Consider the following 57,671-nt stretch of genomic DNA (forward strand, 5'->3'; position numbering starts at 1 on the left):
CTGTTCGCTACGGGAATTCCTCGAGGCCAAGAAGCTGGACGCTCCGATGGCTGAGTTCGAACACAAACTGGGCTTTGATTTCTACGAAGCGATGCGGGAGCACACGGCACAGCTGACGCTTCGGCAGATGCATCCCAGTCAGCGTGCCAAGGCGCAGGAGATGTTGGATGCAGCGCGGCGCCGGCTACCGACCGCACATCTGCGTCGATGACCCGCCACGACGGCGGGGTGATCGTGAAAATGCAGAACCATTTGAGACTGCATCCGCCATCAGGTTCGGTCTGCTGAACATCGTTCCGGGAGGGCGGATGTACCCACGCAAGCACGTCCGGACAGCTAACCTCTGCCCGGCCAGGTAGAGGGGAACCTCCAGCCCGCGTGGACTTTACACACAACACGATCCCCGGTGCGGCGGTGATCAATGACGCTGCGGCGGCGTTCCTGGCGACGCCCGTGGTGGGTGGCTATACAGATGAGCAACAATCCTCCAAAGGGCGGCTGAGGGCGTTCGCGTTGTCGTTCTCCCGCGTCGCGGGACCGCCTGCCGCGCTCTCGAGCATTCCCTCGAGAACGTTCTTTCCGATCGACGTCTCCGTGGGGAGCGCGATGGGGTACGTGCCGTCGAAGCAGGCCGCGCACAGTCGTGTCGCAGGCTGCTCGGTCGCGGCGATCATGCCTTCGGTGGAGATGTAGCCGAGGGTGTCGGCGCCGATGGAACGGCGCACCCCTTCGAGCATCTCGTCGAAGCTGCCGGGTTCGCCACCGCCGCCCGCGCCGTTGGCGATCAGTTCGGCCGGCGAGGCGAAGTCGATGCCGTAGAAGCAGGGCCATTTGACCGGCGGCGACGCGATCCGGACATGGATCTCCAGTGCGCCGGCCTCACGGAGCATCCGGATGAGCGCGCGCTGGGTGTTGCCGCGGACGATCGAGTCGTCCACCACCACGAGGCGCTTGCCGCGGATGACTTCCTTGAGGGGGTTGAGCTTGAGGCGGATACCGAGCTGACGGATCGTCTGCGACGGCTGGATGAAGGTGCGGCCGACGTAGGCGTTCTTCATCAGACCCTGGCCGTACGGAATGCCCGACCCCTGCGCGTAACCGACCGCTGCGGGAGTGCCCGACTCGGGGACCGGGATGACGAGGTCGCCCTCGGCGGGGTGCTCGGTGGCGAGGCGACGGCCGATCTCGACGCGGGTGGAATGCACCGAACGTCCGGCGATGACACTGTCCGGACGGGCCAGGTACACGTACTCGAACACGCAGCCCTTGGGCTCGGGGTTCGCGAAGCGGGAGGAGCGGACGCCGTCGGCGTCGATGGCGAGCAGTTCGCCGGGCTCGATGTCGCGGACGAAGGACGCGCCGACGATGTCGAGTGCGGCCGTCTCGCTGGCCACGACCCAGCCGCGGTCCAGGCGTCCGAGGCACAGCGGGCGGATGCCGTGCGGGTCACGGGCCGCGTAGAGCGTGTGCTCGTCCATGAAGGTGAGGCAGAACGCGCCGCGCAGTGTCGGCAGGAGCTTCATGGCCGCCTGCTCGATGGTGCTGTCGGCGGCGGCGTGCGCGAGGAGGGCGCCGACGACGTCCGAGTCGGACGTGGCGCCGCCGGGGCGCTTGTCGTTGACCAGTCCGGCTTCACGGGCGCGCTGCGCCAGCTCCGCCGTGTTGACGAGGTTGCCGTTGTGCCCGAGGGCGATGCCGCTGCCCGCGGCGGTGGTGCGGAAGATCGGCTGCGCGTTCTCCCACGTGGTCGAGCCCGTGGTGGAGTAGCGACAGTGACCGACGGCGACGTGGCCCGGCATCGCTGCCAGGGTCTGCTCGTCGAACACCTGGCTGACCAACCCGAGGTCCTTGAAGACCAGCACCTGCGAACCGTCGGCGACGGCGATACCCGCCGCTTCCTGCCCACGGTGCTGCAGAGCATAAAGTCCGTAGTAGGTGAGTTTCGCCACATCCTCTCCCGGCGCCCAGACGCCGAAGACTCCGCATTCCTCGCGGGGCTCGTTCTCGTCCTCGTCGGACGGGTTCGAAGAGAGAAGATTAGGACTGTGGACCGACAGATCGGCTCTGGTCACCGGGGTGCTCCTAGGTATGTGGGTCGACGGACGCAGTCTGTATTGCGACCGTTCCGGTCTCGCGACGCAGGACGAGTACGACGGCCTGGCTAGCGCGTACAGATCACGAGAAGATGCCAGAGGTTTCGATCGTGCGGCGAATGCTCAGGAATCTCAGCTGCTGTGACCACACTTCTGACTGTCCAACGCGTCAGCAGCCAGGATGAGCGCAGCCGGAGCGATCGGCAATCCCGCTGCCGGGCTCAACGGTGCATGTTCTGGTTGTCTTGTCATGGGCAAGAGTCGTAGCCCGTCAGGGCGGATTCACGGGAAGCCTGGGAAGTCTTTCCGTGGAGCAGCTCGGCCTATGGGGGCGTCGCTCATGTGTTGCGATTGGCCTCATCAAGTCTGGGGTCGTTGTCCTGTGATCGAAGCATGAACGCTGTGTTGTCCGTTGTAGCGAACAACGTGTCCGAACGGTAGTCGGTCACTAGTGCGTCGTGGGATAAGCAACTTGACGGTCCTGGCTTCGGATACGAGCCAATGGAAGGTGCTGTTGCTCGTATGCACCGTCTCGCTGTGGATTGCGATCAAGCGCCGCTAGCGCAGATAGCCCGTAGACGAACTCACGGGAGGTGACGCCTTTCCGAAGTTGGGATACCTGGAACCCGACAGCTGCCGTTAGTCGGCATTTGTACTCGGTGATGTCGATTGCGAAGGCGGCGGTGATATCCCTCGGGGTGGGCCCACCGATCGGTTCCCAGAGAAGCGCGAAGTCGAGAATGTCGTTGTTACTACGGCTGTTCCACATTTCGCACTAATCTTTCCCGCCTGCGGACGGCGGGTATGTGTTTTTGACTTCCTGAACGATTTCGGACCGAGACCCGATCGGAAGTATCCCTCTTATATAGGCGTCGAAACGATCAGGTGACATTCCGAACTTGATGAAGATTTCGGATGCGGGTGCCCCGCCGTAGGGTGCCCAAGCGCGGGCCAAGGCGATCATGTCCCCAACTTCCGTGCGCGGGTTATCCTCGCGGCGAGCACGTTGACTCCGCTGATGGCGTCTCCGTCGGTAGTGTCGTATATCGTCCTCTGTGCCACGGTCTTCTTCAGAATGTGGCTGACTATTTGTGTCCAAAACTGTTCCTTGGCAGTCAATATCGATATTTGTGCTGTCGCAGACAATGGGACATCGTGCGGCACAGAGGATCTTCGTGATGGTGCCGGGAGAGTGGTTGTACATACCGGGCAGCCGGCACCATCACGAAGAAGGCTGTCGCAGGAGCATCGCTCACAACGACCTAGGGCTTCGTGGGGCGCGAGAAGAGTGTGAACCGGCCCGCGCCCCACGAAGAGCGCTAGTTAACGGGGCAACACGGCGCCCTGGTTTGCGGGTGCGACGTGCTGGGCGTAGAAGGATAGGTAGCCGCGGGTCACGTTCGGTTCCGGTGCGACGTAGGCGGCCCGGCGGCGGTCGAGTTCGGCATCGTCGACGGCGAGGTCGAGCCGACGTTCGTCGAGGTCGATGACGATCGTGTCGCCGTCCTGTACCAGGGCGATCGGACCACCGTTCGCAGCTTCCGGGCCGACGTAGCCGATGGCGGGGCCGTGGGAGGCGCCGGAGAATCGGCCGTCGGTGATGAGGGCGACGGTCTCGGACAGACCCATGCCGACGACGGCGGAGGTGGCGCCGAGCATCTCGCGCATGCCGGGCCCACCCTTGGGGCCCTCGTTGCGGATGATGATCGCAGTGCCGTCGGTGACCTCACCGGCGAGGACCGACATAATGGCATCTTCCTCGTTCTCGAAGACTTTGGCCGTGCCCTCGAACTGCCACATCGACTTCGCGACACCGGACGCCTTGACGACAGCGCCTTCCGGGGCGAGCGAACCCTTGAGGATGTAGATCGCCCCTTCTGGGGCGCGGGGGTCGGTCCGGGCGGCGAGCAGTTCCGGATTGGTGTTCTCAGCCTCGGTGGCGATCTCACCGGTGGTCTTTCCGGAGACGGTGATGGTATCCGGGTTGATCAGGTCGCCGAGTTCCTTCAGCACCGCAGGAACACCGCCGGCTTCGCCGAGTTCGGTGACTCCCCAGGGGCCTGAAGGGGCGAGTTTTGCCAGGGTGGGGGTTTCGCGGCCGATCTTGTCGATCAGATCGAAGTCGACGGTGACGCCTGCTTCCTTGGCCATGGCGATGAAGTGCAGCACGAGGTTGGTGGAGCCGGACACGGCCAGGGCCACGCGTAGGGCGTTCTCGAACGCTGCGGGGGTGAGGATGTCGCTGGGCAGGACGTTCTCGCGGAATAGGTCGACGATGCGCATTCCGGTGTACTTCGCGGTGCGGATCTGCTTGTTCGTCCCGCCGGCCAGTGTGCCCGAACCGGGCAGGGACAGGCCGAGCGCCTCGGTGTAGATACCGGCGGTGTTGCCGGAGGTCAGTGTGTCGCCGGCGCCGGGGCCGGGGAACAACTCGTCCTCCCAGTGCTTGAGGGTCTCTTCGGTGATCGCGCCGCGGATCGCCTCGCCCACACCGTCGTAGACGGTTTCGAGGAAGAGCTTCTTACCGCGGTACTCGCCGTACTTGGTCGGGCCGCAGTACAGAAGGATGGTGGGGATGTTCAGGCGGGCGGCTGCCATCACCATGCCGGGGGTGGGCTTGTCACCTCCGGTGAGCAGCACCAGCGCGTCGACTCCGTGTCCCTCGGCCATCAGCTCGATCGAGTCGGCCACGATATCGCGGCTCGGCAGCACGTACCGCATGCTGCGTGCGGCGAAGGCTTCGCTGTCGGTGACGTGGAAGGTGTTGAACTCGATGGGCGTTCCGCCGTTCATCCGCACACCGGCCTTGACGGCATCCGCGAGGGTGCGCAGATGGGCATTCTCCGGGGAGAAGTCCTGGTAGGTGTTCGCGATGAGGATGAGGGGTCGCTCGAGTTCCTCGTCGGTGAACCCGGCCCCCTTGATCCATGCCCGCTGCAGGGAACGCTGAATTCCCTCGAATTGGTCTTTGCTGCGCACGATTTCTCCTTTTGAACCGGCGCTCCGCGGCGCCGCGCTGTAATGCGTAACGTAATTAGACCAACGCTACGATCGGATTGTCAACAATCCGACCGTAAAATCGTAGGGTCGGTGCTACGATGAGGTGTCCCTGCAGCTCACGGCGCCCCGGCCGGAAAGGTTTGATTACAGATGGCGCTGGATAGTGCGTTCTTTGCCCCGGTGACGGCGAAATCGAGACCCGAGATGATCGCCGAACGCCTCCGTGCGGCGATCGCCCGTGGCGAACTGGCCTCCGGTAACCAACTCGCCGAAGCTGATCTCGCGCAGGCGTTCGGAGTCAGCCGCGGGCCGCTGCGCGAGGCCATGGCCCGGCTGGTCGCCGAGGGATTGCTGGTCACCCACCCGCACAAGGGGCTGTTCGTCGTCGTGCACTCCGACGCGGACGTCGCCGACATCTACGCGATGCGCACTGCCATCGAGAACCTCGCCGCCAAGCTGCTACTGAGCCGCGACGTCGACAAGGCGGTTCGCCGACTCAAACTCGCCTGCGAACAGATGCGCTCCGCCCTGCAGGCGGGCGACTACGCCGCGATGAGCGACGCCGACCACCTGTTCCACGCCGTGCTGGTCGAGGAATCGGGCAGCCCGAGACTGATTCGATCGGCGCAAACCCTGCTGGTGGAGACCCGGATGTGCCTGGGCCGGCTCGAGAGCAAGTACGAGTGGCCGATGGAGGCGGTCGACGAACACGTCGACATCGCCGAGGCTATCGCCAGCCGGTCACCTGAGGCGATCGAGGCGGCGATCACTGAGCACATGGAACGCGCAGCCCACCTGCTCACCACCGGGGCACCCGTTCTGCACACCTGATTGGTGACGCGACGGCCCTGGAGTGCCGCGACATATCCAAGTGAAATAACAGGCGCCTACCCGGCAGGCGCGTGAGCCGGGCAAGGGCTACAGTCCCAGCTTGAAGCCCTCGTGTGACTGGGCGTACCCGAGTGCGCGGTAGAACCGGTGCGCGTCCGCACGCTCCTTACCGGAGGTGAGCTGGGCGAGGACGCACCCCCGCTCACGGCCGCGCGTGCGGGCGTACTCCATCATCAGGCGCCCGATGCCTCGTCCGCGCACACGGCTATCGACGCGGACAGCCTCTATCTGCAGCCGCGTCGCCCCATTGCGTGAGAGGCCGGGGACGAAGGTCAGCTGCATGACGCCGACGACCTCGTCGTCGAGTTCGGCAATCACCAGTTCGTCATTCGCGCTCGCCTCGATGGCGTCGAATGCGCAAATGTGTGCGTCCCCGAACTCGCCGGTGCCTTCCGCCGCGAATACATCATCCGCAATCAGTTCGACGATCCGTGGTAGGTCGACACGGTCGGCCTTCCGGAAGACAACCCGATCACGCATTGGGGCATCGCCCCGAACCGACCCGCACACGGCGAGTCCATCTTTGAGATCGTCGCTGGTCCGCAGGTCCACGGCGTCCATCCTCCTCAGGCCGGGCGTCAAATCTGTGCCGGTCGCCGGTGGCGCGCCCAGCGCTCAACCAATGCTCGATGTCATCGCCCGTCTCGGCGCCACCGAACATGGCAAGGGGCTGAGGCATTCGTTCACCTGAAGCTCGAGAAGCGGCGCTATGGCTGGGGCGCCAGGTACGTCGAACCCCCCGCAGCCGGATCGCCCGCGGGGGTTCACCCGAAACATATTCGCTAACTGAGGTAGACCTTGCGCAGCGTCTCGGTCACCGTCCACACCGTCGCGGCCCCCGCCTCGAGCCGTGCGACGTCACCTGGCCGGAGCTGCATGGCGGCCGTCCCGTCGGCGAACTCTACGGTGGCCGAACCGGACAGCACTACGAACACCTCGTCGACCTCGACGTCGCTCATGACCCCGGGGGTCATCTCCCAGAGACCGATCTTGATGTTCGAGAAGGTGCCCAGCCGAGTAGTCCCGGTCCGAGGGCCGCCGTCGATCGACTGGTCGGACGCCACGGGCTGTGGATCGAGGTCATGGTCGGCGGTGCGGATTGCGTTGTTGAAGCTCAGCTGGTTCATGGTCTAGCCTCCTGCGGCGATCGAAGCAGTTCCGTTGGTCGAACATGGACTGGCCGGGAACGTCGCCGATGCCGCCGACGTCGACGTTGCCCAGCCCTCGGTGTGACGGCCGACGATGTTGACCAGATTGTTCAGCGCACGCCGGTGTCCTGCGGTATTCGGGAGTGCAGAAACTGCTCCTCCATCACATGCCCGGTAGATGCGGCATGTGATGCAGCGCGAACGGTTGCCGTGGCCAGGGCATCGATCGTCGCCTGGGTGGGGTGTTCGCGATGTTTCATCTGTTGGTATCGCTGCCTGCCAGCCGCTGATCGGGCACTTCCGACCCGATCAGCGGACTGCCGAAGGGATGAGAACGGCGTATCACCGACAGCTCAATCTGACCCAGATCGTTTTGAGCTCGGTGTACTGGTCGAACGCCTCCAAGCCCTTGTCACGACCGCCGAAACCGGACTGACGGTATCCACCGAACGGGGTGGTGATGTCGCCCTCGCTGTAGCCGTTGATGCCGACGGTGCCGGCTTTGACGGCGCGCGCCATCCGTACTGCGACATCGATGTCCTTCGACCATACGGTGGCGCCAAGTCCGTATGTCGTATCGTTTGCGATCTCGATTGCCTCGGCTTCCGACTCGAACGGTACGACACATACGACAGGTCCGAAGACTTCCTCGCGCGCGATCGCCATGTCGGGGGTCACGTCGTCAATAACCGTGGCGGGCACATAGTTTCCGCCACTTTCGGCATTGATTGCTTCACCGCCGGTTCTGATCCGGGCGCCGTCCGATCGGGCTCGTTCGATGTAGCCGACGACGCGATCTCGCGCAGAGGGCTCGATCAGCGGACCAATCTTGGAACTGCGATCGAGGGGATCACCAGCAACCCAGGTCTGCGCGACGCCCACCAGCAGGTTGGTCAGTTCGTCCTTGATCGAAGCGTGAACGAGGATACGAGACCCCGCAGTGCAGTTCTGTCCGGCATTCGTAAACGCCGCGAAGGCCAGGTCCTCCGCTACCGTCTGTAGGTCGGCGCTCATGTCGGGCATCACGATTTGTGGACTCTTGCCGCCGCATTCAAGAACGATCTGCTTGAGATTGCTCTCGGCTGCGTACTTGAGGAACAGGCGACCGACCTCGGTTGATCCAGTGAAACTCACCATGTCGATATCGTGGTGCAGTCCGAGTGCTCGTCCTGCAACCTCGCCCAGGCCGGGAACCACGTTGAACACCCCGTCGGGGATGCCGGCCTCCTGAGCAAAGTCGGCGAGGCGCAGAGCGCTCAGCGGCGACTGCTCCGCCGGCTTGATGACCAGTGAGTTACCCGCAGCAAGGGCGGGAGCGACTTTCCATGCCAGCATGGTCAGTGGATAGTTCCAGGGCAGAACCGCGGCAACGACACCCACCGGTTCTCGGACGATCAGCGCCAGGTTGTCGGGTGAGGTTGGCGAGGTCTTACCGAACACTTTGTCGATGGCCTCGGCGTACCAGCGGAGGCACTCCACTGCTTCGGGAAGCGCGTGCTCTTCACAATCGGTCAGTGTTTTTCCCGCATCCACGGCATCGAGAAGAGCGAGCTCGGTCGCATTGTCCTCGATGAGTGCTGCGAATTTGAGCAGGATTCTCTTTCGTTCTGCTGAAGGAAGGTGGCGCCAGACTCCGTTGTCGAAGGCGCGGCGCGCTGCGCGGACAGCATCATCAATGTCGGCCGTCCCGCAGGCCGTTACGGATGCAATAGCCGTGCCGCTGGAAGGAGCAAACGTCGTGAACCGCCCTCCGTCGGAGGCATCGACGAACTTTCCGTTGATGAAAGCCTGATTTCGGGTCACGTCAAGTCCCGCAATAGTCATATGAAAGTCCTTGTATTGACAGAGTTGCTCAGAAACTGGTGGTGGCGGGGAGCTAGTTGCGGCCGGCATCGACGAAGCATGAACTCACCCTTGTCCGCTGCGGTGATCGGGAGTAGCTCTCTTCTGAGAGCCCCTGGGTCGACACCAACCCTGGCACGAGCCCCGACAGTGTGGGATCCCTACGCTGTCGTCCGTCGACCAGGATTGGTGTGCGACGAATCATCGAAGGTGATGACACTCGTCAGGCTGTCGGGCCACTGCCGAGAGGTGCAGTCGGCCGATCCGACGGTGCGTCGGCTGGTGGACGACGAGTCTGCTCCTGACAGATGTCAGGATCTAACGCGCAGTGCCCCTTGTACCTCCGGCTCTTCACGAAGTAGATCGCCGACAGGACGGCCCAGACGGCGATGCCCTGCAGAAGTTCAATTCGGTTTCCGGGGCGAAGGCCCATCATCACCAAGATCCCGATGATCGACAGTGTGACCAGAATGGGTAGAACGGGATAAAGCCACATCTTGAAGCGGAGCAGTTCGGGGGCTTCCCTCTGCCATCTACGGCGCAGAATCAGTTCCGATACGCAGATCATCAGATAGACAAACAGGGTAATCGCGCCTGCTGCGTTGAGGAGGAAGACAAAGATGGTATCCGGGAACATGGCGGCAAGGAAGATGCACACGTAACCCACTGCGGTGCAGGACAAAACACCCTGAGCGGGCACCCCACGCTGATTAATGCCCGTCATGAATTTCGGTGCGTCGCCGCTGCGCCCGAGACCCAACAGAACCCTCGACGAGGTGTAGAGGCCGGTGTTGAGAACCGAGAGCACGGTTACGAGGATTACGACATCGAGGAACCGTGCCGCCATGGGAAATCCCATCACTTCCAGGGCAGTCACAAACGGCGAGTCTCCGGGGACGATCTGGTCCCAGGGAACCACGACGACGATCAGAAATGTCGACACCACGAAGAATGCAAGTACGCGAAAGACGACGGAGTTCACGGCCCGGCCGATCGCTCGTGCTGGTTCGCTGGATTCTGCCGCTGCGATGGTCACGACCTCAGCCCCGGTCATCGAGGTGATGACCACCACCACGCCTGCCAGCAACGCAGCGGCCCCCTGGGGGGTGAGTCCGCCATATGCATGGAGGTTGGAGAAGTCGGGGCCGTCGGGGCCGCGGCCGGGCCATAGACCGAGCACGTACACGGATGCGGCGATGATGAAGGCGATGATGACGTAGACCTTGAGGCTGGCAAACCAGTACTCAACCTCCCCGAAGTTGGAGACCGACAGCAGGTTGAGACCTGTCATCACCATCAACAGACCGAGGGCGATCAACCAGACGGGCAGCACCGGTATCCATTTGTGGATTATCTGGCCGCCGACCACAGCCTCGAACCCGACGATGATCACCCAGAAGTACCAGTACAGCCATCCGGTCGAGAATCCTGCCCAGTTCCCCATTGCCAACCGCGCATAGTCGGTGAAGGAACCGCTGGAAGGTTTCGCGGCCGCCATCTCGCCGAGCATCCGCATGACAAACAAGATGAGCAATCCCGCGAGGGCGTAGGTGACGAATGTCAGCGGTCCGGCCTGGTTGATGATGGCACTGGAGCCGACGAACAGGCCCGCTCCGATGACCCCCCCGAGCGAGATCATCGACAGTTGGCGTTGCTTCAGAATGTTTTTCAGCTGGTTCGAACTGGCAGAGCCGCCTTGGGCGCCTTCCATGACAGCCACCTCCGGGGTGATCGTATTGAAATAGGTTGGCCGTCAGCGATACGCCCGCTGACAACGTCGAATAGGACAGGTGTGAGCACCTCGGTACGGTGCTTTCCCGATTTCATGTTTGAGCCGTTCTCTTGAACTCTTCACGACGTTCGTGACGACGGCGGGGCCGTCGTTGTCGTGACGGGTGTTCCGTAGTTGTTCGGCGTCGGCCGGCACGGTTTCGCACCTGCTCGGCCGACGCCGGGGAAGGTCAGGGGAAGGGCATTCGAGCGACGCGGCTCGCGGCTCGGGCGATGGGCGAGGTTGTAGCACGGCCTTTCGCCTCGTGTCGGTCAGCCAACCAGAACGCCCGATGCACCATGCGCGACCCGAGCCAACGGATCGGTTCTGGCTCCCAGTTGGGGGATATGTGGCCCACCCAGGGCGCCCGGGTCAGGGACGTTTGCTTTCCGAGAATGAGATCACGCATCGTGCGTGCGGCGAGGTTGGTCGTCGCAACTCCGTGCCCGGAGTAGCCGCCGGCCCAGCCCAGTCCCGTGTCGGCGTCGAGTTGAATCGACGCGGACCAGTCGCGTGGCACGGCCAGATTGCCGGACCATGCGTGAGCGACCCGGACTTCGCTCAAGTGCGGGAACACTCTGATGAGTGTCCTCCGAAGGACTTCGACGGTCTTCGGGGATATCTCGCCATCGCCGTCCAGTCGGGATCCAAACCGGTACGGGGCTGGCTCCTCGGACCCGATGGCAATGCGGTTGTCCTCCGTGCGCTGCGCGTAGCAGAACATGTGGGCTGCGTCCGCCAGGGTCTCGCCGCCGTTCCACCCGATCTCCTGCCACGCCGCGTCCGAAATCGGCTCGGTGACAATCATTGAACTGCTGATCGGAAGGACGCTTCGACGCTGGCCGGGTAGATGCGCGGAGTATGCCTCCGTCGCCTGAACCACCCAGCGGGACCGGACGCTCCCGCGACCGGTAATCGCCTGCCCCGGCCGAATTCTCAGGACCTCCGAATCCTCATAGATCGTGACTCCGAGGCGCTCGACGACCTCGCTCAATCCTTGTACTACTCGTCCCGGGTCCAGGCGAGCGCAGTGCGGGTTGAAGTACCCCAGTAGTGCACCGTCCACGTTTGCACGCCGCCGCAACTCGGCACTCGACAGGATCTCGACGCCCTCGGTACCCCAGGTGTCGTCAAGCCTCTTCAGCTCCCGCAGGCGTGCGGCCTGTGCGGGAAGCCGTGCCACCCGCAGTGTCCCGCCCTTCTGGGCGCCGGCCTCGATGTTGTTGTCTTCGATGACGGACATGAATTCGTCGACGGTCGCGTCCATCTCGTGTTGGAGGCGGACCACCGCCTCTCGCCCGTGGGTCTGCGCCATCCGCTCTCGGGATCCCGGCAACAGCCCGGAAACCCAGCCGCCGTTTCGCCCGGAGGCACCATACCCAGTGAACTTCGCCTCCAGAATGCGCACATCCAGATCGGGTCGTTCACGCTTGAGGTAGTACGCCGTCCATAGCCCGGTGAGGCCTCCGCCGACAATGCATACATCGGCGGACTGTGTATCTGCTAACGCAGCGCGACGGGGACGTTGTGTTTCTCCCGCGGCATACATCCAGTGGGAGACGCGGCCGTTGAGGCCGGTCTGCTCCGAGGTTCGCTCCATGATTTGTCCTCTACTCAGACTCGAACGCTGGCCAGGGTCGCGGGGAGAGCCGACAGATCTTTGATCTCGTCGTACGGCGCGAAGGCTGCGCTGCCCGGTTGACCGTGCCGGTTGACCCAGACACGACGCAGGCCGGGGAACTTGTGGGTCGGCATGATGTCCTCCGGCCAGCCCTGGGCGACATGCGTCATCTCATTCACACCGCGCCCGAACTGCCTGTGGGCGTACTCGAAGGCTCGCAGTGATGGCTTGTAGGCACCCGACTGCTCCGCTGTAATGACGTACTCGAAGACATCGCCGAGCTTCCTGACACTGGGCACGATCAATGCGTCCTCGCTGTTTGTGATGATCGCCAGGTCGTATGTCTCGTGCAGTTCGGCGAGAACACCCGGCACCTCTGGGAAGGGCTCATAGGTCGCCAACGCTGCGACGAGAAGCTCACCATCACGGTTCGTGTACTCCAGTCCGTGCATGAGCATCGCTGCGTGGAGAGATCGGCACAGGATCTGACTCAACGGGCGGAACTCGTGCACAGTGCCTTGGAAGGACATCGCTTCGAAGTCCAAGAGCAAGCGCTCGATATCGCCGTCTACGGTTTGCAGTCTGTCACCCACAATGTCGGTTACAGTCCGGTCGGTATCGAAATCGATCAGCGTCCCGTAGCAATCGAACGTAATCAGGGGCCGCGGCATTCTTAAACTCTCCTTGACTCGTAACTCTCTGCGGACGCGTCAAGCACGCGCCGCGATAAAGTTGTGGGTGGTGGGCAGTAGCGGGCCGGTCACTCTGGTGTGCGCGCTATCACCACAAGAAGAGTCTGTCGCTCGGGGTTGACTGCCTCAAGACACATACTGACCCGAACCGAGACGGGATATGGACACAATGTCAACCGGAGCAGGCGGTCAGCCCTCACCATCGGCATCCGCTGCGCAACGCCGCCCATCCGGCGAATGGCAGAACGGGACACCGGTGGGGGCGGGCCTGACAGTTCGCGAACTGCTCGACCTGCCGGAGCTGCGCGTGGCCGCACCTGATGTCCTGGCCGGCGCAGAAAATTTGGATAATTCAGTCCGATGGATCCAGATCGGTGCACGGATCGACGTGGTCGACTGCTTGTACGGCGGTGAGCTGATCCTCAGCACGGGTGCTTCGCTGCGCGCGTGTGGCCCGGACTATGGCGCATTCGCACGCGACCTTCACGCCGCAACAGTCGCCGGTCTCATCGTCGAGCTGGACAGCGAGCTCCGCCAGATGCCCGAGGATCTTGTGACAGCTGCTGCCATCGTGGGATTGCCTGTGATTGCGCTTCGAAGAGAGATCCGATTCGTCGCGGTAAGTGAGGCCGCGCTCTCACTGATCGCGAACCGTCAGCATGATGACCTCGCCTTGGTTGCACAGGCACAAGACACCCTGCTCGAACTCTGCGCCACAGGGGCGTCCATCCAAGATCTACTCGACGCATGCGGCGAGATGATGGGGGCACCACTCGTCCTTGAAGACATGAACCACCTCGTGCTTGCGCTCTACGATGCCGGACTTCCGGCTGTCGAACTATTGCAGGATTGGCAGTTGCGCTCCGCGCGGGTCGCCTGCGACCTGTTACCCGGTCAGCCGGGCCCCGAGAACTGGCTCACTGCCAACCTTGACCAGGACCTCGGACTGGGTCGGTTGATCTTGCTGGCTTCGGCAACGCCAACCGCGGCGCAGTCGAAGTTGCTGCAGTTCTGTGCCAGGGCAATCGCGGTGCTCGAGCATGCAAAGGCGCCCGGGCATCGTTCGCACGCGACCTCGCACGCGAAGGCCCGAATCCTCTCGGACATCATTCACCGCGACTACATTGCCCCTATGGCGATCTACGCCCGCGCTCAGGCGAGCGGGGTGAACCTCAAGGGTTCCTTGTTGGTCCCAATCGTGGTCTCGCTGCACCCTAGTGGGTCGAATGAGCCCGATGTGGCCGATGCGCTGATCGGACCGGCGGCCGTGAAACTCGGTCAGGGCGCACTTTCGAGTCCGTTGACGCCAGGACGTCATGCGCTGCTGACCGCGTCCTCATCCCAACGGGATTGGGAGCAGCACATCGCCGTCTTCGCCAAGGAGGTTCGCGATCGCGGCCAGAGACTCGGACTCCATGCCGTGGTTGCGGTCCCCGAACCTGTCACGAAGCTCGAGGATGTTCCGCAAGCCATTGTCGAGGCGCAACTGATCGCGGATGCCGCGCAAGCATCCGTAGAGAACGTGGACTACCACACCTGGGCCACGGTAGGACTTCCCGGAGTCCTCGCCCTCCTCACAGACCGAGCGGTCCTGCGGGCATACGCTCGGCGCCTGCTTCAACCACTGATTGCGAGTGACGAAAAGCGAGATGGGCAGCTGGTGGACACCCTGCGGTGCTATCTCGACCATCGCGGCAATAAAGTCGCCACCGCCCGAGATATGCACATCTCGAGGCAAACTCTGCACGACCGTGTACGAACCATCGAGCGTCTGTTGGCCGTCAGTTTGAACGACGGCGAGACGTGCACCTCACTTCATCTCGCGACGATCATGTTGGACGTCATGCACCGGATGGGCATGGACTTCACCTCGAGATAGCGCCCGATAACTGTTGCGGGCCATGACGTTGTAGGCACCGGGCAGAGCGTGGACTGGACGGCCCTTCCGGCGCAGGACGAGAAGTACCACCAACTCGTTCGCCGGGCCATCGAGCCTCCATACGCCCAGGTCTGCGCATGCGGACTCAGACCGTAGCGCGCCGGAAGACCTTGGCCACGATGAGCGGCTCGAACCGCATTGCGATAGGAATAGACGCCGGCGTGGCCGCGATGTCGGCGACGGCGCTCGGACCGGCTTTCGCCGACGGTGCCCGCAGACCACGCAGCACGTTCAGGTCTAGGCCGGGGTCCGGTGCGTTCACCACAGTTGGCAGGTTACGGTGCCGCCCATGACCATTGCCGCCCCCGTCGATGTGGTGTGGGCTGCGTACACCGCCGCCGTCGGGATTCCGGACGTGGCCGGCGCACCCGATACCCGGGCGGCTGGGTGCGCGCGCTGCGGCCTGACCACTGCGGTGATGAGCCCGGTCGGGCAGGTCGTATCACGGCGGTTCACCGGGTACGAGTTGTGGACGAACCTGGCCGGCCGCAGCCTGTGCGAAGTATGCGTGTGGGTGTATCGGCACCGGGCACTGCGCACCGAGGCCCACATCGTCACCGAGAATCCCGCGACCCTGCGATCGGCGGACCCCTCACTGCTACACCAGGTGCTCTCCACCACGATTGACCCGGACACGGCGGTGATCGTGCCGCTACGGCCCGGCCGCAAGCACATGCTCCCGGACGCACGTTGGGGCATGGTCACGGTCGACGACACCCACCTGAAGTGGCAGGCCGACGACGCCGCCCGCCTCGAGGTGATGCGCCGGCTCCGCGGCCATGGGTTCACCGAGACCATGCTGGGGGACGATGCCCCGCGCTACGCGGTACTGCGCCGCCTCCCCGCGGACGAGTGGCCACGGGTTTTCGACGACTGGCCCCGACTGACCCCATGGCGCCGTGCGGGCCCGTGGTGGGAGGTCGGGCTGCGCGCCACCCGACAGGCGTAGACCGCCACTCCGATGGCCTGTTTCAGCAGTTCAGGGCATCAAGAGCGGCTGTCCGGGGCAGGGGTGGAGAACCCCTCCGCTGAGGTATGGGCGATGCAACCCGGCATCACCGACTCCCAGAGGAGTTCCCACATGTTCGAACTCGTTATGTCCACCGCCCTCGGCGCCGCTTCGGTCGGCCTCCGCGTTCAGGAACACCGGTGCGGCCGCGCACTCGCCCGCTACCACGCGCTCCCCGTCGATTCGGCAGCGCGACGCAGTATCAGCGAGAATATGATCCGGGACGCGTACTGGGCCCAGTTCTACGTGTTCCTGATCGGTGTCGGAATGCACACGATCATCCTGTCCGCCTTCATCTGGATGCAGTAGGGCAGCGTCCGCAGACCTCGCACAGGTCACACTGTCGCGGTGGCCGGGGTGACGACGACAGCCCCGGCCACCGACGCCCGGTGGACTCGAGAAAACACCACGAGTTCTCTAGGATCTGCGGTGATGAATATGTCGGGGGAGAACGAACTTTCAGTGACCGACCGCTGGCTGGCCGCGGTTCCACAACTTCCGGCGCTGACCGACCCCGCCGCGCAGGTGGCGGAGCGGTTGGTGTTGTTGCTGCACTACGGAATCGACTGGTCGGAGCGCAACTGGGTGGCTGGTCGCCGCGGCGACTACTGGGACAACCTGCTGCCCACCAGGGTCCGGTTGGCCACCTACAACAGCATCAACCTGCACCAGTGGTGGACCGCCTCCGCGGCCCGGCTCGGCTCGGCTCCGCGCACCGACGAACAACGCTCCGAGCTGGCAATCCTGCTCACGAGCGAGGCGCGGCCGGTGCTGCAGGTGATGCGCGATCAGACTTCCGCGCTGACGTTGCGGACGAGGATCGTGGCCGACGCGGTCCGTGCCGCCCGCACCGAGCACGGGTTGGCGTCGTGACCGTGTCTCGGGTGTGGGAGATCGAGATGACCGCGAAGTCCCCGATCTCGCACCGTGGGGAGCTGATCGGCACCACCGCGATCGGCCGGCGCATGAAGATTCTGCAGCCGGACGGGTCGGTGGAGCTGGTCCCGGTGATCTCCGGCAACTCCTTCCGTGGGGTGCTGCGCCGAATCGGCGAGGAACTTCTACGCGACGTCCTGGGCTACGAGGGCCAGCTGCCGTTGGCGGTCGCGCACACCCTCCGCAACGGCGGCGCGATCGTGAAAACCCAGGCGGAGCCGATCACCGGCCGCCGCCTGCACCAACTTCGCGAGCTGATCCCGCAGCTGAGCGTGTTCGGCGGCGCCATCGGCGCGGCCCCGATCGACGGCTGCCTGCGCGTCGGCCACGTGGTGCCGATCGTCACCGAAGCCACCCCGATCCTGCGCCGTACCTACGAGGGGCCGATCCCGTCCCGGTTCGACATCGAAGCTCTCGAGTCGTACTCACACCTCGACGACGTGACCGCCGGCCACGCCGGCACCACCGTCGACCCGAATGCTGGGACGGGTGGGTCAGGATCGCCGGTGATGCGGTACGACCTCGAAACCCTCGCCGGGCACGCGGTTCGAATCGTGGGTGCAGCTGAACCGAGGCAGCGACCTCGACCACGCCTTTACCGCCGCCGTCCTGGCCGAGTTCACCCGGTCGGGCTGGCTGGGCGGTCGCACCGGGATCGGGCACGGCCAGATCGCCACCACACTCACCGCACCCACCGGAGGTGGCCCGGTGGTCGATTGGCGGGAGATCGTCGCCTCCCGGCGTGATGAGGCCCTGGAAACCCTGCTCTCACTCCCGGCATGATCCTTCAGAGCGCTGCGGGGATGGTGCCGCTAGTCGTACGGGCGAGAATGGCCGCGGGTGTTGCGCACGGGGTGCCGTGGGGGATCAGCCTCGACGGGCTCCTCGCTTCGGAGATCCGGGAGAACACCAAGGCCGCCGCGCGGGTGGCCGGCATCGATTACACCCCCTACAGCCTCGACGCAGTGCCGGAGGACCTGGACCTGCCGCTGGCCCGCTGCTCCGGCGACGGCGACGGCGGATGGCATTGGGCGGCGACATTCGCCTACCCGGAGGACGAGGTCCCGGGGCCGCACGTGCAGTACTGGTCCGCCCGACCGGATCAGCAGGCCATGGACCAGATGTCGGCGCAGTTGCCGGCGTTGGTGTCCGAACGCCAGGGCCGCTACCGCTCGCGGGTGATGCCACTCCCACTGACCGTCTGCCGGAACCTTGTCTGGCGCGCCGTCGGCGACCCAATCGCCGTCGCCGAGCTACTCGCACCAATCATGTCGATCGGGAAGAAACGCGGCGCCGGGCACGGCCACATCCTGTCCTGGGAGATCACCGAACACCAGAACGCCGATCCGTCGGAGTTCGCGCACCTGCACCCCGACGGCAGCCTCGGCCGCACCGCACCCGCGTCCTGCCTGCACGACCTCGGCGACGTGCATACCGGGGGCGAGGGGCAGATGGGGTTGCGGCCGCCGTACATGCACCCAGCTCGTCGCTGTCGCGTTGCACTCCCGGAGAACGGCATGGGGTAGCGGATCCGTTGGGCCTTTCAGGCTCGCCACCGGCGGGTCGCTACAGTCGCCTCCGTGTCCAGCACTCTTTCGCCACAGACCATTCGCACGCTGCTCGATATCTTCGCCGCCGATTGGTCCGTGAGGACGATCGAGGAAGCTTTCATCGACGCCGGCATCGATCCGGTAACCGAAGGGCTCGCGCCGGCCGAGTCGGGCGTACGCCGCACCTGTGCCCGCCAGTACCTCCATAGCCTCGATCTCACGAAGCCCGAAGACTGTCTTCGCGTACTTCCGATCTTCGAGCAGGTGCTGGACACGCTGACCACATGGAACGACGAGCCCGACCCAGCGAAAACACGGTTGATCAAACAGCTGCAACGCGATGGATTCGAGCGCCTCGACGACGGAACGATCCGTCCGGCGGGAAATCTCACGATTGCGGCTCTACCAGCCGAAGTGGTCGACGAGGAGGTTATCCGAGCCCACCTCACACGACTCGAACGCGGAATGGAAGACGACCCCGCGGTAGCGATCGGATCGTCGAAGGAACTGATCGAGTCGGTGTGCAAGCTGGCCCTCAAACATCTCAACGAGGAGTACGACGACCGCGCCGAGATACCCGCGCTAGTTAAGCAGACGCTCAAGGCCCTTCGACTTCACCCCGACACGGTGGCTCCGACCGCGCCGGCCGCCGACACCATCAAACGCATTCTCGGTTCGCTGTCCGCACTTGCGATCGGTGTCGCTGAGCTTCGGAACGAACTTGGTACGGGTCACGGCCGCGCCGTTGTGCACTCATTGTCGGCGCGGCACGCTCACCTGTCCGTCGGTGCGGCGACCACATTCGCCCGGCTTCTCCTCGAGACCCTCGAAGACCCGGCTGCCCCCTGGAAGACCACTACTGACGCTGCAGCACAGCCCGGCCAATAGCGCCGGTGGTGCCGGCCTGCGGCGCCGGATCACGATTACACGCCGTACCGCATCTACCGGCGGTACCCCGCTTGCCGGGCGAGCGCGTGTCGATCGATGTGTGCCGACTGGTCGAATGCTGACCTTGATTGGGGGTGCGCAGGGTGTCCGAGGAGTGTTTACGGAGTTGGTGGCTGGAATCCTTCGGGCCACTTCGTTCCCCGATAGATGGCATCGGAGAGGTTCACCCCGCGGAGGTCGGCCCCGCTCAGGTCCGCCCCGCTCAGGTCCGCCCCGCTCAGGTCCGCGTTCTCCAGCGCGGCGTCAGTGAGTTTCGCATCCTTCAACGAAGCGCGAATGAGCTTGACCGCACCGCCTTTCGCGCCCGACAGGTTCGCCCCGTCGAGGTCGGCACCGGACAGGTTTGAATATTCAAGTACTGCGTTCGTCAAGTTGGCGCCTGGTAGCCATGCGCCTTCCAGATTCGTACTCGTCAGGTCTTTGCCTGCAAGGTCAGCGTCCTTCATCCGTGCGCGTGAGAGCTTTGCGCCTTGCAGGACCGTGCCGGTCAGCGTCGCGCCGGTGAGATCAGCGCCCTCGAGGTTGGTGGGTTGAAGAAAGGTGACCGCTTCTTGAAATGAGCCATCGGGAAGCTTCGCGTAGAAGGTGTACCGAACTCCGCCCATACGCGCTCGGGTCAGATCAACGCCAAATAGTTTCGCGCGCGACAGGTCGGCGCTGGTCAAGTTCGTGTCGGTGAGATTTGATCCCGATAGATCGATCCCGCTCATTTGCGCGCTCAGAAGTCTGGCTCTCGCCAGGTTCGCGCCGGCGGCCACCGAACCAACGAGGTATGCCCCGGTCAAGTCTGTATCTGCCAGGTTCGGGCGAACAAACGAAATAGCTGAGAGGTCGGAATGTGCCATGTCGTAGGTCATCCCCTTCCACTCTCCAGCGCGGTGGTCGCTCAGAATCCGGACGATCGTTTCGCGGACGGAACCGTCTACGCCCGAAATAGCGAGGTGGTCTTCGTCCCCCTCGTCATATGTCTCGTTCGGCTCGGCGAGGTACCCGGTCAAGACGTTGATGCAGACCTGGCACTCACCTGGGTTTTCGATCGCCAGCCAGTCGTTGGCGAGCGACGCCATGGCAAAGACACCCGAGCGGCGAATGGTGGGACTGTCGTGGGCAAGTTGACCAGTAGCGGTGGTAAATCGACTACGAAGATCGCGATCGGTTTCCCTCGAATGCTGTCTGTCGCTCTCTTCTTGGCGTGTTCGTAGGTCTTCTTTGTTCCGGATCGTTTCAGCTGACCGTTGGCGTTCGCCGTTGTAGAACGCGAGTGCTCCAGCGGCAAGTGCCGCCATACCGGCAATTACCGTGGCGAAGGGTTGACCAGCGCCTTTCCAGAAGCCGTCCCATCCGTGCACCCACGCCAGCAGCGCGAGGATCCCCATCGTGATGATCGCGATGACGATGACCACGAATGCGATCTTGACCCACTGGATCGCTGGTGTCTGGCCCGTATCCACTTCGTCCTCGCTCATCTGTCCGTGGATCTCCTCAGCTCTGGTTGGGTATGCCGCTTGCTCCATCTTCTGCGCCCTGCCCGTCAGGGCGGTACATCAGGTCGCCGCTCATTGGGTTCATCGGCGCGCGCCGATGCGCACTGGCTGCCCGGCGAACCCATTTCTCCTGGTCGGCCACCTACCCATCCCGTGCCCCGGCACGGGATGGGTAGGTGGCGTTTTGGGGCTCTGGGGGCTTGATTTCGAGGTGTTTTTGTGAGCGGAGTACTACTCGAATTCTTTTGTTGTGCAGCGTGTTTCGGGTTTTTTGTGTCGGTGGGGTGGGTTATGTTTTCGGTGTCCCAATTGATGCAGGGCGGAGGGGGTTGACCACCCTTCCGCTCCGGTGAGCCCGGGTGTTGTCCGGGGGTTTGGAGTTGTGATGTCTGTGGACGTTGCAGTTGTCGAGAACGTGACGAGCGGGGCGGGTGTGGCCGCCCCTGCCGGTGTTCCCGGCGGATAGGGTGTTCGTCGAGGTGCGTGAGGGTGAGGCGTGGACGGCTGGCTGGCTGGTCGCGGACCGCACCGATGTGGCGGCGTTGTCGGTGAACGGTGTCGCCGAGGACAAGCGTCTGGTGTCGGTGGCGTTGGTGCCGCTCTCGCCGGATGCGTCGGTGTGGCAGGGGCGGGTGCGCCCGGATCAGGTGGTGGTCGCGTCGTTGCAGCGCCCGGTGCCGGTGTGGTGGGAGCGGCTCGCCACGTCGTTGGCGGAGGCGATGCGCGATCGCCGGGAGGTGGCGTGGCTGCGGGAGCACCTGCAGGCCAACCAGAAGGCGCACGCGGATTGGGTGGAGCACATCGCGAAGGACGCGGGTACCTGGGCCGATGAGAACAACTTGTGCAGTGAGTTCGATCGGTTCATGGAGGAGCACGGGCTGCCGCCGCGCAGTCGGGAGTTCAGGGTCGAGGCTTTGGTGACGATCACCACGAAGGTGTCGGTGCCGGTGCCGGTGTCGGCCCGGTCCGAGGAGGTCGCCGAGGACGAGGTGGACGGGGAGGTGCTGGCGCGGGCGCTGGGCCGCCGGATCGGTGGATTCCGCCGTCACGGCCTGGACCTGCGTGAGTACACGGTGACGGAGGTGCAGGCATGAGCGCCGCCAGCACGTTGACCGCGCAGGCGGTGCGGATCGGTGTGGACGGGCGCCTGGAGGTGATCGACCTCGGGGCGGGGGAGAGCACTGGGGCGGCGATCCGGTCGGCGATCGGGTGCCGTTGGTTCGACGTGGTGCGGCTGGGCCGGGATCTGGATATGTGGGTCGACGACGAGGGCGCAATCCAGGCCGATGCCCAGGTCAATCTGATGGCGACGGCGATTGCGCGCGCCCACGGGGCGATCTGGCAGCCGTTCTGCGGGGCCGTGGTGTTCGCGGCCCATGACGGTAACGGAGCGACCGTGGGTCTGTCTGCCAACGATACCTCTGCCAACTATTGTCAAACATATTGAAAACCAACATAGTTAGGGTATTGATGGGGTGGAGCGGAGGCCTGGGGGCGCGGCAACGGATCGCAACCCCTGTGAGCGCGTAGCGACTCGCCCCGTTTCTCGGCGCGGAGCGTCGGGAGCAGCGCCGCAGTCCTCTGGCCGCATCGGTTCGGGTGTGTGCGGCGTTGGTGTTCGAAGGTTCAACGTGTACCGATCCCTCCGTGGTCCGCGCGACAGTCCGAGGAGTGGCGTATCCGTTTCGGCCAGAGCGGTGTTGGTGGGCGGCGCCAAGGTGTGTCGTTGTCGGAGTCGCGATGTTGCAGCGTTCACAACGGAAGTGTGTTGGTTTTGCAAAAGTACTCACATGCAACATCGTTCGGTTAATTGAGAGTTGCCGTAGCGTCGGAGGCGGAGCGGACGAACCGCGGCCAATTTCGGGACCACGGATCATGGTGAGGACGCGATGACGATGACGACTGAGTTGATCACGAGTGGCCGGACATCGTCGTGTTCGGAGTCGGGCGCCGCGGCCGGCGAGGTGCTCGTTCGGGTCGCGGGTGGGGTCGTGACGGCGACGTTCAACAGGCCGGACAAACTCAACGCGTTGACGCCGGGGATGTACGAGGATCTCGGCCGTGTGTGCGACCGGGTGAATGCGAATACTTCGGTGAGGTTGTTGGTGTTGCGGGGTGCCGGTCGTGCGTTTGCGGCGGGGTCGGATATTGCGCATTTCCGGTCCTTCGTCGGCGGTGAGGACGGGGTGGCGTACGAGGACCGGTTCGTGTCGTTCCTCGAAATCTTGGAGGGGGTGCGGGTGCCGACGCTCGCGGTGGTCGACGGTGCCTGTGCCGGCGCGGGCCTGCTGCTGGCCGCAGCGTGTGATGTTCGGATCGCGACCGCGCGATCGTATTTCGGGTTGCCGATCGCCCGCACCCTGGGCAATGCCCTCTCCGCATATCCACTGGCACTGCTCGCCGACCGGATCGGATCCGCCCGGCTGGCGTCGATGGTGGCGCGGGCGAAGATGCTACCGGCCACCGAGGCCGCGGAGATCGGGTTCGTCGCCGAGGTCACCGGCCCCGACATATTCGACGACCTGGTGGCGGAGGTGACGAGCGAGCTCCTCGCGGCGGCGCCGTTGACGGTGGCCTCGACCCGAGAGGTGCTGCGCCGCATCCGCGTCGCGGGTTTGCCAGAGTCCGCGGATCTGATTCGCGTGGTGTACGGCAGCGCCGATTTCCAGGCCGGGGTGGCGGCGTTCCTGCGGGGCGAACGTGCGGTGTGGTCGGGCACTTGAACAGCGCGGGTGGGCACCCCACAGGTCGGTGGTGGTCTCGCATTCTCACCCGGCGTCGAAGCACACCGCACCCTCGTGGGTTCGGGGTGTGAGAGGGAACCCGGTGAGATTCCGGGACTGTCCCGCAGCGGTGGGTGGGAACGATCGCCGTGATCATGCACTGGGCATTTGCCTGGGAAGCGACAACCAGTAGGTCCGGTGAATGTGTGCCGGGTGTCCGCGAGCCCGAAGACCTGCCTACTGTGATGGGCACGCCGTGCCCGTCGGTCCACCGCCTTGGGGAATGGATGTGTAGCCTGCTCGCCGCGCAGCATGATGATGTTTTCTGGGGCTCGAGAGGTGTACTCGTTTCTGCCGGTTGCCGCCCGCCCCGTGATCGTCGGCCCGGTGACGTTCCTGCTGCTGTCGAAGGTCGTCGGCTCGGACGCACCCCTGCTGGAACGCCTCGACGAGGTCGTGCCGCTGTATGCGGACCTGCTCGGTCGGCTCTACAACGCCGGCGCCGAGTGGGTGCAGATTGACGAACCTGCCCTGGTCGGGGACCGCTCACCGGAGGCGATCGCGGCCGCCAAGCAGGTTTACGACCAGCTGTCGGCGGTCAGACCCGGCCGACGATCCTGCTGGCGTCCTATTTCGGCAGTCTCGGTGACGCCCTCCCGGCGATCGCGGCCACCGACGTCGAGGGGATCGCGGTCGATCTGGTCGCCGGATCCGACACCCTCGGTTCGGTTCCCGAGCTGACGCGCAAGCACATCGTGGCCGGGGGTCGTGGATGGTCGCAACATCTGGCGCACCGACCTCGAGGACGCGCGCTCGGGACGCTCGACGCCCTCCCGGGCAGCACCGGATCGGTGGCGGTGTCGACGTCGTGCTCGCTGCTGCACGTCCCGTACACCCTCGATGCCGAGAAGGCGTGGACAAGGCGCTGCGGTGGTGGTTGGCATTCGGGACCGAGAGGGTCCGCGAGGTCGCCACTCTCGCCACCGCACTGACGGCGGAGGAGGAGTTCATATTGGCGTGGGCGGCGGCGTCGACCCGCGCCACCGACCCGCGGCTGCGCGATGGCACCATCCGGGCCCGGCTGGAATTGATTCTCGCCTCGGATCCCGGCCGTTCCCCGGCGGATCAGCGCCGCCGCGCTCAGTCCGGGCTGGAGTTGCCGCTGTTGCCGACCATGACGATCGGCTCCTACCCACAGACCAGGGCGATCCGGGTCGGCCGGGCGGCACTGTGGAAGGGGAAGATCGATGACGCCGAGTACCTGAAGCGGATGCGGTCGGAGGTCGCGGATGTTGTGGCGTTGCAGGAGGAACTCGGGCTCGATGTGCTGGTGCACGGCGAGCCGGAACGCAACGCCACGGTGTGCAGTACTTCGCCGAACAGTTGGGCGAGTTCTTCGCCACCGAGAACTGGGTGCAGTCCTACGGGTCCCGGTGCGTCGGTGTCACTTGTGATTCCTTCGCCGCGACCCGAACTCCGGGTTTCACTGGACAGTGATGAGGGCGCAGTCTTCCGGTGGTGCGGTCGGTGACCTTCGCCGCCTCGGGCGGGCAGGTCGTCATCCCGACCGGTGTCAATCGGTGCGACCCTCCCCTTCAATCGAGTTCGGCGAGGTGGACTGCGAGTTGGGCGGCTAACCGATCCTCAGGATCGGAGAAGTCGAGCTCGAGTAGGGCCGTGATCTTATCGAGGCGGTTGAGGACGGTGTTTCGATGGACGTCGAGAACTTTCGCTGTTGCTGTCGCAGAAGAATTGTTGTCGAGGAAAGCCGTCAGTGTGCGTGCCAGTTCGCCACTTGTGTCGGCTTTATGCAAGGGGGCCATTAAATGGGTAGCGACATCGCGTAACGGTCGGTTGGAGTAGTAGCCGATGAGTAGGCGTCGGACGCTGGTAGCGTCGCTGTGCTCGACTGCAACAGTGTCTGATCGGGTCCGGGCCAGAAGGCACGCGGACTCGGCCTCTTGGATTGATGCGCGGATTCCGTCTGCACCTTCGAACGGCAAGCCTACTCCAGCGGCCAGTGAAGCGGACGGAACCTCGCTGGCAACCCACTCGAGTGCATCTCGCACGCGGCGTACGATTTTTCCACTGTCTTCGGCCATCGGCTCTACTTCGGTTGTTGTCCAGAAGACCCATCCCTCGGGCCGTTCAACGAGATCGGCGACGAGTCCGTGAAGCTTGAGTCCGTCCTCAATGACCCTGGCGGCGAGGTTGCCCCTCGCGTCGGCGCCACTGTCTCGACTGGCGATCGAGATCGCGGTATGCCATCCGGACAGACGCCAACCTAGCGCTGTGGCTCGTTCCACAGTTTGCCGAGGTGGGGCAGAGGAGTGCTCGACGACCTCAGTCAGAAGCATCGAACGTTGGCGACCTTCACGCTCGGCTGTCAGGGAACGTTGAAGCAGCTCCGTTGCGAGTGGCCATGCGGAGACCGCCAGAAGGTGCCGGGCAAGATCGATCCGCTCCTCCGTGCTCGCTGTAAGGGTGGCAATAAGCCAAAGATTGGCTGGTCCGTCACGGGATATAGCCACAGGTTCTACGACAAATGTCGCTCCGCCTGGACCTTCCATAGAGCGGCCCGAGGGCCGGGGGCTTTGCAGATGATCCAAGATTTGAGGTGACGTAACGCCAGTTTCTGTGCTGCCACGAACGTGGCTGCCATAAGCATCGACAACGGAGACGGTGCAGGAGAGCTGGTCAGAGACTGCGCCTAGGAGCCGTTCCGGGGAATGCCCTACGAGTGGGAGTCGACGAATGAACTCCTGCAGAGCCCGAGCAATTCCGAGTTCAGGAAAGCGCGCCATGTAGTCGAGCCGCTCCACCACGTCGCCTACTGACAGCGATTTGCCAACGACAATCGGGATGCCGAGCTTGTCAGCCAGCCGTCGGGTTGTCACTAGCGCATGCCTGGGTGCCTCGCTGATGAAAATGAGGCCAACAAGACCCACCCCGGTGGCGATTCGGATCGCAGTTTCAGCGTCGAGATCTTCGATGTTCGAGTCCTCTGGCCCGAAAACCGCCACAGTGTCTGGGGCAAGGGAAGACAAGCGGGACAGCGTTGTGCAGGCACTTACCGATCTGACTCGCCGACCGAGGCCGTGCCGGCCACCCACGACTTCTGTCTCGTTGAGCACGCCACTCGCGAGTAATTGTGCGACGGTGGGAGACATCGGCGATGTTCCAATCTCTAATATTTGATATAGGTGGGCGTTCACGTACTCAGTGGATTGAGGACGGGTCCGACCGCGCGAACTCGGACGCGGGCACCCCGGCCCGGTGAGTAGCCCAGCGGTGTCTCTCGAACGTCATCGACACGGATATGGCGGATGTCGGCGCCGGCGCGTACTGCCGCCATCCGGGCAGCTTCGACGGTCGATGCTAGGCACTCTTCACGCGAGCGGCGCTCATAGTCGAAGGTACGGTCGACGCTTCCGGACACATCCGCGACGGCTGCGCCCACGGCGGCGACGGCGCCAGCGTGATCGACGACGATCAGCTGATGAGCGGGATCATCTGGGAGCTGCTTCAGTGCCTCAGCGATTCGTCCGGCTGCGATCAGCGGCAGGTCATGATGAGTTCCGGCCATTCGTCGCACGGCGACCGCGCATCGCTGGCGGTCACGTGCCGTCAGGATCGGCCGAGCTGGATCTAGGGGTTCGGGTAGTGCGACGGTAATCAAATCAGGCATGCGGTTGCGGGTCCGAATGGAAGCGATGTCGGTTGGAAGCGACGACTCTTGCGGATAACCATCGATGAGAGTTCCGAATGTAATGGCTTCCGGTTGTGCGTACGCGACAACAGCATTCAGTTCTCCGCACAGGTGAGCGGCTCCACGCATTGCGTGGGAGATTGTACTTTCGATAGTGAGGATCGGCCGGCGCGCCGCTTCTCCTTCGCTCAGTAGCGTTCCGTCGTTCTGAGCGACATAGATTTGGCTGGTCGAGTCTCGTCGGCTGAGCATGTCGTTGCGGGCACGCAGCGCGCGAGCGAACGATCGAATGAGTGCGGCATTGAGAATGGTGGCGTTCTCGCGTTCGAGCAGACCGATTCCACCTGTTTCGTGGGCCAACGTCATCGGCGTTCCACGTCCAAGCACTGCCTGCACGATGCCGGCTGCGCGGAGTTCATGTTCCGGGTTCACCGTAGAGCTCAGCCCGGTGATGGCGATGGTCTCGGCGGAGTCGCGGCACTTTTCCGCGAAGACGCGGACTGCCTCGGTGTCCAGGTCGGCGAGAGGGAGACCATTGTAATCGTGGCCACCGCGCACAATGCTCACTTCTCGGGCGACGATGCCAGCAAGCTCGGGGGGCCACGTAGACATGGGTGAGACAGACACGCTGGCCGGGGCGGAGATCCGCAGCGCACCGACACCGGCCAGATCCTGGCGTTCGAGCGCCTCCCGGCCGGCCGTGGTGACAAACGCGACATACGAAAGTTGAGAGGGGTCGACATCGGCGAGGACCTGGTCGAGGAGGTCCTCCAACCCCGCGGTGGTCGAAGTGGTTCGGGGCACCACAGTAGACATCTCTACGCGCAATGATTCATTCAGAAGCGCTGCACTCAAAGTGGATTCGGCGATGTCGATGCCGAGGCGGTGGCTACTCACGGGTCTGCTCGAAACTGGTGTAGTCCAAATCGTATCCGTAGCTTCTCGGCCCTGCGAGACTAATCCCGTCCGCGGTGGTCCATCTCGGATGTGCCGGAATCCCGATAATGCGCGCGCGGTGACCAGGTGAGATGGCCTCGGTAGAGATCGGCTGGTTGGTTTCGAGGTGGAGGGCAACGATCAGATCCGGCGTGGTTACAACGGCCCGTCCCTCTTCGAGTGCGACGATATTTTCTGTTTGAAACTCCACTCGCAGTAATCGGTCGGGGTTTGCGAGGTGTTCGAGAACTACTGTGCCGCGGCTGCCCGGCACACCGGCGACCGGTCTGTTGACATGAACAACGACGCCTTCGAACAGTGACCTTCCGTGTACGAAGGTCAGGAAATCATCCAGAGCGTGAGGATGGTCCGGCGCAGCGGCGGCCAGTTTTCTTCCCAACTCGAGGCAATAGGTAACCGATCCATGCGCGGATGCCTCACGGCATTGAGTGCCCGTCATCGGGTAGGCCGCCATCACAGCCACTAATCCCATCTCTCGGATGCAGGCTCGGGCCATAACCTCGATCCCCTGATTGGTCGGCGCTCGCACCACCACATCGGTCCCGGGGCATCCCGTGAAGGCCGCAGGACCCGCGCCGATGCCCTCCAGGGCCAGCAACGTCATGTCAACGTGAGGGAACGCGCGGCGCATGGCATCCGCGTCGACGCACGGAATGCCCAACCAAGCAGAAGCGGCCAACGGAAATAGGGCATTCGTCCCGCCCACTTCGAGAGGCATGATCGCACTGCAGGGTTGCCCGAGGATGCGCTCGAGAGCACGGATAGCCCGCTCTACTTCTGCCGGTCCGGGGAACTGCTCGAGAATCGCCGCTGGGGCGCCAACCATTCCAATTGTCAGCACCAACTCGTCGCGTCCGATCTGTGTGGGGCCGATAAGCTCGATCGAGCCGAACCGCCCGATGGCCTCGAACAGCATTGCCCCGGTCACCCACGTGTCACCCCCACCCCCCGCGCCCAGAACGGTGGCGCCGGAGGCCAGATCTTCGACATCCTCGCTACGAATCCTGCACACAAGCACCCTGCCTCCGCTGAGCAGATCCACGGCGCCCGATACGCCGGTTCCGCCCCTTGAGCAGTCCACCATGAGGAAAAAGTCGATGGGATGGCTAGATCGCCCAACAGTAAGCCAAGAATACAGCGATTCGCCCATTGTTGCGTTGTGTTGGGTAGAACACAGTTTGAGGGCACTTGGCCCAAGTTCGGAACCCTCAGCATCCGCAGGGAGCGGAGGAGTAGTCCGCAATCGACACAGAGGAGCACACCCTATGAGACTCGGAATCGACGTCGGAGGCACCAACACCGACGTTGTCCTGCTGAACGGCTCCGACATCGTCGCAAAAGACAAGTCGCCGACGAGTTCAGATGTCACGTCGGGTATTCGCGAGGGCATCGAGAAGGTGCTGGCGTCGAATCCGGGGGCCGTCATCGATGCTGTGGTGATTGGTACAACCCACTTCATCAACGCCGTGACACAGGCCAGGAATCTCGCGCGAACGGCGTGCATCCGAATTGCCACACCTCCGCAGACGATTATGCCGCTTACCGACTGGCCCGAGCCTCTGGGCGCGGCGTGCAACGGAGGGATCTACATCGTCCGCGGTGGCACACAGTTCGATGGGCGGCGGCTCGACACCCTCGATGAGGATGCTGTCCGGGGCATCGCGCGTGGGCTCGCAGAAAAGGAAATCAACCACGTCGCTGTTACTGGCACGTTCTCACCCTTGAACGATGAGGACGAGGAGCGTGTCACCGCAATCCTCGAGGAAATGCTCCCGGAGTTGTCAGTCTCGCTCTCTCACCAGATCGGTCGAGTAGGTATCCTCGGCCGCGAGAATGCAACGGTTCTGAACGAGAGCCTGCGTCCACTTGCGGAGTCAGTGATTGCAGCATTCACCGACGTCCTGGCCGGGTTGTCAGTGACGGCGCCGGTATATGTCACCAGCAATGACGGAACCCTGATGACACTGAGACAGGTTCAAGAACACCCCATTTTTGCGATCGGCTCGGGGCCAACGAACTCGATGAGAGGCGCTTCCGCCCTGTGCGAACTCGGCGAGCTCGACGCGGCTGTTGTGGTGGACGTCGGTGGAACCACGACCGATATCGGCCTTCTTCAAGGCGGGTTTCCCCGAGAATCAACCGTTTCGGTCGACCTCGGCGGTGTACGAAGCAACTTCAGGATGCCGGACGTAGTCTCGCTAGGTATCGGAGGCGGCAGCGTCGTCGATACGACGACGGGACAGGTAGGGCCTGCGTCCGTCGGCTATCGGCTGACCAGTGAGGCTCTCGTCTTCGGCGGAAACACCCTGACACTCACCGACCTGGTCGTCGCTGCCGGATTTGTGCAGATCGGCAACGTCGACGCCGTTCGGAACGTACCGCGTGATCTTGTGGACCGCGCACTCACAGACGTGCGCGAGCGGGTCAACGCCTCGATCGAACAAACCAAGCTCTCTTCGGGCCGCGTCGTCATCGCCGTCGTCGGTGGCGGCGCCCCACTCATTGCACCGTTCGTTGATGACGACGTGCACGTTCCAGACCAGCCAGGATCAGCAAACGCGGTAGGAGCCGCACTTGCGATGGCCGGAGGCGAAATCGACCGTATCGACTCCCTGGCCAACACCACTCGTGACGATGTCCTCGAGCGTGCTCGATCAGATGCCCGTGAGCGAGCGGTCGCCGCCGGCGCCGACCCGAAAACAGTACGCATCGTCGACGAAGAAGACATCCCACTGTCACACCTGCCCGAAGGAATCGCCACGCGTGTGCGTGTGCGCGCAGTTGGTGACATGATTTTGGAAGGAGCCTTGCTGTGAGGTACATCGACGAAGCTGCACTCGACGACATTGCCCTCGGCGCTACCATTCTCGGAGCAGGCGGCGGCGGTGACCCATACGTGGGAACCCTGCTTGCGCGTGAACAGATCCGCACCCACGGCAACGCCTCCCTCGTGGAGTTGGACAGTCTGGACGACGACGCCCAACTTTGTTTCGTCGCGGTAATGGGAGCACCCGGCGTTCTCATCGAGAAGCTTCCTCGTGTGACCGAAGCTGTAAGCGCGTTGCGCGCCCTCGAAACGTATCTTGGTCGTCCCTTCACCCATATTGCGCCGATCGAGGCTGGTGGGGTCAATGCCCTTGTTCCCTTCAGCGCACTCTCTGCAGGTCTGCCCATCGTCGATGCCGACGGCATGGGGCGCGCGTTTCCTTCTCTCGAACACGTCACCCCAACCCTGCACGGTGGCGCCGCAACACCGCTGTCGATGGCAGATGAACATGGCAACGCAATGGTGTTGACTACTAAAACGAATCAGTGGTCCGAGACCCTTATGCGCGCGGCCACTGTCGCATCAGGATGTTGCAACATGATTGCGCTCTACCCGATGACCGGCGCACAGGCGAAGGCGTGGCTCATTCCTGGTGTAATCACCCTTGCCGAGGAGCTTGGCCGCCTCGTGCGCACCGCCCGGGCGGAACACCGCTCGCCCGCCGACGCGGTCGTGGCGTACCGCGGCGGCCGAACCCTCTTCGAAGGTAAAGTCACAGCGGTCAATCGAAGCAATACCGACGGATGGACTCTGGGCTCGGTCGATCTGCAGGGCATCGGTGACTGGGACGGACGCGAGATGACCGTCCGATTCCAGAACGAGAACATCGTTGCCGAGCGTGACGGCGAGATCGTCGCGACCGTGCCTGATCTCATCATGCTGATGACCACCGATTCCGGGCAGCCGATCACCGCTGAAGAGGTGAAATTCGGGTACCGCCTCAGTGTTCTCGGGATTCCCTGTGATCACCGTTGGCGCACAGATGCCGGTCTGGCGCTGACCGGACCGCGGGCATTCGGATACGACACAGACTTCCGTCCGGTTGAGACCACCGCCTGATCGCGCATCGCCCTCCGCGATCTACAGGCCGGGTGGGCGTCGGTCCAGCGACCGACGCCCACCCGGCTGTCACCGATGGGGAGTCGTCACCGGCCGAAGAATCGCAGAAAGCGGGCCACTGTCGCCGCGAGTTTCTCGATTTCCTCCGGCGCGACGCTCTCATTTGGCGAGTGAATCGCACACAACGGCTCTTCGACGCCCAGCAGCGCTATCTCCGCATCGGGTGCAGCGGCACGAAGGGCAGCACACAAGGGGATACCTCCACCCTGTCCGGTCTCGGCGGCACGGCTGCCGTAGGACTCGCTCATGGCGGCGATGAGGGCCTGATAAGCCGGGCCACCGGTCGAGGAGGTGAAGGCCTCCCCCACGGACGCTGGTTCGATCGTCAAGTGCGCTGACCACGGAACCGCAAGTTGCAGGTGCTCGGTGAGGGCCCGCAGTGCTTCGTGACTTCCAAGACCTGGAGGAATCCGCAAACTCAGCCGGGCCGATGCGGTATGACTGACCGCACCTACAGCACCCGCTACTGGTGGGCAGTCGATGCCCACCACCGACACCGACGGTCGCGCCCACAATGCGTCCGCCACAGAACCAGATCCGAGAACTTGCACGCCCTCGAGGATTCCTGCGTCGCAGCGAAAGGCGTCTTCTCTGTAATCGGCGCCATGCCACTGAGCGGAGTAGTCAAGACCATGGATAGTGGTATCGCCGGCATCATCACGCAGCGACGCCAGCATCGAGATCAGTGCTGCGAGTGCATCAGGTGCAGCTCCTCCGTACATTCCGGAATGCACTGGGCGCACCATTGTGTCGACTCGAACCACCAGGTTGACGATGCCGCGCAGACTAGTGGTCAGTGTCGGTGTACCGACGCGCTGATTCCCCACGTCCATGATGAGGATTGCCTCTGCTGCAAACAATTCGGGCTCCGAACGCACGAGCGCTTCGAGGCCCCCCGCCGCCGTCTCTTCCGAACCTTCACACACGACTTTTACCCCTACCGGGAAGCCTCCGTCCTCGAAGGTTCGCAGTGCCGTCAACGCAGCGACGATATTGCCCTTACAATCCGCGGATCCGCGGCCGTACCACCGGCCGTCCCGATCGACAAGTTCGTATGGGTCGGATGTCCAATCCAAATGATTTCCGGGCGGTTGTACGTCGTAGTGCGTATACAACAACACCGTCGGGGCACCCTCCGGTGCCGGCTGATGACCGAGGACGGCATAGGAGCCGTCCTCGGTCTCAACGAGTCGGGTATTGCAAATTCCACTGTCCTCGAACGCCTTCCGAACCCACTCGGCTGCCGATCGGCATTCTTGTACCGATCCCATTGCCGTATCGGAGACAGACTTGAATCGCACTAGTGCGGCAAGGTCCGCCCTTGCGCGGGGCATCAGCTCCGACACGCGGTGGTCGACCTCGGCCAAATCGGTCATTGACATCGTACGTACTCCATTTCTCGGGTGCATCGATCTGTGATTGACGCACGGATTGCTCACACTTACTTCATCGAGGTGGCACCGGATGATCACCGCCCGCAGCGCACGGGAAGCATGCAACGAGATCTACGCCGCTGTGGGCAGAATGCCGATGGCCCTCCCGCGGTGAGGTATCAAACATAATGGCTCGGCTGAACCAGTGAAGGGTTGCAACGTCGTTGTGCAGACTGCCTGCACATGCATTGTGGCCGCGACCGGGACACCGGAGCCCGAACACGATCTGTTTCAGTGTGCGTGTCGACTGGTGGCAGTTCCGGACCAGCGTCGGCTAGCCACTCGTATCATCCACTGACATAACAAGTTACACTAACTCCGCCCTACCGAACGGTAGTGGCGCAGTAGTGCAATTCGGACCGGGCATCGATTGATGATCTCCGGTACGCTTCCTGATCTCGCCAGCGCATAAACCTTCGTCATGGCGGACTCCACCCGGCAAAAGGATTACCTGTGACCGACTCGTACCTTGTCATCGGCGAAACGACCGTGGCCCGACGCGTGTGTGCGTCATTGCGTGAAAGGGAGTTTCGGGTCCGCCATCTCATTGCACCCGACGACGACGAACTGCGGCAAGCGATGGCCGACCAGCCAAGTGGCATGGCAGTGCTAGTGCGTGACGACGTCGTGGCTCTGCGGTACGCACTGGCTGCTGCACATATTTCCGCGACTATTCCATTGGTGGTGTCGATCTTCGACCGTACCGTCGCGGATCAACTATCCGAGTTGCTCCCGCAATGTGACGTGACGTCGCCGGCCGACCTCGCCGCCCCGACACTGGCCGGCCCGTGCTTGGAGCCCGGGCTCGTGTCGGCGCGCCACGACGGCGCCCACATGCTCGCGGTCCGGATGGTCGACGGCCATCCCGAGAGCGCGCTAGTGGATATGCCGCGCAACGCATGGTGGCATCGAGCGCTAACCGGCGCGACCGGGCTGCTGCGTTCCCACGACTTCGGCACCCGCATGCTGCTTGGCGGACTCGCGGGACTGCTAGCTGTGCTGATGACAGACTGGGCGTGGCTCGTTCTCGGCCGACATGTGCGGCCGCTCGACGCCTTCAATGAAGCCGTGCGCGTGGTGACAACGGTCGGCCCCGGTGTCGATGCCCACGACAGCCCGGCCTACGCAGTGTTCGCGTCCCTCGCGATGCTCTTCACCGTGGTGTTTACGGCGATGTTCACTGCGGGGATCGTCGACAGGCTACTTGGACCGCGCCGCGTCGCCCTTATCGGCCGGCGGGTCCTGCCGCGGACCGGGCATGTCATCGTGGTCGGGTTGGGCCAGGTGGGTTTGCGGCTCTGCCGAGAGTTGCAAGCCTTGGGTATCCCTGTCGTCGGAGTCGAGCGCAATCCCGCGGCCAAGAATCTTCGCTTGGTCCGAACGATGAATATCCCGACCGTGGTTGGGCACGGTGGGGACCGAGAATTGCTGGAACGCCTCGGTGTCCACCGGGCCCTCGCACTCGCCGCCGTGGGGTCGGACGACCTGGACAACATCGCTGTGTCAGTCGCGGCACAGGCCGTCTCGCCCGGGTTGCGCCTGGTCCTGCGGGCAGGGGAGCAGGAGGCCATCGCGGAGACGCGGTCACTTCTGCGACTGGGCAGCATCCGCGACGTCACGAGCCTGAGCGCCACATACGTCGTGGCCCGGCTAATCGGCCTACAGCCCCGCGGCGTAGTGTCCGACGGCAGCAACCTGTTCTTGGAGGTTACTGCCGCCGATTCCCCCGAGACTGGTTTCACCGAGCTTCCGGTATCGCCTCGCGTGAGCTGCCGTCACGTCCTCTCCGCTACCGAAGGAGTGCGGGCACTCGCTTGAATTGAATCGGGGCGAACAACTACTTGGCGACGAGGATGAGGCACGAATCGTGCTGTGCACTCGGAGGAGTGAAGCAAGGAATCACACCGAACGCGCCTTGGTGGGTGGGACCATGTACGTGGTTCGGCTGGGAGTCAGTCCCAAACGGACTGAGCCTTCCAACCACGCAATGGCGGCGCCTGTCGGATCTACGACCGGGACCGACAAGCCACGTTCGGCAAGTCGGTCGCGTAGAGCCTGGGCAACACCCAGCATCCCGGTGCATCCCAGCACGATGACGTCGGCTTCTCCTGTGACTACGGCGTCCAGTGCCTGCGTCTCGAGACGATCGATCAGCAGCTCGCGGTCGTGGAGACCCAGTACGGGGAGATCGATGGTACGCATTGTGCCAATGCGATTTTCCAGCGAGTAACGTCGCCCAAGTGAGCGCAGCATTGGTAGGACATTAGGGAGGACGGTGATGATTCCAACCTTCTCGCCCATGCTGAGCGCCATGAGCATCGCCGGTTCGAATCCGCCGACGACCGGCGCGTCGATAATCTCGCGAGCGGCATGGACGCCAGGGTCGCCGAAGCAGGTTACAAACACCCCGTCGACACCATCGCCGGAAGCCTCATGAATGCGTTCTAGAATTCCCGGTCCAGCTAATGCTTCGTCGTACTCTGATTCAATACTGGCGGTTCCGTTCGACAGCGACACAACGTCGACCATTGTATCGATCGAGGCCCAGTGTTCGACTTCTCCGCGCACGCTCTCAACCAAATTATCTCCGATGACCGGGATGATTACTCGAATGTGCATTTCGACTCCTTCAATCGTGGGGCATGTGGGTTAGTACGAGACGAGCTGTGATGGCGACGAAGCGTTGAATGCGCCCGCAAGGTCCCGGCTACTCGCACATCCCTGCGCAAGCAGAAGTGGCCGGTTGAACGGTGGCCCCGGGACTCATCCGCGTGAACCGCCGTTCCACGGCCGTCGCTAATCCTTCACGCCGCGCACCGATTTCCCGTTCGTGGCCTGCGTGAGTCGCTACCAGGGATGACGACGCTCTGACCGTAGATCTGGTCGACGATCAACAGCATCGGTAAACCGACATGAATATGGGCATTGCAGGGGGGTGAATGCTTTATCGATTGTCTTCGGCGAGCAGGCGTTGCTCGGCGGGTTTCGCCTGACCGCCGGTTTCGGATCGGCCGATACCGCGAACGAGGCCAAGCTTAGCGGCACCGACGTATAATACGAATGCAATGATCACCGAATTGATAGACGGAATACCCCAGTGCGCATAATGGCCACACAACGACGCGAGGGCCCAAATTATAAGACTTGCAGGCACCCACGTCGGCGCAGTGGGCGGCAGAACGCCCGACTTACGGGACGCGGCAAGTTCGGAACGCCAAATTCCTGCAACGAAGTATTCGGCGACCATGATTCCGGCAATTGGAGGAAACGCAACGCTCAGGAGTGTCAGGAAGGTGCCGATGTTGTCGAGAATCCCCACCGCACCGAGCACTGTGCCGGCAAGACCTACGATAAGGGTTACCAGCTTTCGGTTCACACGCCTGCCGAACACCTGGTCGACGAAGTTGACTACTCCTAGGGACGAGGCATACAAGTTCCAATCGTTGATTTTCAACGTAGCGGCGATAATTACAATGGATCCAATGAACCCTGAGGTAGATGTGACGATTGCAACCACGTCGTTGGTCTTGAGTGCAAGCGCTAGGAGAACTCCGGCGAGGCCGACCACGTACTCGCCGAGAGACATTCCGACTACTGTCTGCTTGACCACGTCCCCCGGGGATCGATTGAACCGGCTCATATCTGGCGTGATTACTGCGCCGACGATGAATCCACCTGCCACAATCGTCGTGCCCTGCACGAGGGTCAGTTGAGGGCCTGCAGGCGCCGCCGACATCAGTTCGCCGAGGCTACGAGTCGACAGCTCGGCATAGATCGACCATCCTGCGAGCAAGAGGAAGGCCGGAACTGCTACATAGGCGGTCCAGGCCATCGACCCAAATCCGTACATGACAATAAGGGTGACGAGCATGCCAAACACTAGGGCCCACGCCCACAAGGGAAGAAAGCCCATCAAGTCCATCAGGCCTTGCGCAGAGACCGCATTCTGGATGCCGAACCACCCGATGGCGCTTATCGATATAGCCAAACCTATGAAGGCCGAACCTGAGCGGCCGAAACCGGTCCATCTCGCGAGTACGGAAGTCGTCAAACCTTCTCTCTGGCCGGCGATGCCGGTGAAGATCGTAAGAACCTCGAGGATGACAGCACCTAACGTGATCGCGATAAAGGCATCCCAGAAATCCATTCCAAAACCAAGCGTTGCTCCGATTAAGAAACTTGCAAGACCACTGAGCATTCCGAAACGCTGGATTGCAATCGAGAACCAGTGGTATCGCGCGTGCTGCGGAACTCGGGACAGGGCGTAGTCGTCGTCTTCTGCGCCGTCTGCTTTGACCATGGTTATGACACCTCCGGTTGTGTGAAGTAGTTCACGAACCGTAGGTCTCGAGGCGTGCGGTCTCACTGTGCACTAAGTCCAGTCTGGCCGCGACTGTTGGGCGTCACGCCTAGTGGAATGGTGGCCGCCTCATGCTCCGCGACTCGCCAGAGCAAGTCGGCGCCCACGGTCGGCGCCCTCATTTCCCGAAGGGAGTCTTCGACGAGCTCGCGGCACCATAGCCATGCGCTTCCGGCGGTCACGTCGGCAATCCGGGAGTCCGCACTCGACTGGGCGGATCTTTCGGGGCCATAGGTAGTGCTGCTTGACTACCCAGAATTCCGATGCCGGGGGAGGAATCGGCCGACCGTGCAGCGGCACCAGTCGCTGAGCAGCCTTTGAGGGGAATGAGCTATTCAGAAGGGCGGGAGGTTTCATACGAAGTCGCAGGGCGGTGCAAAGGCGGACGCGCTCCCAAGCGCCCCATAGGAGAGAGCGCTGATAGGAGTGTGTCCATCGGTCTCGTGCAGGCGGTGATCGACCCTGAGCGCCACCCCGAGCCGAACCTGACCCGGCCCCGGGTTGACGCCACCAAACCTCGCCTGCCCGTTTCATCACTTGCGCCCTGCGAATCCGGGCGGAAGATGTATTGCTCTACTGTGTTTCGGCGGAGCCAGATGGCAAACGGGATGACACGCAGGGAGAAGCATGAGTGACGAGCCCGAATCAAACGGACTTGATGACATTGACCGGCGGATTCTTGAGTTGTTGTTCGACGATGCCCGGATTTCGGTTCGCGGTTTGGCGCGAGCAGTGGGAATGTCTGCAGGCGCGGTCGGCGAACGGGTAGAGCGTCTCGAGAGCAGCGGGGTTATCACCGGCTACCGCGCAGAGATCAATCCATCAGCGCTTGGCCTCAAGTTGGAGGCACTCATTGGAGTAGAGCTAACGCAGCATTCATCTGTTTATGAGTCTATGGCCGTTCTGCGGGAGCTCCGTGAGGTAGTGAGCGTCGAATTGGTGACGGGAAGATGGGATCTGGTTGTGAGAATCCGTGTGCGCGACCATGAACACCTCAAAGAGGTCTTGACGGAATCGGTCTGGAAGCTGCCGACCCTAGGGCACAGCGAGTCGATGGTCGTGCTCGAAAGCCACACAGGGAATGCGCCGCCGCCATAGAGCCTCCCCGCCCGCCAGCGGGAGGTCGGTGAGCGAAGCACAGTCCGCACAGGGACTAAGTCGCATCACACGATTGCCGGTAGCCGAACCGGAAGACGCAAAGCGACGATAACGGGACGCAGTCGCCCACATCGGCCGACGCGTCAGACGCCGCGGGAGGCGGCCACTTCGTAGCGGTATCGCCTACCTGCACATGCTGCGGAAGCTAGTAGAACGCATCGTCCGCGCCGATCAGACCGTCTACTGGGGCAATGTGCTGTTTAGACCCGTCCGGCCAAGGAAAGGACGGTGATGCCGAGTCGTGGCCAGGGGGTCGTGTTCTCCCCGCCCAGACTTCACCCCAGGGACCTGACGAACCGGCAACGCGTACTGTCCATCACTCATTGTGGAGGAGCCCGTCCAACTCCTCCGCGCGCCGGCGGCCCGGGGCACCTTCCCCCGCCGTGTGGGTGCGCTGCCAGGAGCGCGAAGTCCGGGACGATGTTCTCGATGTGCGCCCCGACGACGGTCGCCACCCACACGTTCTGGTTCGCCGAGCGATGGACGAACTGCACCGACAATTGAGCCGGATTGTGCACCCCGCCCATAGCAGCGAAGTGACGCGCACCATACGTTGGTTTTTGTCAGTTCCAGAACCTGCAAGCGCACTGGTAGGAAGCGAGCACTTCCTCAGGTGCACCCCGGTTATCAGTGCCCAGGACGAAGAACATCATGAACGCTTACACCACGAACGAGCAATCGGATCCCCTCCAGGATCATGCTTCACAATCAGCGGGCTGGTGGGACAGTTCCAGGTCCCCGGACCAACCCGATTCCCACATTGGTTTGGACGTATTGAGGGCCCGATATCTACGCCGGCAACGCATGATGATGCAACGGCAGTCGGATCGAATTGGTACCGAAGCTAAGCTCTTTCTCCGCTTCGCCGAGATGTGGGCACCGTATGGAGGCCCACCGGCCGCGGACATTTTTGAGACCTTTGGCATGACACCTGGTCGGTTCCACGAAAAGCTGCGTGAATCTATCGACCGATACAACGCCTCGATTCAAAGTTACTAAGCCGCGGCACCGCTTCTTCTGTCACCAATATGCCTATCACCACATCAAGTTCCTCACCAGATTGCGCTCTACCGTGAACGGTCTCCGAACCCCAGTCGCCACCAGTCCTCGCCTGCCATCCCTGTGTGATGCAGACCAACCTGCACTTCGAAACGATGAAAATTTCACCGTAACAGTCGATATCACTGAGATCGATACTCCCAGCGAGCTGACCAGGTTCATTGGCCGCCGCAAGGAATCTGCGGATGTCCGCAGCCTTCTCGGCACTGCCCATCTTGTGACACTGATCGGCACCGGCGGAGTCGGCAAAACGCGGTTAGCGCTCAGATCTGCCCGCGGCACCCGGCGCGCTTTCCCCGGAGGGGTGCACTTCGTCCAACTCGAACAGGTCCGAGGTCAAGCGCAGCTTACAAACGCGGTGGCGGCAGCGTTGGGGTGCGCCTCCTCTGTCGATTCGATGAGCCAACTCGCGTTGATACTCGGTTCACAACGAACGCTTCTCGTGCTCGACAGCTGTGATCACCTCACCGGCGACGCCGTTTCCGCGGTCACCACACTTCTTCAGTCCTGCCCGCATGCGCGAGTTCTCGCAACCAGCAGGCAACCCCTCGGAGTATGCGGCGAAGCCGTGCTACCGATCGATCCGCTGCCGTACCCGATCGCGGGATCGGCGCCATCGTTGATGTCCACAGAATGCTGTGCGGCAATCGCCCTGTTCGCTGACAGAGCCAGGGCCGCCATTCCCACCTTCGAGCTCACGGACGACAACAGAGACAGCGTAGTGAAGATCTGCCAAATGCTCGACGGGTTGCCGTTGGCCATCGAACTGGCGGCGGCAAAGCTGCGATCGATGTCGGTGCAGCAGATCCGCGAACGCCTCACCGATCCGTTCAGCATTCTGGTTTCTGGAAACCGGGCTGCGCCGCAACGGCTACAGACGTTGCAAAAGTGCATCGCGTGGAGCTACGCACTGTGTACGCCGAGCGAGCAAACTCTGTGGAATCGATTGTCTGTCTTCACCGGAAGTTTCGACCTCGAGGCTGCCCATGAGATATGCGCATCCGAGTGGTCACCGGATGAGGTGATGGATGTAGTAGCGGCCTTGGTTGATAAATCCGTGCTCATCCGCGAGGGCGACGCGAGTGTTCGGTATCGGATGTTAACGGTTCTTCGGCACTACGGACGTCAAGAACTTCGCTATTGCGGCGATCTCGTGGCCTATCAACGCAAACACCGCCAGTGGTACCAAAATCTGGCACTTCGGGCAGACGCCGATTGGAACAGCCCGAGTCAATCCAGCTGGATCGCGCGTTTGAGTCACGAGCAGGATAATCTGCGTGGGGCACTGCTGGGTAGCTTGGCGGAGCCGAGTGAGTCGGAAGCGCTGTTGAAGACAACATATGCCCTTCACCGCTTTTGGATTGCCTGTGGGCAGTTCGGTGAATGCCGCAACTGGCTGAGCAAAGCTCTAGCCCAATCGCAGGGTTTGTTCTCCATTCGCCGAGTCGCCGCATTGTGCGCGAACGGTGTCGTCGTCGCGGGATTCGGTGATCTGGCAGAGGCTACCGCACTCGTCGATGAAGCTCGTCAACTCTGCGAAGAGCATGTGCCGAGCAAAGACGCTCATCATCTGCTTTCTTACGCAGAGGGATTCGTAGCGTTGTTGTCAAACAACTTTGGGTCTGCCACCGAGTGCTTCAAGAGCGCTCTCGATGACCACCGCAGCTCCCGAGAACGAATCGAGCTTCTGTTCGGTCTAGCCCTCTCGACTGGTCTCGGCGGTGATATTCGACAGGCTGTCACCCATCTCGAGCGAGGACTGTCTCTCGCCACCGCCGACAACTTACTGGCAGAACAGTGCTATCTCCTCTGGGCTCTTGGATTTGCGCTCTGGCAAGCTCATCCCGACAAGGCCACGGAGGCGCTTGAGAAGTGTTTACGTCTGCTTCGAGGCACACAGCTCCCGCTGGCCGGTGCCTGTGTGGAGACTTTGGCTTGGATTGCCGCAGCGGGACGGGCGGGCCAGCACGGAGGGGTGCTTCTAGGTGCCGCTGCGCGCCTGCGGACCTCGATGGGGCAATCGTTGGAATCCCTGCCAGGCATCGAAGAGCACCACGAGAAGTGTCGAGATCTCATGACGTGCACGCTCGGCGAGCAGACTGCCAATGCTGCAATCCAGCGGGGCCGCAACTTCACATGCGAGGAAGCAATCGCCTACGCCCTCAGTGAAAAGCCACCGGAACGCAAGTGCCCAGTGACAGACCCCCGGACGACGTTGACTCGGCGCGAGCGTGAGGTGTCCGAACTCGTCGCTCGCGGCTTGACGAACCGGTCGATCGCCGATCAGCTCGTAATCTCGCTTCGCACCGCGCAAGGTCACGTCGAACACATCCTCGCCAAGCTTGGATACACTTCGCGCGCTCAAATCGCAGCATGGGTCGTCGAATGCCAATAGCCGCGTTCCCGTCCCTCACGCGCACGGCACCGCGGCCGTACCTCGGTAGTGCGATCGCGCTCGTCGAACCGCACGGTCATCGCATGCTCATCACGATCCGGTCTGGACTGCACAGACGGATTGTCAAACTTCGATGTTGTTGCGCAACTGACCTATTCAAATGTATGCTCACCAAGCATGCGATCTGCGGGCACAATCCCGGCCCCGACCGCTCTCGAGCGCATATCCCGCGCTCACAACCACGGAAGAAGTACACACAATGAACGAGACCTCACTGCGGTCGACTACCAGGGTCACCGATCAGAATCACGAGCAGGTAGTTTTCTGCCAGGACGAGAAATCAGGGCTGAAGGCGATCATCGGCCTGTATTCAACTGCCCTCGGCCCCGGCCTGGGAGGCACCCGGTTCTACCCTTACGCTAGCGAGGACGACGCGATCTCCGACGTCCTCAACCTCTCAAAGGGCATGGCGTACAAGAATTCCCTAGCTGGCCTCGACCTCGGCGGCGGCAAGGCAGTCATTATCGGTGATCCGAACACCATGAAGAGCGAAGCGCTACTGCGAGTGTACGGGCGGTTCGTGGAGACGCTCGCCGGCCGCTATTACACCGCGTGTGACGTCGGCACCTCCAGTCCCGACATGGACATCATCGCGCGCGAGACGTCGTACGTCACCGGCCGGTCGCTCGAAGAGGGTGGAGCGGGCGACTCGTCGATCCTTACATCGTGGGGCGTGTTTCAAGGCATGCGAGCATCGGCTCACCACGTATGGGGCAGCACCTCGCTCGCGGGCCGCACCGTAGGAGTGGCCGGGGTCGGCAAGGTCGGCCGCCATCTAACCGCACTCCTCATTGATGCGGGCGCCGAGGTTGTTGTTACCGATCCTTTCGCACCCGCAGTGCAGTCGCTGCTGGACGACTACCCAAGCGTGCGTGTCGTTCAGACGACAGCGGAACTGATCGGGCAAGCTCTCGACATCTACGCACCCTGCGCACTCGGTGGCGCTCTGACCGACACAGTTGTCGATGAGCTGAGCGCACGAATTGTCTGCGGCGCGGCTAACAACCAGCTAGCCCACCCCGGAATCGACAAGCGACTGAAGGAACGAGCGATTACGTACGCTCCTGACTACTGCGTCAATGCAGGCGGAGTTATCCAAGTAGCGGACGAGTTGAACGGTTTCGACTTCGACCGCGCAAAACTTCGTGCCACAGGCATCTTCGACACGACACTCAACGTACTCGAGACCGCAACCAGAGAAGATACGACGACCGCCGCTGCTGCGGATCGCCTCGCGGAGCAACGCATCCGCGAAATTAGCCGACTGAAGGCCGTCTGGACACCGGGATCCTAAGGGTGCATGACCTCCAGGTCACCACACGTGTTTCCACTTCGCGTTCGTGGTTCTGAGTGTCAGAGCTTCTCATTGCAGAGTGAGCTCCCTCGCTACTGCCCCTCATTTCGACGCACCAGCGGGTTCTCAGTGGCCGGGCTCCTCCGCCGGCCAACTCATTAACACTGCACGTGGCTCCGTAGGCATTCATTTCCTGGACTTCTCCGCCACGGCAAACGAGCGCAGACGACCTGAGCCCAGCGTGCTCGCGCGTGACTTGTACAACGACCGGATCACAGGATCCCACTACGTACCGGCATTCCGGAAAGCAAACAGATTGGACGGTGGTCTCCATCATGACTGCTTCGGCGACGGATGACCTCACTAAACCCTACGACCTCGACGATCGATACAGGCACGGCGCGGGGCCAACACTCCTCACCGGCGTGCAGGCGATCGCGCGATTCCTGGTGGAGCAACATGTCCGCGACACCGCTCGTGGACAGGCGATCGGGACTTTTGTCTCCGGTTACCAAGGAAGTCCCCTCGGTGGTGTCGACCGCATGCTGGGCGGCATGCAGGATGTACTCGACGAGAACAGCATTCGATTCGTCCCTGGCTTGAACGAGGAGCTCGCTGCGACATCAGTATGGGGTAGCCAAGCAACCCTTGCGCCTGGTGCCGCCACCCACGATGGGGTAATCGGTGTTTGGTACGGCAAAGGCCCTGGAGTTGATCGCGCTACCGACACCATCCGTCACGCCAATATCTACGGTGCAAATCCGAAGGGGGGCATCGTTCTCATGGTGGGCGACGATCCCGCCTCGAAGTCGTCGACGGTACCTGCCGTCAGCGAGCGATCCCTTGCTGCCCTCGGAGTGCCCGTACTCTTTCCACGCAATGCCCGCGAAATCATCACCATGGGTATGCACGCAGTAGCTCTGTCCCGCGCATCCGGGTGTGTGGTCGCCCTCAAGATCGTTGCCGACGTCGCCGACGGCGCCTGGAATGTATCGGCGGATGATTTCGCCGATCTGTCGATCACGGTTCCCACTGTTGAACACAGGGGACGTCCATTCGTATACACGCAACGACCGATGGCGGTCGCACCATCCAGTATCCTCGCCGCCGAGGCCGACCTCGTCGGTCCCCGGTGGAAGATCGTTCAAGCGTACGGTCCCGCCAACAAGCTCGATGTCATAGAGGTGAACCCGCCGGAGGCGAGGTTGGGCATCGCGGCCACAGGCACGACATTCGATTCGGTGCGGCAGGCGCTGATCGATCTCGGCGTCGAGGACCACCACCTCCATTCCGCAGGCATCCGCTTGCTGCGCGTCGGGATGACCTACCCACTCTGCTCTGACACGGTGAACCAGTTCGCTGCAGACCTCGACCACCTGCTCGTCGTGGAAGACAAAACCGCCTTCCTCGAATCCCAGTTCCGCGAGATCCTCTACGGAGCGACCAACGCTCCTCAGATCGCGGGCAAGAAGGACTTCGAAGGTCGAGACCTCGTGCCCGCGGGGGGCGAACTGACCTCCGGACGCCTCCTTGCCCCGCTCCGACGCATCCTGGACGGGCGCGTCGAAACGAGACGCCCTCTTCCTGCGCCGCTGAAGCTAGATGTTCTGCCGCACAACCGAACTGCCTATTTCTGTAGTGGCTGCCCACACAACCGATCGACAGCCATTCCGGATGGTTCCCTCGGCGGAGGTGGCATCGGCTGCCACATTCTGGTGACCATGTCCGGAAGAGAAGACAGCGCGGTCACTGGCCTGACGCAGATGGGTGGTGAAGGAAGCCAGTGGATTGGTCAGGCAGCGTTCACCGAGGTCCCACACATCTTCCAGAACATCGGAGACGGAACTTTCTTCCACTCAGGTCAACTGGCACTGCAGGCATGCGTTGCCGCCGGAGTGAACATCACCTACAAGCTGCTCTACAACGATGTGGTAGCCATGACCGGCGCCCAAGATGCCGAAGGCGCACTCTCGGTCGCGCAATTGACCCACAAGCTCATCACCGAGGGTGTCAAGCAGATCATCGTCTGTGCCGACGAACCTCATCGGCACAACAAGCGGAAGCTCGCCAAAGGCACAAAGCTATGGCACCGAGATCGCCTCGATGACGCGCAAAGGGAGTTGCGCGAAATCAAGGGAGTAACCGTCCTGATCTACGACCAGCACTGCGCCGCTGACGCCCGCCGACAGCGTAAGCGCGGAACACTACCCACCCGTAACACTCGGGTGATCATCAACGAGGCCGTGTGTGAAGGATGCGGCGACTGCGGCGTCAAGTCGAACTGCCTGTCGGTACAACCTGTCGACACCGAATTTGGACGCAAGACCCGCATCGACCAAACATCCTGCAACACCGACTACACCTGCCTCGACGGAGACTGCCCGTCGTTTGTCACAGTAGAGCTGAACCCAGGGAAGAAGCCACCAAGAATCGCTCGCCCGACACCCCCCGCGTGCGCCGAGCCAGACCAAACAGTCGGGTCCACGACGCAGAACATTTTCCTGGCCGGAATCGGGGGCACCGGGATCGTGACGGTCAACCAGGTGTTGGCCACCGCGGCGCTGCGTGCGGGTCTCGAGGTCGAAAGTCTCGATCAGATCGGCTTGAGCCAGAAGGCCGGCCCGGTCGTCTCCCATCTCCGCTTCAGCGCCAGCGCTCTCGAACCATCCAATCGACTCACCCCCGGCAACGCCGACTGCATCCTCGCATTCGATCTACTGACCGCTACTGAGAACAAGAATCTCGCGTACGGACATGCACGCTCAACTATTTCGATCGCGTCCACGAGCGCCACGCCGACCGGCGACATGGTGTACGACAAATCCGTGCAATATCCGGACACAGAATTGTTGCTGGATAGATTGGCTGGTGCCTCGCAAACCGTGCACTCGTTCGACGCCCTCGCGGCGGCTCAGGAGTTGTTCGGCAACACCGCAGCGGCGAACTTCCTATTGATCGGCGCCGCCTACCAGGCGGGCGGCTTGCGTTTGCCCGCCGCGGCGATCGAAGAGGCCATCGGAATCAACGGCGTCGCAGTAGAAGCGAATACTTCAGCCTTTCGCTGGGGCCGTACCGCGATCGACCATCCGGCAGCCTTCAAGGAGGCCACAGCACTTGCCAACGTCAAGGACGAACCACTGGTGGCGCCGGCGCACCTCTTCGCGGACACCACCTTCGGCGGAGAAGTGCGCCGAATGGTCGAGTTGCGCGCCGCCCAACTCATCGAGTTCCAATCCACGCGTGTGGCACACGAGTACATCGAGCAGATTGAACTGGTGTGGGCGGCTGAGCGACAGGTGAGCGAGCGAACCGACTTCAGCGAGGCAGTTGCTCGCGGGTTGTTCAAGTTCACTGCGTACAAGGACGAATATGAGGTCGCGCGGATGTTGGTCGATCCGGCATTTCTCAACGATGTCAAGGCTCAAGTGCCGGCAGGCGAGAAACTGACTTATAGGCTCCATCCGCCGATTCTGCGAGCGATGGGGCGCAAGAAGAAGATCGGGCTGGGACCGAGATCGCACTTCGCCCTCAAAGTGTTAGCGAAGGGCAAGAGACTGCGAGGAACGAAGTTCGACCCGTTCGGATACGCCCACGTTCGCAGAGTCGAACGGGAACTACTAACTCAGTATCGACGCATGGTTGCCGACCTCGCCGTCACTCTCGATCGGGTCGGATACGACAAAGCCGTTGAGATCGCCCAACTACCCGACATCGTGCGTGGGTACGAAGAAATCAAGCTCCACAACGTCGAGTTGTATACCACTCGACTACTTGAACTCGGGATGCACCAATACCTTCCACACCGCGACGGGGAGCGAAGTGATGTCTAGCCTCGCAGCCGCGGAGACGCCGCGGAAGTATGGGATGCCGACATTTGGAACGGACCCTCAACTCGAGACGTACTCGATTGAGTGCAGCGATACCGCCGACGTAATCCCGCGCCTGACAACGCTCTTCTGGCGACACAGTGTCGAGTTGCAGAACCTGTCGACGTGGAAATCGATACGGTCCGGTGGTAGCCAAGGCATGGTCGTTACTTCTCGAAGACCCGCCGCCCTGACTGACGAAGCATTGGTCAAGCGGATCAATCATCTAGTCGGTGTCGTCAAGGTTCGACGGGAGACGTTCGAGGAGAGTCTCAAGTTCAAGGACCTCACGGTCGAAGTGTCCGCGACTGGATACTACGTCGATAAACTCGCAACCCTGGGATACGAGTTCAACGCGACTCCGCTGCGGTACTCGATGAAGTGCATCGTGATGCAGTTGTTCGACAGCGGGAAGCGGATCGACGAGTTCCTAACCCGATTGTCGAAGCACATCGACCCACGCATGACGGGAGAGGTCAGGGTCGCGTCCTCGCAACGGCCTGCACTCGTGCTCCTGAGCCGTAAGGCCCTCGGTGGGTAGGCCGACACCAGACACAACAGCGCACGATTCACCTACTACATCTCGAAAGGCACCTCCGTGCGCATTGTTCTGACGGGCCCACCCGGCGCGGGTAAGGGCACCCAGGCACAGTTGCTCTCGCAGACACTCGGCCTCCCACGCATCTCCACCAACGACCTGTTTCGCCACCACATTTCCGAAGGCACCGAGCTGGGAATGAGGGCGAAGTCTTACATCGATGCCGGTGAACTGGTTCCGGGCGATGTCACCATCGACATGGTGCACAACCGGCTGATCGAAGAGGACACGCGGTCCGGGTTCATCCTCGACGGCTTCCCCCGAACCGTTCAGCAAGCGATCGCGCTCGATGAAATCCTCAACGAACAACTGAACCAACTCTGGGCCGTACTCGATTTCGAAATTGCCGAAGAAGAGGCTCTCATCCGCATGCTCTCCCGCGGCCGCGTCGATGACACGCCGGATGTCGTCCGCCACAGATCGCGCCTCTACAATCTTGAAAAGCAAGCACTCCGTGACTATTACGCGCCCATCCTCGTCACTGTGCGTGCCGAAGGCAAGGTCGAAGAGGTACGGGCACGCACCGTGCATGCCCTCAGTGAACAGATCCCGCTACTGCAGTACTCAGAGCTGGGGTAGTACCGAGGCTGACCGCGCACACTTGCAACCACCCGGGTCGTGCGGATGTTTTCTCTGTACAACTATTCGCCGCGTAGGTCTCGCCCGAACCTGTTCCGCATAGTTCCTTTCGTGCGTGAATCCCGATATTCCTCTGAACCCGCACGACCGTCGGCGGGACCACTAACCGTCCGCAGTGACACAAGGAGTCGTAGGCCATGACGTCCACACAGACCTCCCCCGAGCAGCTCCAGATCCCTGCCGCTCGCGATTACTCCATGTTCGTCGACGGTGCGTGGGTCGAAGCGCGGGGAGGCGAGTGGAGTGACGTGACGACACCGATTCTGCGTGAGCACGTCATCGGCCGGGTGCCCAGCTCCGAGGCCGCCGACGTAGACCGGGCGGTCCAGGCCGCGCGCAGCGCGTTTCCGAAGTGGCGGTCCCAGCATTTCACCGCACGCCAGCGTGTTCTCGGGAAGATCGCCGACGCGATCGAGAGCCGATCCGAGGAGCTCGCCCGGCTGACCGCCCTCGACACCGGGAACGCGCTCCGTACGCAGGCCCGCCCGGAGGTGCTCACCCTGGCGAATCTGTTCCGGTTCTTCTCCGGCGTCGCGGGCGAGATCAAGGGCACCGTGCTGCCCGCCGGCGACGACCAACTTCAGTACACCTGCCAGGAGCCGCTCGGCGTCGTCGGCTGCATCCTGCCCTGGAACTCGCCGCTGATGATCGCCGGCTTCAAGCTCCCCGCCGCCCTCGCGGCTGGCAACACCGTCGTCGTCAAGGCCGCCGAAGCCGCACCGCTGAGCGTGCTTCTCCTCGCCGAGATCTGCGCCGAATTTCTGCCGGCCGGTGTGCTCAACGTCATCACCGGACGCGGCTCCGTCGCCGGTGAGGCCCTGGTACAGCACCCGGGCGTCGACAAGGTCTCGTTCACCGGGTCCACCGAGGTGGGACGGCGGGTGGCCCGCGAGGCCGGCGGCCGGCTCGCGCACGTCTCCCTCGAACTCGGTGGGAAGAACCCCTCGATCGTGTTCCCCGACGTCAACATCGATAACGAGTTCATCAACCAGCTGCTGCTCTCGACCCGCGTGCACCGTCAGGGGCAGAGCTGCACCGCCGGGTCCCGGCTGTTCCTGCACCAGGACATCTACGACGACGTGCTCGGGCGTCTGGTCGACACCCTCGCGACTCTCGAGGTCGGCAACCCATTGGCCGAGTCCACGGACATGGGCGCCATCATCAACGACAAGCAGTTCGCGTCGGTGTGCGGATTCCTCGACGACGGCCTCAGCTCGTCCCAGGTCTCGGTGCTCCTCGACGGTTCCCCCGCCAAGGTCGGCAACTCCGACGGCTATTACATGGGCCCGACCGTGTTCTCCGGTGCCGACAACTCCTGGCGCCTGTCCCGGGAAGAAATCTTCGGACCCGCGCTCGTCGCGATCCCGTGGACCGAGCACGCCGATGTCATCGAGCTGGCCAACGACTCTCACTACGGGCTCGCCGCCTACGTCTGGACCCACAACCTCGACTTGGCGCTCAATACCGCACACGCTCTCGATACCGGATGGGTGCAGGTCAACCAGGGCGGCGGACAGATGGTTGGTCAGTCCTACGGTGGCTACAAGCAGAGCGGGATCGGACGCGAGGTATCGGTCGAAGGCACGATCGCCGGTTTCACCCAGACCAAGCAGGTGAACGTGCGCCTGCGTTCGATCTGACACTCGCCGAGCGCGGTGCCGCAGGTACGCTCGCCGGTGGGGAGGGGTTCCGAAGATCGTGTCCAGCGGCGGGTCTCGCCTGATCGTCGATCGCGATCTCCGAACGACAGGGGTCGGTGAACCTCCCTCTCTACCCCACGGCGAGCACGCAACACGGAAAATCGGACTCGTTGACCGGCAACACCGTTGACGTCTCCGAATTCTCGCCGTGCTTCTTCACACAGGACGGATCAAGACATGAATGTGGGACCCCTTAAAGACATGCTCGTCCTCGACCTCTCGCGGGCACTCGCGGGACCGATCGCAGCGATGATGCTGGGAGATCTCGGCGCCCGGGTCATCAAGGTCGAAGCCCCCGGAACCGGCGACGATTCGCGCACTTGGGGGCCGCCGTTCGTCGGACCCGAGCGCGATCCCCACTCGTCGTACTTCATGTCGGCCAACCGGAACAAAGAGTCGATCGTGCTCGACCTCAAGAGCGAGCACGGCCGCGACGCCCTGCGCCGGCTGATCCAACGCGCCGATGTACTGATCGAGAACCTGCGACCGGGCGCATTCGACCGTCTGGGATTCTCGGCACCGGTCCTCGAGGATCTCAATTCGCGGCTGATCACGCTGTCCATCACCGGGTTCGGCCACGACGGGCCCGAGGGCTCGCGTCCCGGGTACGACCAGATCGCCCAGGGCGAGGCGGGTCTGATGTCGGTCACCGGAGGTCCGAACGGTGAGCCCACCCGCATCGGCGTACCCATCGCCGACGTGCTCGCCGGCGTGCACGGCGCCACCGGCGTGTCCGCGGCCCTGGCTGGCCGAGAAAAGACCGGCAAGGGGATGGTGGTGCGCACCTCCTCGCGGCCGCCATCAGTGCCCACACCTTCCAGGGCACGAAATGGACGGTCGGCGACCAGGTCGCCCAGCGGTCCGGCAACCACCATCCACAGATCGCCCCCTACGGCAGTTTCCGCTGCGCCGACGGTTACGTGCAGATCGCGGTCGGGAGCGAGTCGATCTGGAAGAAGTTCGCACCGGTGGCGAACCTGAACGCCGCCGACCCCCGCTTCGCGGTCAACCTCGCGCGGGTCGGCAATCGCGAGGAGCTCATCGCCGCGATTGAAGCTGAGTTCGCCGACCGCACCCGCTCCGACGTGCTCGCCGTCCTCGAGGCGGCCGGTGTTCCCGTGGGTTCGATCCGCACGATCGACGAGGTCTACGAGTGGGAGCAGACCCGCAGCCAGGGTTTGGTGGTCGAGGTGGACCACTCCGTCGTCGGCCCCGTGCAGCTCCCCGGACCGTCGCTGCGGATGGAAACCGCGCACGGCCAGTCGCTGGTGCGAGCGGATCACGCGGCGCCGCCCACCCTCGGCCAGCACACCGAGCAGATCCTCGCCTGGATCGATGCCGGCTGCGATGGCGATCAGGCCCCCCACGAGCACGGACACATGGCCACCAGCCGGTCGTGAACGAGGCGCCGTGGCCTCGAAGAACGTGTCGACTCGGGTGGATCTCGAGTCGGCGCCGCGTGGATGGCGCGGTGGGGAGTCTGCGCCCGCCGTGCCGTCCACGCATCCATCCAAACCTGACTCTCGTTGGTGGAGGAACTGAATGGCTCGGACGCGGTACGCGGACTCGACTACAGCGGTTGCGTAGGCCTCTGCGAACCTGCTCAGCACACACCCCGCGCAGCTGCTCCTCTCGCCAAGCTGACCGCTTGAAACCTTCTCATAGACCTCATTAACACGCAGATGGGTCTGTGCCGTCGCCGCGGACTGTGCTTCCGACAGATAGCGAAAGGGGGCAAGTATGAATTTCGAAATCGACCTCCGATCCGACACCGTAACCAAACCCTGCGCCGACATGCGCCGTTCGATGGCAGAGGTCGAGGTCGGTGATGATGTCCTCGACCACGACCCCACGATGGCCGAACTCGAATGCCGGGTGGCAGACATGCTGGGCATGCCTGCGGCGCTGTGGGTTCCGAGTGGGACGATGGGGAACATAATTGCGCTGATGCTTCACCTCGACCGAGGTGATCGGTTTCTTGCCCCAGAGCACGCACACGTTCTAGATTCCGAATTAGGTACAGCGGCGTGGCTTGCCCAAGGCATGCCCGAGGCACTGCCCCACGATGCCGGCCCTGGGCGCCCTACCCCCGGGACTATCAAACGGGCGACGGTGTCCGCCGGCCCCTACTTCAGTCTGCGTACAACGTTGCTCTGCCTCGAGAACTCCCACAATTTCTCCGGGGGATCCGTGATACCTCCGCAGGAGTGGACTGATCTAGTCGTCGTGGCGAAGGAACTGGGCCTTCATGTGCACCTGGATGGGGCCCGGCTGTGGAACGCTTGTGTGGCACTGAGTTCAGCTGCCACCACCCTCACACAAGGAGCTGACACAGTGCAGGTGTGCTTGAGTAAAGGGCTCGGCGCGCCGGTGGGGTCGATCCTGGCAGCAGACGCCACACGTATTTCTGAAGCGCGTCGGTTCCGGAAGATGCTCGGGGGTGGGGTCCGCCAAGGTGGTGTTCTCGCCGCCGCCGGTCTCGTCGCCTTGCGTTCGATCGACAGGCTCGCCGACGATCACGAGAACGCACAGAGGCTCTCCGACGGGCTACGCGAACGTGGTTGGAATGCCCACCGGCCTGACACGAACATCGTGCTCGTCGAAGTCGCCGACCCGATACGAATGGTCAAAAGGCTTTCCGCAGAGGGGATTGGAGCGACTTCCGTCGTAGGTAAAGTGCGGTTCGTCACACATCGCGATGTCGACTCCCACTCGATCGATAACGTCCTCGACCGGGTCTACCGCCTGAGCGACCTGGCAGACTTGGTTTGATTTGCGGCTCAGCCCAGTGCGCATACGGATCGGCAAGTGGTTCGACTCGGTCCGGCACTAATCGTCCTGGATGTCTTGGGGCCGTACGAAACCTTCGAGCGGCTTTGGCTGAGGATCGTGGAATCCCTCACTCATGTCGAGGACCCGCGAAGCGGTTTGGACCTGACACCGCGCTCCGTCCTCGAGTTCGGGTCCGTCTAGACAGAGCGGCGCTGACGTTCAGCCATGAACTCATCGTCCCTTTCGGGCTCTACCAGCGACCAGCGGGTCTCCTGCGACGCGGACGCATCCACGGGGTAATGTCACGGCCTCCCGTCAAAACGATAGGGGCAGCTCTAGACGTCACCTCGAGGTGAAGCCGGCTCGCCGACGCGGTCCAAGACATGGGACGCCGCGTCGTCTTCGAGGATGAATGAACTGACGTCGTTGAGCTTTCGGCGGATCTGGCAAGCGATGAGGGTCGCGTCGAGCGCTCCAAGGCATGTTGCCTGAGCTGATGACCACGATTAGGTCTATGGGATTCGTGCACGAATAGCTGTCCGAGGAGTTCGTGGCCGAGCCACAACGTCAGGCGGAGAAGAAGGCCTGGCGGCACCACTATGTGCCCCAGATGTACCTGCGCCGGTGGACTGTCGACGGGAAGGTTCAGCCATGGAAGTCGACACAGGACGGGTCTATCCGCCGAACTCGCCGCGGGATGTGGCCTACGAGAAGAACTTCATACAGCCTGCCTGAGCTTGTCTATTAACCTTTGCCGCCGCGTGGGGCAGTTGGTGATGATGTTGTTCGGCGTGTCGCCGCGGCATGCGGCGACAGTGTGGTCCATGCCCAGGCCGGCGACGAGTTTCGGATACTCTCGGGCCAGCGCGGCAGAGGTCCTCGGTGAGGACCGTGGGCGGTTGGGAACGAGCGGGCAGATCGTCCTAGGCATCCTCGGCGATCGCTTCGACGGTTGCGTTGGGCCGGGGTTGTAGCGGTCAGATAGTGATCGCCCTCGACGGCCGGATTGGAGTTGGGTCGATCGCGGCCAGTCCGCCGCCCGTCCAGGTGCGCTTGCCGCGAATCGCGTGATGAGCGGTGCGGATCCGGGCCCGGTGGATCTTCAACGGCTTTTCGTCGGCACCGAGGAGGTCATACTGCTGAACCCATCTCAGCTGGGAGGCCCTGGTGATCTTCGGTGCCCCCAGGGCGGGATTGCACGGATGGACCAGGCTGGGCCAGAGCCGTTCGTGGTCTGCGGGCAGCATGAAAATGCGCAGCAGCGCGGAGTGCGCGAGCCATTGCTCGAGCAGACGCGCTGCCCGCCGCGGCCGGTTTAGGCTCTCGGCAGCGGTGGGGGACAACGAGGACGGCAACCGGCAACACAACCACAGAGGAGGTGGACTCCGCAATTTGATGGATGCTGGGAGCCTCGTGGCGCACATAGGCGATATCCTGGGGTGAACGGTATCAAGAGGTGGTTGCATTGGATGTGCCGTCGAGAGGTTTGTGTTCAGCTCCGTCTGCACGCACTCGTGTGGACCGAGCATCGAGCTGGAGGCACGGCGTCGCCGCTGATAGCGCAGCGAGGGATTGAGGGCCGTCGATGGCCGATTTGGATCCACTGGCGACGCAGCGTGAGCTGATACCGGCGATCACAACGGAACTAGCGGTGGCCGGTTTCGAGAATGCGCAGGAGATCGGTCGCGGCGGGTTCGGTGTGGTCTACCGATGCGAACAGCCCTCCCTCGATCGCATTGTCGCCATCAAAGTCCTCACCTCCGACCTCGATGCTGAAAACCTCGAGCGATTCCTGCGCGAGCAACAAGCAATGGGCAGGCTGTCCGGCCACCCGAACATTGTCAATATCCATCAGGTCGGCACCACGGAAAGCGGTCGACCGTACCTCGTGATGCAGTACCACGCGCGTGGTTCGCTGGATGCACGGATCCACGGCTCCGGACCGCTCGGCTGGAAGGAGGCGGTCCGAGTTGGGGTGAAGCTGGCGGGCGCCCTCGAGACCGCACATCGCGTCGGCACCCAGCATCGCGATGTGAAACCAGGCAACATCCTGCTGACCGATTACGGCGAACCTCAGTTGACCGATTTCGGTATCGCCCGGATCGCCGGCGGCTTCCAGACCTCCACGGGAGCTGTCGCCGGCTCGCCGGCCTTCACTGCCCCGGAGGTGCTCAGTGGTGAACCACCCACCTCGAGAGCGGACATCTACGGCCTCGGCGCGACGCTCTTCTGCGCTGTCACCGGCCACGCTGCTTTCGAACGCCGCAAGGGGGAGCAAGTAGTCGCCCAATTCCTTCGGATCACCACGCAACCCATACCTGATCTGCGCGGGGAGGGCTTTCCCGACGACGTGTGCGCGGCCATCGAACGGGCAATGGCTGGCAAGGCAACTGACCGTCCCGTCACCGCAGCCGAGTTTGGGGACGAGCTTCGCGAGATTCAGCGTCGACATGGCTGCAGTGTGGATGAGCTTGCGCTGGCAGCCGATCCCGGCACCGAACAGCAAATCGGCGAAGGTGTCTTCGAAGACTCAACCGGACCTGAGTCGGCCAGTCCCCGTCGACTCACGATGGACGACCGAAAGCAGCCTGCATCGGTCCACGCGCCGCCGACACCGGCAACCAAGTTTCGACCACCGACTCCCACCCGATCGCTGGTTGCGCGGGATCGACTGATCGAAACCCTGCGTGCCGGCCAGGAGCGACGATTGATAGTGATTCACGCGCCGGCCGGGTTCGGCAAGAGCACGCTCGCCACCCAGTGGCGTGACGTTCTGAGCGAGGAGGGGACGGCGGTTGCGTGGCTGAGCGTAGACGACGATGACAACAACGTCGTGTGGTTTCTGACGCACCTGATCGAGGCGATCCGACGGGTCCGGCCCGCGGTGGCGAATGAGCTCGGCCAGATGCTCGAGGAACATGGTGATGAGGCTGAGCGGTTCGTTCTGACCTCGTTGATCGACGAGATCCACGACAGCGGTGAGCGCATGGCTGCTGTCATCGACGACTGGCACCGGGTAACGAATGATGCGACTCTCGGAGCGCTGGATTTTCTCCTCCAGAATGGTTGTCACCACCTCCAGGTCATTGTCACGAGCAGAACGCAGGGCGGGCTCCCTATGAGTAGGATGCGGGTTCGCGATGAACTCGTCGAGATCGATTCCACCGCATTGCGGTTCAACGACGCGGAGTCGAGGTCCTTTCTCGTCGACCTGGCGGGGCTGGCACTCGAGAATGACGACGTGTTCCGCCTGCGGGAATCGACCGACGGATGGGTGGCCGCGCTGCAGTTGGCATCCCTGTCGCTGCGTGGGTGCGAGGACCCCGCCGAGTTGATCGAGCACATGTCGGGACGACATCACGCCATCGGCGAATACCTCGCCGAGAACGTGCTCGATACGCTGGAACCCCAGACTCTCGAGTTCCTGCTGGCGACCTCCGTAACCGAGCGGACCAGTGGCGATCTCGCGTCAGCGCTGGCCGGGGTGGCTCGGGGGCAGGCGATGCTCGAGGAAGCCGAGGATCGGGACCTCTTCCTGCGAAGGATGGATGAGGACGGGGAGTGGTTCCGCTATCATCATCTCTTCGCGCAGTTTCTGCGGCGCCGGCTCGGCCGGGATCACCCTGGCCGGGTCAACGAGCTTCATCGGACGGCATCGCGGTGGTTTGCCGATCACGAATTCCTCAGCGAGGCCGTCGATCATGCACTGGCAGCGGGAGACCAGCAGCGAGCGGTCGAGCTGGTCGAATTGGACGGAACGCGCCTGCTCGAGCACTCCCAGATGTCCACCCTGCTCGCGTTGGTCGCGAAACTGCCACCGCGACAAGTGCTGTCGAGCCCACGACTGCAGCTCGCAGTGGCGTGGGCTCACGAAGTGCAGCATAATGCGGCGGCACAGGCGGCACTCGACCTTGTCTATTCGTTGCTCGAGAAAAGCCCGCTTCCCGCCTCCGAAGTTGCGGACCTACGGGTGGAGGCCGATGTGGTCCAAGGAGCTATCGCAATCTCCGCGGACCGGATCGACGGCGTGGACGAGTTGGTGTCGGAATGCCTTGCCAGACCCGATACTCTGCGCCCG

41 protein-coding genes, 2 pseudogenes and 1 riboswitch (2 of these 44 running past the window's edge) are annotated in these 57,671 nt (G+C 62.9%); of the genes and pseudogenes, 26 read left to right on the top strand and 17 right to left on the bottom strand.

The annotated features are described in order from the left end of the window. On the top strand, positions 1-211 hold the end of the coding sequence (locus OYT95_RS42385; protein ID WP_268792500.1) for a hypothetical protein. The gene continues 1,598 nt to the left of window position 1, outside the view; only the last 211 of its 1,809 coding nucleotides appear in the window; its start codon lies off the left edge, out of view; its stop codon occupies positions 209-211. A 253-nt stretch (positions 212-464) separates the two neighbouring features. On the opposite strand, the gene purF is transcribed toward OYT95_RS42385, so the two are convergent. Continuing rightward, complete coding sequence (gene purF / locus OYT95_RS42390; protein WP_268792501.1) at positions 465-2,072, bottom strand: amidophosphoribosyltransferase; 1,608 nt, start codon at positions 2,070-2,072, stop codon at positions 465-467. A 1,344-nt stretch (positions 2,073-3,416) separates the two neighbouring features. Beyond that, entirely contained in the window at positions 3,417-5,072 is a 1,656-nt protein-coding gene (gene ilvD / locus OYT95_RS42395) for a dihydroxy-acid dehydratase (protein ID WP_268792502.1), read from the bottom strand. A gap of 171 nt (positions 5,073-5,243) precedes the next feature. Here ilvD and OYT95_RS42400 point away from each other — a divergent pair, with 171 nt between their 5' ends. Further along, entirely contained in the window at positions 5,244-5,924 is a 681-nt protein-coding gene (locus OYT95_RS42400) for a GntR family transcriptional regulator (protein WP_268792503.1), read from the top strand. Positions 5,925-6,011: 87 nt separating this feature from the next. On the opposite strand, the gene OYT95_RS42405 is transcribed toward OYT95_RS42400, so the two are convergent. The 6 genes from OYT95_RS42405 to OYT95_RS42430 all read right to left on the bottom strand — a co-directional run bounded on the left by OYT95_RS42405 (position 6,012) and on the right by OYT95_RS42430 (position 13,037). Next, entirely contained in the window at positions 6,012-6,464 is a 453-nt protein-coding gene (locus OYT95_RS42405; RefSeq protein ID WP_268792504.1) for a GNAT family N-acetyltransferase, read from the bottom strand. A 302-nt stretch (positions 6,465-6,766) separates the two neighbouring features. Then, complete coding sequence (locus OYT95_RS42410) at positions 6,767-7,111, bottom strand: cupin domain-containing protein (RefSeq protein WP_268792505.1); 345 nt, start codon at positions 7,109-7,111, stop codon at positions 6,767-6,769. 363 nt (positions 7,112-7,474) lie between these two features. Next, positions 7,475-8,956 (bottom strand): aldehyde dehydrogenase, encoded by a 1,482-nt coding sequence (locus tag OYT95_RS42415; RefSeq protein WP_268792506.1) that lies wholly within the window; start codon positions 8,954-8,956, stop codon positions 7,475-7,477. Positions 8,957-9,197: 241 nt separating this feature from the next. Next, positions 9,198-10,685, bottom strand: a complete 1,488-nt coding sequence (locus OYT95_RS42420; protein ID WP_268792507.1) for an amino acid permease — start codon at positions 10,683-10,685, stop codon at positions 9,198-9,200. Positions 10,686-10,935: 250 nt separating this feature from the next. Beyond that, the gene (locus OYT95_RS42425; protein WP_268792508.1) at positions 10,936-12,345 is read right to left on the bottom strand and encodes an NAD(P)/FAD-dependent oxidoreductase; all 1,410 of its coding nucleotides are present in this window, start codon (positions 12,343-12,345) and stop codon (positions 10,936-10,938) included. A gap of 14 nt (positions 12,346-12,359) precedes the next feature. Further along, positions 12,360-13,037 (bottom strand): HAD family hydrolase, encoded by a 678-nt coding sequence (locus OYT95_RS42430; RefSeq protein ID WP_268792509.1) that lies wholly within the window; start codon positions 13,035-13,037, stop codon positions 12,360-12,362. Between the two features lie 190 nt (positions 13,038-13,227). Here OYT95_RS42430 and OYT95_RS42435 point away from each other — a divergent pair, with 190 nt between their 5' ends. Further along, complete coding sequence (locus OYT95_RS42435) at positions 13,228-14,937, top strand: PucR family transcriptional regulator (protein ID WP_268792510.1); 1,710 nt, start codon at positions 13,228-13,230, stop codon at positions 14,935-14,937. A gap of 145 nt (positions 14,938-15,082) precedes the next feature. Here OYT95_RS42435 and OYT95_RS42440 read toward each other — a convergent pair whose 3' ends face one another. After that, on the bottom strand, positions 15,083-15,262 hold the full coding sequence (locus OYT95_RS42440) for a hypothetical protein (protein ID WP_268792511.1): 180 nt from the start codon (positions 15,260-15,262) through the stop codon (positions 15,083-15,085). 24 nt (positions 15,263-15,286) lie between these two features. Between OYT95_RS42440 and OYT95_RS42445 the strand changes: the two genes are divergently transcribed. The 6 genes from OYT95_RS42445 (at position 15,287) to OYT95_RS42470 (ending at position 19,380) form a co-directional block, all read left to right on the top strand. Beyond that, a complete protein-coding gene (locus OYT95_RS42445; protein ID WP_268792512.1) occupies positions 15,287-15,946 on the top strand; it encodes a hypothetical protein in 660 nt (219 codons plus the stop codon). Between the two features lie 132 nt (positions 15,947-16,078). Further along, complete coding sequence (locus tag OYT95_RS42450; RefSeq protein ID WP_268792513.1) at positions 16,079-16,315, top strand: hypothetical protein; 237 nt, start codon at positions 16,079-16,081, stop codon at positions 16,313-16,315. Between the two features lie 129 nt (positions 16,316-16,444). Further along, positions 16,445-16,879: a hypothetical protein gene (locus OYT95_RS42455; RefSeq protein WP_268793300.1), complete on the top strand. Its 435-nt coding sequence runs from the start codon at positions 16,445-16,447 to the stop codon at positions 16,877-16,879. Continuing rightward, on the top strand, positions 16,876-17,688 hold the full coding sequence (locus OYT95_RS42460) for a hypothetical protein (RefSeq protein ID WP_268792514.1): 813 nt from the start codon (positions 16,876-16,878) through the stop codon (positions 17,686-17,688). Before OYT95_RS42455 ends, OYT95_RS42460 begins: the two co-directional genes overlap by 4 nt. A 33-nt stretch (positions 17,689-17,721) precedes the next feature. Continuing rightward, on the top strand, positions 17,722-18,468 hold the full coding sequence (locus OYT95_RS42465) for a hypothetical protein (RefSeq protein WP_268792515.1): 747 nt from the start codon (positions 17,722-17,724) through the stop codon (positions 18,466-18,468). Between the two features lie 54 nt (positions 18,469-18,522). Further along, positions 18,523-19,380, top strand: a complete 858-nt coding sequence (locus OYT95_RS42470) for an abortive infection family protein (RefSeq protein WP_268792516.1) — start codon at positions 18,523-18,525, stop codon at positions 19,378-19,380. 158 nt (positions 19,381-19,538) lie between these two features. Here OYT95_RS42470 and OYT95_RS42475 read toward each other — a convergent pair whose 3' ends face one another. After that, positions 19,539-20,906 (bottom strand): pentapeptide repeat-containing protein, encoded by a 1,368-nt coding sequence (locus tag OYT95_RS42475; RefSeq protein WP_268792517.1) that lies wholly within the window; start codon positions 20,904-20,906, stop codon positions 19,539-19,541. Between the two features lie 449 nt (positions 20,907-21,355). Here OYT95_RS42475 and OYT95_RS42480 point away from each other — a divergent pair, with 449 nt between their 5' ends. From OYT95_RS42480 to OYT95_RS42495, 4 genes and pseudogenes are all read left to right on the top strand, one after another. Then, positions 21,356-22,018 carry a hypothetical protein gene (locus OYT95_RS42480; protein ID WP_268792518.1) on the top strand — a complete coding sequence of 221 codons (663 nt, stop codon included), beginning with the start codon at positions 21,356-21,358 and terminating at the stop codon, positions 22,016-22,018. After that, complete coding sequence (locus tag OYT95_RS42485; RefSeq protein WP_268792519.1) at positions 22,015-22,371, top strand: DUF3846 domain-containing protein; 357 nt, start codon at positions 22,015-22,017, stop codon at positions 22,369-22,371. Before OYT95_RS42480 ends, OYT95_RS42485 begins: the two co-directional genes overlap by 4 nt. Positions 22,372-22,813: 442 nt before the next feature. After that, on the top strand, positions 22,814-23,647 hold the full coding sequence (locus tag OYT95_RS42490) for an enoyl-CoA hydratase (protein ID WP_268792520.1): 834 nt from the start codon (positions 22,814-22,816) through the stop codon (positions 23,645-23,647). 60 nt (positions 23,648-23,707) lie between these two features. Then, positions 23,708-23,902, top strand: a riboswitch (cobalamin riboswitch). A 96-nt stretch (positions 23,903-23,998) separates the two neighbouring features. Next, positions 23,999-25,087 (top strand): annotated as a pseudogene (locus OYT95_RS42495) (5-methyltetrahydropteroyltriglutamate--homocysteine S-methyltransferase); the annotation flags it as partial. Between the two features lie 155 nt (positions 25,088-25,242). Here the strand turns inward: OYT95_RS42495 and OYT95_RS42500 are convergent. The 3 genes from OYT95_RS42500 to OYT95_RS42510 all read right to left on the bottom strand — a co-directional run bounded on the left by OYT95_RS42500 (position 25,243) and on the right by OYT95_RS42510 (position 29,463). Next, a complete protein-coding gene (locus OYT95_RS42500) occupies positions 25,243-26,694 on the bottom strand; it encodes a PucR family transcriptional regulator (RefSeq protein ID WP_268792521.1) in 1,452 nt (483 codons plus the stop codon). Positions 26,695-26,858: 164 nt separating this feature from the next. Further along, a complete protein-coding gene (locus tag OYT95_RS42505) occupies positions 26,859-28,253 on the bottom strand; it encodes a hydantoinase/oxoprolinase N-terminal domain-containing protein (protein ID WP_268792522.1) in 1,395 nt (464 codons plus the stop codon). After that, complete coding sequence (locus OYT95_RS42510; RefSeq protein ID WP_268792523.1) at positions 28,246-29,463, bottom strand: DUF917 domain-containing protein; 1,218 nt, start codon at positions 29,461-29,463, stop codon at positions 28,246-28,248. Before OYT95_RS42510 ends, OYT95_RS42505 begins: the two co-directional genes overlap by 8 nt. Before the next feature lie 115 nt (positions 29,464-29,578). Here OYT95_RS42510 and OYT95_RS42515 point away from each other — a divergent pair, with 115 nt between their 5' ends. Together OYT95_RS42515 and OYT95_RS42520 are read left to right on the top strand one after the other, a co-directional pair. Next, positions 29,579-31,129: a hydantoinase/oxoprolinase family protein gene (locus OYT95_RS42515; RefSeq protein WP_268792524.1), complete on the top strand. Its 1,551-nt coding sequence runs from the start codon at positions 29,579-29,581 to the stop codon at positions 31,127-31,129. Beyond that, positions 31,126-32,199 carry a DUF917 domain-containing protein gene (locus OYT95_RS42520; RefSeq protein WP_268792525.1) on the top strand — a complete coding sequence of 358 codons (1,074 nt, stop codon included), beginning with the start codon at positions 31,126-31,128 and terminating at the stop codon, positions 32,197-32,199. Before OYT95_RS42515 ends, OYT95_RS42520 begins: the two co-directional genes overlap by 4 nt. Positions 32,200-32,285: 86 nt before the next feature. Here OYT95_RS42520 and OYT95_RS42525 read toward each other — a convergent pair whose 3' ends face one another. After that, a complete protein-coding gene (locus OYT95_RS42525; RefSeq protein ID WP_442972587.1) occupies positions 32,286-33,641 on the bottom strand; it encodes a dipeptidase in 1,356 nt (451 codons plus the stop codon). Positions 33,642-34,145: 504 nt separating this feature from the next. Between OYT95_RS42525 and OYT95_RS42530 the strand changes: the two genes are divergently transcribed. After that, the gene (locus OYT95_RS42530; protein ID WP_328286576.1) at positions 34,146-35,510 is read left to right on the top strand and encodes a potassium channel family protein; all 1,365 of its coding nucleotides are present in this window, start codon (positions 34,146-34,148) and stop codon (positions 35,508-35,510) included. A gap of 81 nt (positions 35,511-35,591) precedes the next feature. Here the strand turns inward: OYT95_RS42530 and OYT95_RS42535 are convergent, their stop codons facing one another. Together OYT95_RS42535 and OYT95_RS42540 are read right to left on the bottom strand one after the other, a co-directional pair. Next, complete coding sequence (locus OYT95_RS42535) at positions 35,592-36,311, bottom strand: aspartate/glutamate racemase family protein (protein WP_268792527.1); 720 nt, start codon at positions 36,309-36,311, stop codon at positions 35,592-35,594. A 325-nt stretch (positions 36,312-36,636) separates the two neighbouring features. Next, positions 36,637-37,992, bottom strand: a complete 1,356-nt coding sequence (locus tag OYT95_RS42540; protein WP_268792528.1) for a purine-cytosine permease family protein — start codon at positions 37,990-37,992, stop codon at positions 36,637-36,639. A 687-nt stretch (positions 37,993-38,679) separates the two neighbouring features. Between OYT95_RS42540 and OYT95_RS42545 the strand changes: the two genes are divergently transcribed. The 9 genes and pseudogenes from OYT95_RS42545 (at position 38,680) to OYT95_RS42585 (ending at position 53,593) form a co-directional block, all read left to right on the top strand. Further along, on the top strand, positions 38,680-39,150 hold the full coding sequence (locus tag OYT95_RS42545) for an Lrp/AsnC family transcriptional regulator (protein WP_268792529.1): 471 nt from the start codon (positions 38,680-38,682) through the stop codon (positions 39,148-39,150). Between the two features lie 1,015 nt (positions 39,151-40,165). Continuing rightward, on the top strand, positions 40,166-42,664 hold the full coding sequence (locus OYT95_RS42550; RefSeq protein WP_268792530.1) for an ATP-binding protein: 2,499 nt from the start codon (positions 40,166-40,168) through the stop codon (positions 42,662-42,664). A gap of 259 nt (positions 42,665-42,923) precedes the next feature. Continuing rightward, on the top strand, positions 42,924-44,018 hold the full coding sequence (locus OYT95_RS42555; protein WP_268792531.1) for a Glu/Leu/Phe/Val family dehydrogenase: 1,095 nt from the start codon (positions 42,924-42,926) through the stop codon (positions 44,016-44,018). Between the two features lie 335 nt (positions 44,019-44,353). After that, positions 44,354-47,848, top strand: coding sequence for an indolepyruvate ferredoxin oxidoreductase family protein (locus OYT95_RS42560; protein ID WP_268792532.1), 3,495 nt, complete (start codon positions 44,354-44,356; stop codon positions 47,846-47,848). Continuing rightward, positions 47,841-48,425 (top strand): hypothetical protein, encoded by a 585-nt coding sequence (locus OYT95_RS42565; protein ID WP_268792533.1) that lies wholly within the window; start codon positions 47,841-47,843, stop codon positions 48,423-48,425. Before OYT95_RS42560 ends, OYT95_RS42565 begins: the two co-directional genes overlap by 8 nt. 57 nt (positions 48,426-48,482) lie before the next feature. Then, complete coding sequence (locus OYT95_RS42570; protein WP_268792534.1) at positions 48,483-49,061, top strand: adenylate kinase; 579 nt, start codon at positions 48,483-48,485, stop codon at positions 49,059-49,061. A gap of 197 nt (positions 49,062-49,258) precedes the next feature. Next, entirely contained in the window at positions 49,259-50,761 is a 1,503-nt protein-coding gene (locus OYT95_RS42575) for an aldehyde dehydrogenase family protein (RefSeq protein ID WP_268792535.1), read from the top strand. A gap of 237 nt (positions 50,762-50,998) precedes the next feature. Further along, positions 50,999-52,221 (top strand): annotated as a pseudogene (locus OYT95_RS42580) (CaiB/BaiF CoA transferase family protein). Between the two features lie 340 nt (positions 52,222-52,561). Then, complete coding sequence (locus OYT95_RS42585) at positions 52,562-53,593, top strand: threonine aldolase family protein (protein ID WP_268792536.1); 1,032 nt, start codon at positions 52,562-52,564, stop codon at positions 53,591-53,593. A 977-nt stretch (positions 53,594-54,570) separates the two neighbouring features. On the opposite strand, the gene OYT95_RS42590 is transcribed toward OYT95_RS42585, so the two are convergent. Beyond that, positions 54,571-54,948 carry a hypothetical protein gene (locus OYT95_RS42590; RefSeq protein WP_268792537.1) on the bottom strand — a complete coding sequence of 126 codons (378 nt, stop codon included), beginning with the start codon at positions 54,946-54,948 and terminating at the stop codon, positions 54,571-54,573. A 230-nt stretch (positions 54,949-55,178) separates the two neighbouring features. Here OYT95_RS42590 and OYT95_RS42595 point away from each other — a divergent pair, with 230 nt between their 5' ends. Next, on the top strand, positions 55,179-57,671 hold the 5' portion of the coding sequence (locus tag OYT95_RS42595) for a serine/threonine-protein kinase (protein ID WP_268792538.1). Its footprint extends 1,023 nt past the window's final position; 2,493 of the gene's 3,516 nt are visible here — the first part of the coding sequence; its start codon is at positions 55,179-55,181; the stop codon falls past the right edge of the window.

This window comes from Rhodococcus sp. JS3073, assembly GCF_026810085.1.
Lineage (GTDB): Bacteria > Actinomycetota > Actinomycetes > Mycobacteriales > Mycobacteriaceae > Rhodococcus_F > Rhodococcus_F wratislaviensis.

What these genes read in the sequence shown, in the direction of transcription:
- OYT95_RS42400 (WP_268792503.1), top strand. Translation starts at nt 5,244, where the DNA reads ATGGCGCTGGATAGTGCGTTCTTTGCCCCGGTGACGGCGAAATCGAGA.
- OYT95_RS42435 (WP_268792510.1), top strand. Translation starts at nt 13,228, where the DNA reads ATGTCAACCGGAGCAGGCGGTCAGCCCTCACCATCGGCATCCGCTGCG.
- OYT95_RS42445 (WP_268792512.1), top strand. Translation starts at nt 15,287, where the DNA reads ATGACCATTGCCGCCCCCGTCGATGTGGTGTGGGCTGCGTACACCGCC.
- OYT95_RS42420 (WP_268792507.1), bottom strand. Translation starts at nt 10,685, where the DNA reads ATGGAAGGCGCCCAAGGCGGCTCTGCCAGTTCGAACCAGCTGAAAAAC.
- OYT95_RS42560 (WP_268792532.1), top strand. Translation starts at nt 44,354, where the DNA reads ATGACTGCTTCGGCGACGGATGACCTCACTAAACCCTACGACCTCGAC.
- OYT95_RS42405 (WP_268792504.1), bottom strand. Translation starts at nt 6,464, where the DNA reads ATGCGTGATCGGGTTGTCTTCCGGAAGGCCGACCGTGTCGACCTACCA.
- OYT95_RS42555 (WP_268792531.1), top strand. Translation starts at nt 42,924, where the DNA reads ATGAACGAGACCTCACTGCGGTCGACTACCAGGGTCACCGATCAGAAT.
- OYT95_RS42545 (WP_268792529.1), top strand. Translation starts at nt 38,680, where the DNA reads ATGAGTGACGAGCCCGAATCAAACGGACTTGATGACATTGACCGGCGG.
- OYT95_RS42465 (WP_268792515.1), top strand. Translation starts at nt 17,722, where the DNA reads ATGATCCTTCAGAGCGCTGCGGGGATGGTGCCGCTAGTCGTACGGGCG.
- OYT95_RS42515 (WP_268792524.1), top strand. Translation starts at nt 29,579, where the DNA reads ATGAGACTCGGAATCGACGTCGGAGGCACCAACACCGACGTTGTCCTG.
- OYT95_RS42415 (WP_268792506.1), bottom strand. Translation starts at nt 8,956, where the DNA reads ATGACTATTGCGGGACTTGACGTGACCCGAAATCAGGCTTTCATCAAC.
- OYT95_RS42485 (WP_268792519.1), top strand. Translation starts at nt 22,015, where the DNA reads ATGAGCGCCGCCAGCACGTTGACCGCGCAGGCGGTGCGGATCGGTGTG.
- OYT95_RS42575 (WP_268792535.1), top strand. Translation starts at nt 49,259, where the DNA reads ATGACGTCCACACAGACCTCCCCCGAGCAGCTCCAGATCCCTGCCGCT.
- OYT95_RS42510 (WP_268792523.1), bottom strand. Translation starts at nt 29,463, where the DNA reads ATGGGCGAATCGCTGTATTCTTGGCTTACTGTTGGGCGATCTAGCCAT.
- OYT95_RS42430 (WP_268792509.1), bottom strand. Translation starts at nt 13,037, where the DNA reads ATGCCGCGGCCCCTGATTACGTTCGATTGCTACGGGACGCTGATCGAT.
- OYT95_RS42535 (WP_268792527.1), bottom strand. Translation starts at nt 36,311, where the DNA reads ATGCACATTCGAGTAATCATCCCGGTCATCGGAGATAATTTGGTTGAG.
- OYT95_RS42525 (WP_442972587.1), bottom strand. Translation starts at nt 33,641, where the DNA reads ATGTCAATGACCGATTTGGCCGAGGTCGACCACCGCGTGTCGGAGCTG.
- OYT95_RS42455 (WP_268793300.1), top strand. Translation starts at nt 16,445, where the DNA reads ATGTCGGGGGAGAACGAACTTTCAGTGACCGACCGCTGGCTGGCCGCG.
- OYT95_RS42565 (WP_268792533.1), top strand. Translation starts at nt 47,841, where the DNA reads ATGTCTAGCCTCGCAGCCGCGGAGACGCCGCGGAAGTATGGGATGCCG.
- OYT95_RS42425 (WP_268792508.1), bottom strand. Translation starts at nt 12,345, where the DNA reads ATGGAGCGAACCTCGGAGCAGACCGGCCTCAACGGCCGCGTCTCCCAC.
- OYT95_RS42540 (WP_268792528.1), bottom strand. Translation starts at nt 37,992, where the DNA reads ATGGTCAAAGCAGACGGCGCAGAAGACGACGACTACGCCCTGTCCCGA.
- OYT95_RS42585 (WP_268792536.1), top strand. Translation starts at nt 52,562, where the DNA reads ATGAATTTCGAAATCGACCTCCGATCCGACACCGTAACCAAACCCTGC.
- OYT95_RS42410 (WP_268792505.1), bottom strand. Translation starts at nt 7,111, where the DNA reads ATGAACCAGCTGAGCTTCAACAACGCAATCCGCACCGCCGACCATGAC.
- OYT95_RS42450 (WP_268792513.1), top strand. Translation starts at nt 16,079, where the DNA reads ATGTTCGAACTCGTTATGTCCACCGCCCTCGGCGCCGCTTCGGTCGGC.
- OYT95_RS42475 (WP_268792517.1), bottom strand. Translation starts at nt 20,906, where the DNA reads ATGAGCGAGGACGAAGTGGATACGGGCCAGACACCAGCGATCCAGTGG.
- OYT95_RS42490 (WP_268792520.1), top strand. Translation starts at nt 22,814, where the DNA reads ATGACGATGACGACTGAGTTGATCACGAGTGGCCGGACATCGTCGTGT.